Consider the following 57,671-nt stretch of genomic DNA (forward strand, 5'->3'; position numbering starts at 1 on the left):
ACCGGCTAAGGAAGCCTACCTAACCCAGCAGGGGATCGACTTCAACCAACCCTTGACCCAGCAATTTATCTTCGACAATACGCCTTAAGGAGGTCCCAGTATGCAGGAACAAAAAAGTTTTCAAGCGTCAGACCGAGGTCGGCTCTACCTTGTGCCAACGCCCATTGGTAACTTGGAGGATATGACCTTCCGCGCGGTGACCACCCTCAAGGAAGCGGACCTGATCTTATCTGAAGATACCCGCAATACCCAAAAACTTCTCAATCATTTTGACATCTCAACCAAGCAGTTGAGCTATCATAAGTTCAACCACCAGGAACGCTTAGCGACGATCTTAAAGCGCTTGGAGGAGGGGCAAGTCTTAGCCCAGGTGTCGGATGCCGGCATGCCTGCTATCTCGGACCCCGGCGCTGACCTGGTCCAGGCGGTTATCCAAGCTGGTTACGCGGTGATTCCCCTGCCTGGTCCCAATGCGGCCCTGACTGCCCTCATGGCTTCTGGCCTCGATACCCAGCGTTTTCTTTTCGTCGGCTTTCCGCCTCGCAAGAAAAAAGCTCTCAAGGAGACTCTAGCAGACTTGAAGGGCGACCAGGCGACCCTGATTTTCTACGAATCGCCTTACCGGGTCCGCCAGACTCTTAAATCCTGTGCTGAGGTCTTCGGTAATGACCGTCAAGTGGTTGTCGTTCGGGAATTGACTAAGCGCTTCGAGGAGTTTCGTCGGGGAACTCTAGCCGAAGTCCTTGCCTACTATGAAGACCATCCTGAAATAAAGGGCGAAATCTGCTTCATGCTGGCGGGCCAGTCGGAGGAAGAAGCCCAGGCGGAACAAGCAGCAGCGGCCCCTAATGCTGATTTGAGCTTGCGCGACCAGGTTCTGGGACGGATGGCCCAAGAAGGTCTGACTTCCAAGGCAGCTATCAAGGCAGTGGCCAAGGACCAGGGTCTGGCCAAGCAGGAGGTTTATGCCGCTTACCACCAGATTGAAGGTGGTCAAGGGTGATTATTTATGGCATCGCCTTTGCCCTGATTGCCGTGGCCCTGGTTATTTTTATCCTGGCACCGCGCAATGTGTGGGATAATTTGATTCTGATTCTAGGCTTGGTCTGCCTCTTTCTTGCGGTGATCAATGACCAGAATTTTCCGCGTTATTACTGGGTCCACCAGGTTTTTCGCTGGGCCCAGGTCCTAACCGACTATATCGCGCCCTTACTCTTGATGATCTTTGGGGTCTGCATGTTCTCTTTAGCCTTGAATCTCTTTACCAAGGAACATTCCTATAGCCAGTTGTTGGTGGGCCTCTTCCTCAGTGTTCTCTTGATCGGGATTTCTATCGCCCATTACTGGCTGATCTTTACTGTAGAGCTTTCGGACAAGCAGGATTGGCTCAGGATTCCAGACTTTGTAATGGCCTATTATGTGCTCTTATTTATTAACTATTTACTAATGTCTGCCCGCTTGTCCTTCCTTGAAAGCCAAAAGGCCCAGGACTATGTGATTGTCTTGGGGGCTTCTTTAAGACCAGATGGCAGCCCCAGTGGCGTTCTGGAGCGGCGCTTGAATCGGACCCTATCTTACCTGAACTGGCACACCTATATCCATGGCAAGCAGCCAATGACCATTGTCTCGGGTGGTCTGACCGGTCCCAAAGCTAGCTATACCGAGGCGGAAGTGATGCGCGACTATCTCCTTGCCCGAGGCCTTTCAGCAGATAAGATTCTCTTGGAAGACCAAGCGTCCAATACTCACGGTAACTTCTATTACAGTAAGTGCCTGATCCAAGACCGCCAGCCCATTATCGAAGCGGTTTCTGCTGTCTTCGTGACCTCTTCCTACCACCTCTACCGCAGCCAGCTCTATGCCAACTTGGAGAAGCTCTACCAGGTGAGCGGGATTGGCGCCCCTTCTACCTTGAAGGAATGGACCATCGATAGCTTCCGCGAATACATCGCCATTCTCTTTATGCACCGTCGCCTGCACTTTATCGTCAGCCTTGCTTTACTCGGCTTTGGCATCATTAATTTTGTACATTTTTAAAAGGAAAGACTTTAAGTTGTTCTTAATTTGTGCTTTAATAGACTCATAGGAAAACAGATGCATTAAGGAGGCACTTATGTTAAAAGAATTCCGCGATTTTATCGCAAAAGGTAATGTAATGGATATGGCCATCGGGGTTGTTATGGCGACCGCTTTCACCGCCATTGTCAATTCTTTAGTTGAAGATATTATTATGCCAATTGTGGCTTTCTTCACGGGCTCAACGGACTTTACTGATATTGTTTTGCAGATTGGTAATACCAAGTTGATGGTGGGGAACTTTATTCAATCCATCGTTTCCTTCCTGATTATCGCTCTGGTTCTCTTCTTTGTGATGAAGGGTGTGGCTACTTTGAAGAACACCTTCATGAAGGAAGAAAAAGTTGATGACGCAGAAGAAGAAGCGAAGCCAAGCCAAGAAGAAATCCTCTTGACTGAAATCCGCGATCTTTTGAAGAATAAATAGTATTAACAATGATTCGTAATCATTAATAAGCAAAAACACCGCTCTCTAAAAAGGGCGGTGTTTTATTAAATTCGGTGCTAGTTATCAGCATTAAAATATCAAGAAGGCTTATTTTTAGGGGGTGATCGCGTTAACTTCCAAAAAGGGGCCTCAATTAGCAAGTGGCTGGCCTTGAACTTTCTAATGAGCTGCCTGTTAGCAAGTAGGACGTGGGCAACTTTCAAATGCCAGCTCCGTTAACAAGTAGAGTCGTGTCAGCTTGCAAACGGAGCTCTGATTAGCAAGTAGACTCGCATCAGCTGGCAAATGGGCCTCCAATTAGCAAGTTCAGCTCCTGCTAGGCAAGCTGACTGATCTCACCATAATGTAAACAAGCTAGCAAGATCCTTGCTAGCTTGTTGATCCGTATTTTATATTTTTTACCATGGGTTGTGCCATATTTTACTTAGACTCGGCTTGGGAAGCTAAGCGCCAAGTCTCACACCCTTTTTTCCAAATAAGGGCTGGGGTCGTAGTCTTCGGGGTTGAGGCGTTGGGGCTTGTCTTGGCAGGCTTGGGCGAGTTGGTAGCCGATGATTGGACCGGTGGTGAGGCCGCTTGATCCGAGTCCTGAGGCGGCGTAGAGATTGCTATGACCAGGGACGGGGCCGTAGAAGGGGGCGTAGTCGCTGGTATAGGCCCGGGTGCCGACTTTAACGTCCCGGTAGTCTTCGGGATCGATGGCGGGGATGATGGTGCGGATTGTATCAAAGATATTCGCCATGCTGGTCATGTCGGGTTCGAGGTCAAAGCCCTTGTCGTTTTCATGGGTGGCCCCCAGGTAGAGGGTATCCTGGCCGTGAGGGATGATATCCGCTTCGCCTTCTGGCATGATGAGCGGCCAATTACTGACATCCCGATCATAGACTGTCAGCATGCCTTTTTGGGGGCGGACATCGACTTGGTAGCCGTGGGGTTGGAGCAGGTCGCCTAGCCAAGCTCCTGTGGCTAGGATGACTTGGTCAAAGGCCTGGCTCTGGCCATCTTCTGTGATGACAAGGATCTGATCATCCTGGAAGTCAATCTGGGCTTTAGCTTGGTAGCTGGTCATGCCATTCTTTGTCGCTGCCGCTTGGAGGTCCTCACAGAGTCCTTGACCATCGACAATGGCAGCTCCCTGGCGGATAGCGACTAGGTCTTGGTCGTAGGTCCATTCGTCGAGCTGGTCGCTTTGTTGGGCGGGGGTGAGGATCTCAATGTCTCCAATTAGAGGGGCTTCAGGACGACGCGAGAGGGCGATTTGGTAGACATCCTCCCGAGTGCTAGTTTTTTTCTTGAGCAGCCAGGTTTCCTTGCCCTGGTAGGCTTGGCTGGGCTGGCCAGCTGCTTTTAAGTCCTGGAGCATTTCGGGATAGAAGTGGGCTCCAGCATTGGCTAGGCGGTACCAGGCCTTGTTGCGGCGCTGGGAGAACCAGGGGCAGATGATCCCGGCAGCTGCCTTAGAGGCCTGGCCCACGCCATAATCATAGAGGCTGAGGTCGATGTCTGGATTTTGGCTGAGGTAAAAGGCGGCGGTTGATCCAACAATCCCACCACCGATAACTGCAATTTTCACTTATTTATCCTCCTTTTGTTCTTCTTTGGCTTTTTTGACAGTGGAACGATTGATGAGTGGTCGCTTGAGTTTTAAGGTAGCCCACTTATTAGGCAGTTTATCTGCCAGTCGGATGTCCATATTTTGCTCGATGGCCTTCTGCTTAGCTTTACGCACTTGGTCTTCGAAGAGGCGGTCGATGTGCTGGTCGATGTGGAGGTGGCGGCTGCTGAAATGATAGCCGGCAGCGAGGACCAGGCAGAGGGCCAGGAGGAAGACAGGGATGCGGATAATCAGCACATGGTAGGCCAAGGAGAAGAAGGGGATGACCAAGAAGGCAAGGGCAGAGAGAATGGCAGCCAAGAGGTACATGATGTGGTGGCGTTTCTGCCAGAGATGGCCACAAGCGCTCTGTCGGATAAATTTGAAGAGGAAGAAAACACTGGTAGCCAGCATCAGAAACTGTAGGGGGAGCCCCAGAAGAGAGATCGGGACAGGCATGTTCCAAGCACTGTTGAGGTCCCCGTAGTAATAGATCCCATAACCGAACTGGAAGAGGGCGAAGAGCCCGTAAGTAATGACCAGGTAAATCAGTAGATAGTAGGCATAACGCGAGAAATTCTCTACATAGCGGGGGACGTCGAGATGGCGCAGTTCCTGGCGGGCATAGGCGTGGGGGTGCTTGCCCAGGGCTTCTTTGGGGGCTTGCTCCAATCGCTGGGCCTTCTCTAATCGGTCTAATAATTCACTGAGCATTTGGTCGACGGGCGCCTGCATCTCAACTTCCGTGATGACATAGCCTTTGACGGCATAGTAGTAGAGCTGCCATGGTTGTTTGAGGGCTTGGGCCCGTTCTTGGTTTAAATCATAAAGTGGGCGGACGCCCTCTTTTTCAATACTTTCTTCTGTCACAACGTGCGCCTCCTTTAGCGAAAAATAGTTAACAGAACTCTCTATCATCTTACCGAAGTGCTGGGCAAATAGCTAGCAAAAGTCATGTGATCCGCTAACTTTTTCGTAAATAGTATGTTAATATATAAAATAAGTAAAATGATAAAACGATAAGAAAATGAGGGATGACCATGTATTACAACCAACGTTTGAATAACCCCCAACCATCTACTATCCGTACGATTGCCCAGCAGGTGGCTGAAACGGAAGGGGCTTTAAACTTTACTATTGGAGAACCCGACCTCGCAACGGATCCTAGAATCCAAGCGGCCATGACCCAGGCCGTCCAAGAGGGGCAGACGCATTACGCACCGTCGACTGGGATTCCTGAGCTGCGGGAAGCCATCGCTGCTTACTATGAACGAAGCCATGGGATGGACTTGTCTGCAGAACAAATTTTGATCACCAATGGGGCTTCGGAAGGGATTGCACTGGCGACACATTGCCTGCTCAATGAAGGCGACAAGGTACTTATCCCCTCACCATTCTTTCCTTCTTATGAACTCTGTACGGATTTGGCAGGGGGAGAAGTAGTTGCTGTCGATAGCTCAGATAACGGTTTTAAGTTGAGTCCTGACATGCTTCGTCAAGCCTTGGAAGATCATCCTGAAATCCGTTTACTGATCCTCAACTATCCTAATAATCCGACAGGGACGACTTACAGCAAGGCAGAGATCCAGGCTTTAGCTGAAGTGATCCGAGCTTACGATGTGCTGGTACTTAGTGATGAAATCTATGCGGACTTAGTTTACGATGGAGACCACTATTCGATCTACCAAGAAATTCCTGACCAAACCATCCTGATGGCCGGCGTCTCCAAGACTTACGCCATGACGGGTTTCCGGATAGGTTTCCTCCACCTGCCTGCTGACTACTATTCTTACTTCTTCACCTACCACCAAGCCTTGGTTACCTGTGTGTCAACCCCTGACCAGTACGCTGCCCTAACCGCCTACCGTGATTGTGACGATGTAGTGGCAAGCAATCTAGCAGAGTTTAAAAGACGGCGCCAAGTCTTAATAGACCGCCTATCTGCTATGGGATTGGACTTTATTCAACCGGATGGTGCTTTCTATCTCTTTGGTAAGGTCCACCCAGCTTATGGAGATGACGACTTCCGCTTCGTTGAGGACTTAATCGCCAAGGCTAAGGTCGGTGTGGTGCCGGGTTCCGTCTTTGGTCCTGGTGGCAAGGGCTGGTATCGTCTCTCCTATGCGGCTAGTTATGAAGACTTAGTGGAAGCCATGGACCGGCTGGAAGTTTTTGTAAAATCACTTTAAACATCTTTTTTTCAATTAAGAGGTTGCGACTGTTGTCCTGCCTCTTTTTTTATTTTTAAAGCAAAATTCTTTTCAAGAAACAGTGGAGGTTAGAAAGCTTGATATTTAAGTCTTATGAGCTGTTTATTAGTTTAAAATAAGAAAAATATAACAATTTCACATAAAACCGCTTCCATTTCTATGTGAAGTATGCTATTCTATGTCTTGTAGATCTGAAAGATGAAGCGATTCGCATGCTGAACCAAGGCGGAAAAGCTTATCCTATCAAGATCTATGCGGAGAAGCTCCTCCTTAAACCAGGCCATTTAGAATAGAGAGTGTCATATTCGTGAATATATTCACTAACAGGCTCTTTTTGCAAGAAAATGAAAACGGTTTATTGGGGTTTTAAGGCAAAAATGAAGGGAAGTCCCCTAAAAAATATTGGAGGTATATGTATGGCAAAATTAGTACTAGAGGATGCGAAATACCATCGCGCGAAACCCTGGGAGATAGCCCTGTTCTCCATGAACAACTCGGCATCTAACCTTTACCTTTTCGCTTTTGGTTTCCTCACTTATTATGCGACCGGGGTGGCTGGTCTGACCACACTCTTGGTTTCTTCTGTTTTGGGTATGGCCCGTCTATTCGATGGGATCATTGACCCAACAATTGGTTTTATTATTGACAACTTCAACACGCGTTGGGGTAAGTATCGTCCGATTATGTTGGTATCTAATATTGGTTTGATCTTATCTTTCCTAATGATCTTTAACCTACATAATTTATCTGGAACGGCTCAGACAGTCATGCTATTTATTTCTTTGATTTTCCATAAAATTGTCTACTCCTTCCAGCAAACGGTAACCAAGGCTGCCCAATCAGCCCTAACCAATGACCCTGAGCAGCGGCCGCTCTTTACCTTATTCGATACGGTGTTCTCTGGGATTGGGGTTTTCTCTATTGGACAATATATCGTTTCTAACTTACTCTTGCCTCAATACCAGAATGAATACAATGGCGACTTCTTTACCGTCTTCATTCCTGGCATCTGCGTAGTTTCTCTTGTCTTAACGATTCTGGCGATGATTGGTTTATCTCGTAAGGACCAAACCCGCTACTTCGGTCTAGGCCATGAAGAAGACCAGAAACTTTCCCTGCGTGATGTGTGGAGCATCATTAAAGGCAACCGTCCTTTACAAATCTTGGCAGTCTGCGGGGGCTTCGTGAAATTTGTAGCCCAATTGATCGGTGACCAGACTTTCCTTGTGCTTCTCTTCGGAATTATCCTTGCTGACATGCAGTTAGTCGGCCAAGTCTCTCTCTACCTCATCATTCCACAATTCATTATGATCGCTATCTTTACGCGGATTGCAGGTAAGAAGGGGCTGAAGTTTACCTATCAAACGTCGATTATTCTCGCTTTAGCTGCTTGGATTCTAATGACGGTACTCTTCGCGAGCACGACAGATACGACCCAGCTCTTCTCACCAGCCGGTTTCTTGGCTTATTGCTTCTTGGGCCTTTGGATTTGTGCTCGGATCTTCAGTGTTTACCCAACGTCAATTGTTCTGACCATGTCAGCTGACATCACGGACTATGAAACCTCACGTACCGGTAAGTATGCTGCTGGAGTTATTGGGACCATCTTCTCCCTGACCGACTCTATCGCTTCTTCACTGTCACCGATTGTTCTGGGTCTAGTTTTTGCAGGGATTGGCTATGTCGATGGCTTCCCGCAACCTAATGAACCTCTGAACCCCGCCCTGATGCAAGGGGGTTACATGCTCTTAGGCATTATTATCGCTGTCTTCGTTGTGACAGCTATCCTGATTCGCTTCTATCCACTCGATCCTGAAACCATGGAAGAAGTTCAAGCTAAGATCGCTGCTAAAAAAGCTCAAAAAGCCAATGAAACTGCTTAGTTGAAAGCTAGCCAGGAAAGGGGATGCCCCTTCCTGGTTTTTCTTTTGCCTTCATCTTGCCTAATCTAGGAGGTACTTAGTATGATAGATGAATAAAAATGATGGGGATGGATAAATGACGGATAAGATAAAATAGAAATATAGGCATCAAAAAAAAGCGGTTTTTGCCGCTTTTTTTAGTAAATTGTGTGATGAGCATGCCTTCCGCTTTTGAATTTGTCTCTTAAATGTTTGGAGGATCAGCCCGGTTAAAGTCGTCTTGAACTTTAGTTTTATATGATTTTGCTCCAGAGGTCTACTTCTCCCGCTAGCCTTCACACCCTTAGTCGGGTTCGAGGATGCAGAAAGGGCTCCTCTTCATAAAGATCCGTCGAAGACTTTCAGTCTTCTCTGGTTCTTTATTCCAGAGGTCCCTTTCTCCCGCATCCTCTCACACCCTTTAACTAGGCTTGAGTTTGCCGGTTCCGGTCATCTGGTGGAGGTCGTCCAAGAGAGGTTGGAAGAGGTTGAGCTTGTCAGGGTTCTTCCCAGCATAGAGTTCGCTGGGGAAGTAGAGGCGCTGGTCGCCGATCTCTTGGCCCGTGACTGCGCGGATGAGCTGGCTGGCCTGGGAGAGTTCGGTTGTAGTGCCATCCTTGCTGATGATTTCTAGCTGGGTCCGTGGTTTCTTAGCATTGGGTCGGTAGAAGTCATAGGGGAGGTCGAAGTTGCTGTTTTGGGCGGTATAGTAAGTGATGTCATAGCCCAGAGCTTGGATTTTCTCCTTGACTTCAGCCACTAGATCTTGATCTTCAGGTTCATAGGTCACTGACTTGAAGGGTTTACGGTTGATATAGCGGTGGGCTAGGTCAGTGAGGATGGGGTCGTCGCTCGTGGCTAGCCAGTGCTGGAAGTAGGTCTCCAAGACCCCATCATCCAAGTGGAGGTAGTCGGTCAAGGTCCAGTTCTCTTGGAAGAAGGGGAGGAGGAAGGGTGAGGTCTTGACGAAATATTTTGGGTTGTCCTTGTAGAGGGCCTGGGCCCGGGCTAAAAGCCGACTGAGCAGGACTTCCATGCCCCGGGAAACAGGATGGAAGTAGACTTGCATATACATCTGATAGCGGCTCACCACATAGTCTTCGACGGCATGCATGCCAGCTTCGTTGAAGATAATGCCGTTTTTTGTTGGCCGCATGACGCGGAGGATCCGGTTGAGATCGAAGGTTCCATAATGGGTCCCGGTGAAGTAAGAGTCGCGTAAGAGATAGTCCATCCGGTCAGCATCGCACTGGCTGGAAATCAACTGGACGACTTGGGGATTGGGATAGGTGTGGTCAATGACAGCAGCTACCTTTTGGGGGAAGTCGTCGCTGATGGCGGCAAGGATTTTGTGGACCTGGCTTTCGTCATTGAGAATAATTTGCCGGGTAATGGCTTCGTGGTCGGTGTCGAAGAGTTTCTCGAAAGTATGGGAGAAGGCGCCGTGACCGATATCGTGGAGGAGGGCGGCACAGAGAACGACTAGCCGCTCGCTGTCGTCCCAGAGCCCGTCGCCTTCGCTCTGTGAAGGATAGTTGCGGACGAAGCGGTCGCAGATGCGCCGGGCGATATCATAGACACCCAGGCAGTGGCTGAAGCGGTTGTGGACGGCGCCGTGGAAGGTGAGGTGGGCGGTGCCCAGCTGCTTGATCCGACGCAGGCGCTGGAATTCAGGCGTATTGATTAAGTCCAAAATCACTTGGTGTTGGACCCGGATTTCGGAATGGACCGGGTCGAGGAAGATTTTCTCGCGGATAGTCTGTTGGCTGCTAAGCGACATGGCTGGGCTCCTTTCTGCTTAAATGTCCTGGTTGCGCTTGCTCATCTTGGCCAGGTCCTTGCTGAGGTCTATTTGGTCCAGGTCAAGGAGGCTTTGGCTGGCGGTATCGGTACTTAAAACCTCTTGAATGGCTGCCTTGAAGCGGTCCAGTTGACCGAGCTCGGGCACCACATCGGAAATATTGTGCATGCTTTCGGGAAGGACATCGGGGTAGTCATCACGCTTGGCTTCTTGGACCTGGCTGGCCTGGTAGAAGTCGCGGATCAGCTGGCCGCGGCGGATCTGGTCGCCTTCTAAGGAGACATAGGCGGAAATACCAATAGCCGAACCAATTCGGCGTTGGGCGAGTCCGGCAATTTTTTTGCCTTGGAGACTGAGGTCGTAGCTACCGGGACAGTAGGATCGGGTGATTTCGCCGGCTTGGACCTGCTCTTGGTAGGGAGCAAGGACCTGGTTGATTAAGCGGAGTAGGACTTCATAAGCGTCATCGATACTGAGTCGGCCGCCAGCTGGCTTGATGAGGAGGCTGAAGTTTAGGATGCCGGGGTCACTGACGACTGCCAATCCACCAGAGGGACGGATAACTGGGCTGTAGCTAGAAGCCTTGAGGAAGTCTACACCAGCTTGGAAGTCGGGCAAGCGGGTGTCGACCATGCCGAGATAGACAGCAGGGTCGCCCGGCCAGAAGTGGAGGACAGCATCTGCTTCTAGTTCGTCCTTGCTCAAAGCGCGCAGGAGATAATCGTCCACAGCAAAAGGACGGAGGGCTTGGTCACTAGGGACGAATTCATCCACAATGGCTAAATGGGGGCTTTTTGAATAAAGGGCACTAATAATCACAGGGTTCACACTTTCTATAGATAATTTACTCTTAGTATAACCCAAATTGGCCCGGGACAAAACGCTTGAGGCCTTTTCTTTTGCCTGTATTTCGTGTAGGATTAGGGGAAGACAAGTGGAGGTGGCCAGATGTCCAAAGGAAAACAAGCAGTCCATGTGAATTTAAGAAATCGGATCAGTCAAGCAGGTTCTAAGGAAGACCTGCAATTGAATAGTCAGGGGGCTTACTTCCGTTTAGGGGAAAAGCACTATCTCGAATACCAGGAAGAACAAGCCGACCAAGCGCCTGCTCAAGTTCGCGTCAAAGTCGATTTGAAAGCGGGACGAGCTCTCATCCAGCGGCGGACCGCTGAGGGGGCCATGCGCCTGCCCCTAGTTGTGGGTCAAGCTATTCCTACCCATTACCAGGTCGGGGCTTACCGGATCCCCATGACGGTTGAACTTAAGTCCTTGAACCATGACTTTGGGACGGATAAGGGCAGCCTGCGCTTGGTCTATGAGATCTCAGGCCTCGACGACCAGCCCATCCGTCATGAATTAAAATTGCATTACCACGCTGAAATAGTGTAAAATTATAAGGAATGGATTTTTTTGATACCTACTATAGAGGAAGCTTGAAAGGATGAATAATCAGTGAAATTAGAACGTTTAGATCATCAAAATAAATCAGAGCTCTCAATGATTGAAGTGGCCCACGAAATCTTAAGAGAAAGTAACCAAGTTTATGAATTTAACCACTTACTAGAAGAGGTCCAAGAGTATATGGGATTGACTACCGATGAATTGGAACAACGGATGGTACTCTTCTACACCCAGATGAATGCCGATGGGTCCTTCATTTCGCTAGGGGAAAACCGCTGGGGGCTTCGAGCTTGGTACCCTGTGGATTCTATTGATGAAGAAATTATTTCGACGATTGATGATGATGACATCAAGAAGAAACACAAACGCTCGAAGAATGTCCTCACTGCCTTGGATGAAGATGTCATTGACTACTCAGACGACGATCCAGAAGACCATGAAGTGGACGAAGATGACTATGATTATGAGGATGAAGACGAGGACGAAGAAGCTGAAAGCCGGGAATTGAATGATTACCGGGCTGATCTTGACGAACTCGGCGATGATGATCCGGAAGATGAACTAGAGGACGGCCTAGAAGGCGACCTAGGGATTATTGATGATGATGATCTGGATGCGGATGAAGACGAGGACGATGATCTCTAAGTCTCGACTTCTGGATGCGATGGTGCCTGATGAAATAGCATGCTGACCATCTATTACTGGTCAGAACTTACTTATACGAAGCTAATTTTTATTGCTAGCTTATATCAATCATGCCTATCAAATTCCAAAATATAATAATTTCAACTTGACTTGAAAGTTTTTTTGCCTTAGAATTTTATTTGGGCACTTTAAGAACGATAGTGAGTGAGCTCCTATTCCAATCGCGGAATGGGAGTTTTTTTGTTTTTTGTCCTGAAGTGTTCGCCTCAATTTATGGGAAAGGTTGGACAAAAAAATGACACAAGAAACTAAGTATATCTTCGTAACGGGAGGCGTTGTTTCATCGATTGGTAAGGGACTCTTGGCGGCTTCGCTGGGCCGGCTCTTAAAGAACAAGGGCTTGGCTGTGACCCTGCAGAAATTTGATCCTTATATCAATGTCGATCCAGGGACGATGAGCCCCTACCAGCATGGGGAGGTCTATGTGCTCGATGATGGGACGGAGACGGACCTGGACTTAGGTCACTACGAACGCTTGACGGATAGTCCCTTGAACCAATATTCCAATGTGACGACGGGCAAGATCTATTCCGAAGTACTGGTCAAGGAGCGCCGGGGAGACTATCTGGGGGCGACGGTCCAGGTGATTCCCCATATTACGGATGCCATTAAGGAGAAGGTTCTCTGGGCAGGTCATTCGACCCAGGCAGATGTGGTGATTACGGAGATTGGAGGGACCGTGGGCGATATCGAGTCCCAGCCTTTTATGGAGGCTATCCGCCAGCTGAAAAAAGACCTCGGCGCCAAGAATACCTGCTATATCCATACTACCCTCCTGCCTTACCTGGAAGCAGCAGGGGAGCTGAAGACCAAACCTACCCAGCATTCAGTAAAGGAATTGCGGAGTCTAGGTATCCAGGCCGACTTCTTAATTGTCCGCAGCCAGCTGGCTATGCCAGAAGGGATGCGGGCCAAGCTCGCCCGCTTCTGCGATGTAGAAGAAGACCATATTATCGAAAACCGGGATGTAGAAACCATCTACGCCCTGCCGCTTGCCCTCAAGGCCCAGGAACTAGACGATAAGGTTTGCCAGGCTCTAGCTCTGACTGGCCTGCCTGAAGCCGACATGACCAGCTGGACTCAGCTTGTGGACCGGGTGGTGACGGTTAAGGACAAAGTGAAGATCGCCTTGGTCGGCAAGTATGTCGCCTTGCCCGATGCCTATCTTTCTGTAGCGGAAGCTCTCCGCCATGCAGGCTACCAGGAAGGCCTAGAAGTGGACATTGACTGGGTGGATGCGGAAAGCTTAAGCCCTGACCAGGTCCACCAAGCCTTGGCCGGGGCGGATGGTATCCTGGTGCCCGGAGGTTTTGGTAGTCGGGGGATTGAGGGGAAGATCCGCGCCATCCAATACGCTCGCGAAGAAGGTGTAGCTTTCTTAGGGATCTGTCTTGGCATGCAGCTAGCTTGTGTGGAATTTGCTCGCCATGTCTGCGGTCTCCCCAAAGCCCAGTCTTCTGAGATTGATAGCCAGACGTCTGACCCTGTGATTAGCTTGATGGCCGACCAAGTGGGGCAGGCAGAGCTCGGTGGCAGCCAGCGTTTGGGTGCCTATCCCTGCCGCTTGCTTGAGGGCAGCCTGGCCCAGTCCCTCTACGGCCAAGCAGAGATCAAGGAGCGCCATCGCCACCGCTATGAATTCAATAATGCCTACCGTGACCAATTAGCAGCAGCTGGGCTCAAGTTCTCTGGGCTTTCGCCTGACGGGCGCCTGGTTGAAATCGTGGAATTGCCCGACCATCCTTTCTTTATCGCCAGCCAGTTCCACCCTGAATTCTTATCCCGTCCAGATCGTCCTCATCCGCTCTTTAGGGGCTTGGTCCGGGCAGCTAAGGGACATTAATTGTTCTTTTATCTATGAAAAACTTTCAACTTTAAACTTTTCTTAAAAACTTCGATTGGGGCTGTCAAACGACTGAATATCCGTTATAATGTTAACTTGAGAAGATAGTAATTTTTTTAATTTTATCGATAGAATACTTGCGCCTGATCGAAAGCTCACTTAGCGGGGACCGGTTGGGAACGAAAGGAATGCAAAATGAAAAAGTTTATCATAAATGGTGGTAAACCGTTAAAGGGAGAAGTTTTAGTTAGCGGTGCTAAGAATAGTACGGTCGCTTTGATTCCTGCTGCTATTATGGGGAATAGCCCAGTCAGTTTAGACGGTGTGCCAGACATTGCTGACGTAAAGGCCCTTATTGAAATTTTGGAAGATTTTAACTGTGAAGTGTCTTTTGAGAACAACCATTTAGTCATTGATCCAGAGAATATGGTCAATATTCCGATGCCGGAAGGAAAAATACAGAGTCTTCGGGCATCCTATTATTTTATGGGCGCCTTATTAGCTAAGTATGGGGAAGGAGTAGTTGGCTTGCCAGGGGGCTGTTCCATTGGTCCACGTCCTATCGACCTCCATATTAAGGGCTTTGAAGCGCTGGGAGCAGTGATTGAGAACCAACAAGGGGCGATTCACTTTTCCACCCCTAACGGCCTCCATGGGGCAGAGATCTATATGGATGTGGTGAGTGTGGGCGCGACCATCAATGTCATGCTGGCTGCAACCATGGCCAAGGGCAAGACGACCATCGAGAACGCGGCCCGCGAACCGGAGATTATCGATGTGGTCTCCCTGCTCAATAAGATGGGGGCTAAGATCAAAGGAGCCGGGACTTCTACTATCCGGATTGAAGGGGTGGATGAGCTGACTGGAACTAACCATCAAATCATTCCCGACCGGATCGAGGCCGGGACCTATCTGACCGCAGCAGCTGCTATCGGTCAAGGGGTTACTGTGAAGAATGTGATCTTTGAACATATCGAAGGTTTTGTCGCTAAGATGGGTGAAATGGGTGTGCAAATGGATATCTATGAAGATGAAATCTATGTTCATCCCGCCCAAGACGACCTGGCTATGGTCAGCATTAAGACCATGCCTTATCCAGGTTTTGCGACCGACCTCCAGCAGCCTATCACGCCGCTCTTACTCAAGGCACAAGGTGAGGGAACCATCGAAGATACGATTTATCCTAAGCGTATTAAGCACATTCCTGAACTCGTCCGCATGGGCGCCCAGGCCAAGGTCCTTAATGACCAGATCCACCTCTCCGGGCCGAGTTGTCTCCGAGGCGCAGAAGTGACTGCTTCTGACTTACGGGCAGGGGCCTGCTTGATCAATGCTGCCCTGATGGCAGAAGGCCGTACAGATCTTTATGGTGCTGAGCATATCCTGAGAGGCTATGATAAGATTGCCGACAAGCTCCAACACTTGGGCGCTGATATCGAATTAGTCGAAGAATAGAAAAAATAAAAAATCACATTGCATCGCGCGATGGGATGTGGTAACATATCAATGTTATGTCAAAATAATCTCTGGCTAGCAGATAGCCAGGGCGCAAAGGAGAGAAAGAATAATGAAACAAGGCATCCATCCAGACTACCAACCCGTTGTATTTATGGATACAACAACAGGTTTTAAATTCTTATCTGGCTCAACTCGTGGGTCAAGCGAAACTGTTGAATGGGAAGATGGGAACACTTACCCATTGATCCGTGTTGAAATCTCATCAGATTCACACCCATTCTACACCGGCCGCCAAAAATTCACGCAAGCCGATGGTCGTGTGGACCGCTTCAACAAGAAGTACGGTTTTGCAGACAAAAATGCTTAAGAAATGGTCTTTTGACCAAGCCGAGCAGCTCAATCGAGCTGCTCTTTTTTTCGCCTTATAGGCAAGTTTCTGATAGGATAGGGGGAGAAGGAGGAAAGGATATGAAAAAACACGAGCGATGGGGCACTTAGAGGTTTCTGAAGTGGGGATGGGCTGTATGGGTTTTTCCCATGGTTATGGTCCTGTTCCTGCTAAGGAAGAGAGTATCCAAGCGATTCGAGCAGGCTATGAGGCGGGCTGTGCCCTCTTTGATACGGCAGATTCTTATGGTAAGGAAATGTTCTATCCTGGGCACAATGAAGAACTTTTGGGCCAGGCCCTAGCGCCCTTCTGCCAAGAGGTCTATTTGGCTAGCAAGGTTCACTTAGAGGAAGGTAAAGTAGCCACTCTTAGTCAAGTTAAAGCTTATGTGTGTCAACAATTGGAGGGATCTTTGCAGCGCTTGGGAACGGATTACTTGGATATCTACTATCTCCACCGGATCAATGAAGCTATTCCCTTAGCGGATGTAGCAGGAGCTATGGCGACTTTATCCAGGAAGGCTTGATCCGCGAATGGGGGCTCTCTCAGGCTTCTCTACCAGCTATCGGCCCGCCGCGTCACCCCCTTAGCAGCTGTTCAGAATGATTCCTATACCAGGATCCAAAAACCAGGGTCGTATCTTAGTGAACTTAGCCCCTGCGAAAATTCACTTTACGCCCGAGGAATTTGAGACCTTAAACGAAGCCATTGATCGCTTCAAAATCCATGGCCATCGGGGGCATGTGGAAAGTGAACAGGCTTCTTTTGGCCGGAATTAGTCAGGCCAAGAAGACAGCTAGAAGCAGTCGTCATCTCGCAAAAAAGGTCAACTAGTCCCAAGCTTCTAGGTGAGCACTTGGCTGGGTTGACCTTTTGTTTTAATCATCTTTTGCTTCGGAAGGGGCTGAGCGTTTGACCGCCTCTTGGAGTTGCTGGATATAGGCTTGGCCGATTGGGTTGAGGGGGTGGAAGTTGTGGGTAATGTAACCAATCTCAATCGCTTCCTCGCAAGCTAAGGGCTTGGCCAGGATGTCGCCACCATTGAGGTCGGAATTAATAATCCCTGAGCAGATGGTGTAACCATCCAGACCGATCAGTAGGTTGAAGAGGGTGGCCCGGTCAGATACAATAATTGATTTGTCTGCTACATGGTCGGCCAGGACCTCCTCCCAATAATAGAAAGAATTGTGGACGCCTTGTTCGTAGCTGAGCTTAGGATAGGGAGCCAGGTCGTCCAAGGTCAGCTGGGCACGGTCGGCTAGGGGATGGTTGGCGTAGATAAAGATGTGGGGCTCTGCTTGCATAAGGGGCGTGAAGCTAAGGTCGCGTTCGGCTAAGGCATTAGCGATGACTTGCTGGTTGAAGCGGCTGCGGTAGAGGACACCGATTTCAGACCGCTGGTTGGCGACATCTTCAATTACCTCATAGGTCCGGGATTCCTTGAGAGTCGCCTGGTACTTGGGGTAGGAGTTCTCCTTGAGCAGACGGACGAAGGCATCTACGACGAAGGCATAGTGCTGGGCCGATACGCTAAAGATTCGCCGGGGCCGTTCGCTTTCCTGGTAGCGGGTCTTAAGCAGGTCGACCTGGGCAAGAATTTGTTGGGCATAAGTTAGGAAGTCTTCTCCCGCTTCAGTCAACACAGCTCCTTTCTTGCTTCGCTTAAAAAGTTGGACTTCCATTTCCTGTTCCAACTCCTTAATGGCATTGGAGAGAGAGGGTTGGGAGAGATAGAGGGCCTTGGCTGCCTGGGTAATGGAACCCGTCTCAGCCACCTTGCTGAGGTATTGTAATTGTTCGATGCGCATAGGAAATCCCCTCACTTTCTGTTTTGATCCATTATAACGAAAGTTAGATTCTAGAATTAGAGATTAAATAAATAACAAAAATTGGTTTCTCTTATGATAAATTTGGCTTAAGTATTTCTAAAGCGTTCAGTAATGTATTTTTTGATCGGAACAAATTTGCTCTTATTTTTTCAGCTGATTCTTGCGGAATAAAAGCTTCTTATTCTTTTGATTGGGATCGTTTGTAGCTTTCAAAAGCCTATCATGTCAGGCTTTAAGGGAAGGGGAGAGATGAAGAGAAAATCAGCTTGCTAGCAAGTCAATGGAGCTGGGAGGCAGCTTTATAAGAGATAAAAAAGCACTACGCTAAAGACTTTTCAGTAGGAGTTTTCGTTCTTAAAGAAATTCTTGACGAATGAACAGCAGTGGAATATGTTATATTATCGATTAGATATAAGTCAAGAAAGTTATAAGTGGAATAAATATAGAAGAGGTATTGAGTAATGATTGAAATGAAGGATATTGAATACGTAAAAGCCATCCATGAGCATAGTACCCTGACTAAGGCTGCGGAGAGTTTATTTATTACCCAACCCTCCCTTAGTATGTACATCAAGAATATGGAAGAACGTTTGGGCTACCATCTTTTCCAACGGGTTGGTAAACGTCTCGTTCTCAACTATGCCGGGGAAGAGTTCGTGAAGTATGGCAATGACATCTTAACCATGCGTGATGAGCTGGAGATGACCATGCAGACCATCAAGGATAAGAATTATGGCCGGATTCGTATTGGGATCCCTCTTATTCGCGGTTCTTATCTCATGCCACCCGTACTGCCCGAGTATGAGAAGCTCTACCCACGGGTTGAAGTGCAGTTAGTGGAAGAAACGGCAACCATCTTGGAAGATCGGATTATGAACGGGGACTGCGATATTATTATCATCAACGCCAGCAATGAGAATGCCAACCTGACTTATGACAAGATTGGTACCGAAGAAATCTTGGTTGCTCTCCCCCATGACCACCCTGCGGTCGCTACTGCAGTAGACAACCCGGATTCCAAGTATCCGATGATTGACCTAGCCGATCTTAAGGATGACCGTTTCATTGTGTCGACAAATGATACGAAGATTAGTCGGGAGATGGATAAGCTCTTCAACCAGGAACATTTCCATCCCGCACGTACTATCAAGACCAATAACATTCAAACAGCCGTTAACTTAACCATCCGGGGTTACGGGGTTTCCTTGGTTTATGAGAACCACTACCGCAATCTCAACCTGAAACAAGAGAATGCGCCGCGTCTCTTCTCTTTCTCCTGCCCAAGCTCTAAGTCCGATGTGATCATCGCTTACCGTAAGGGGATGCCCCTGCCTAAGTATATGGAAGATTTCATCGAATTAGCCAAGAAAATTTTCTCTACTGCCCTGCAGTTTAATTAATTTTTAAACTTTTTATAAGTAATATGACTTGTCATCCCCAGGGAAAACTAAGATAATAGCTCTATAGTAAACGATTTAGGGGGGCAAGTATGCGTCAAAATCTTACACGTCTTCTGGGAGTGGTCCTGATTGTGATTGGACTTTTCTTCCTTGGCCAGCACTATATTAGTGGCTATCAGATCCAACAGAATCAAAACGACGTTGCCATTGAGAATATGACGGCCGATCAGTTGAAGGATAACCAGGCCAAGGACGCGGTCTTTGACCATAGTGAAATCCGCAATGTGAGTGAGAAGGAAGTTCGTGAATCACGGGAGCGGATTAAGAATGGTTATGCTGATGTCAATGTCATTGGTGCCTTGGCCATGCCGGATGCCGATGTTAAGGTTTCCATTATGAAAGGGCTGAGTGAGGATGTGCTCTTGTCAGGGGCAGGTACCTTCTATCCCGACCAGAAGATGGGGGAAGGGAATTACCCACTGGCTAGCCACAATATGAATGTGGTCCAAAAAGGCCTCCTTCTCTCACCAATTGTTGATAATGCTCAAGTGGGTCAAAAGATTTATATGACCGACTTGGAGAAGATTTACGTCTATGACACTTACTTTGTCGAAGATGTGCCACCGACTCGAGTGGACCTGGTCGACCCCAATCTCTTGGATCCCGAGACCCAGAAACCAATTATTACCCTGATGACCTGTACGGATGATGCAACAGAACGTCGGATTGTCCAAGGTCGTCTTGTGGAGACCCAGGATTTCAGCCAGGCTAGTCCTGACTTATTAGCACTCTTTGAGAAGGATTAGATTAGAATTTAGCCTCAGCTTAGCTGGGGCTTTTTGTTTGGAATTAAAGTGTGCCAGTGAGCATGCCTTGCGCTTTTGAATTTAGCTATTGAATGAAGAAGGATCAAAAATAGTTTTCGCCGTTTTTTAATACTAGTAAATGGGAAAGCGAAAAACTTGGATTAGTGAGTTATGGTATAATTGATTGAAATAAATTTTTAAGAATTCTATAAGTTAAGAAGGAGCGTTGAGCTTATAAATGAAGAAATATGTGTTTAGTTTACTCGCGCTAGTTTGCCTAGGAGCCTGTCGTCCTGCAAGCACGGAAGAGGGAACGGGCCAAGCTAGTCAAGCAGAGACGGTGAACAGTGAAAGTTCTAGTCTTGTTAAAGAGGCATCGTCTCAGCTGTCAGAAAGTAAAGAAGCCCCTAAGGCGTCCCAGAAAGCAGCTGAGCTAGAGTCCTATGAAACGGTCTTGGCTGACTGGCGCCAGGCTTTGGAGACGGGGGAAGCTAAGCCTGGTATCGATTCCCACCAAATTCAAGTCGATCCCCAGGTCATGTCCTATACCTTATACGACATTAACCAAGACGGTCGGTCAGAGCTCTTGATCTATAACCATGACCAAGAAAACTTGATTCAAATTTACAGCCTAGCTGGCGATCAAGCCCAAGCTCTCTTCGATGACCCATCGATTGGCTATCGCAGTCAGTTGAGTCTGCTTCAGAATGGTGAGATTCTCCAGGAAGGGTCAGGCGGAGCGATGGATCATGTCATTCAACTTTTCACCTTGGATGACCAAAGTTCCCAATTAGACGAGTTGGGAGAGATGCGAATCAAGAAGATGGAAGATGACAGCGACAAGGTGGTCGCCCAAGAAGGTCGGCTCAGCCCAGAAGTCTATGAGCAAAGTAAGGGCCAAATAATTGATTTATCCAGGCTAGACTTCAAGCCTCTGATAGCATCAGGGCAGGGACAAGAGGCGCAAGAGGAAACTAGCGGGTCTGCTGACTATCCTTATGCGGTTGATGCGGAAGATCTGGCAGGGACCTACATTAGGGGAAATGGTTTTCTAATTAATGGGGGCATGGGGCGGATGACCATCTACCCCGATCAAAACCTGCTCGTCTTCCACCAGACAGCGGTCGATGGGCGAAAACAAGAAAGTCGCTTCCGCATCCGTATTGACCAGGTGCCTACCCAGACCATCCAGACTTTTCGTGAAGGCCAATCTTGGGATGACTTAGCTGAGATTAAGGTCAATACGGCTATCTATTTAGAAGAATTTCTAGGAGGGGATGAGGCACATGCGGATAAGGAAACGAGTTACAACGGTGACACCTTCTATGCCTACCGTCGAAAGACCGGTCAGTTAGCCGTCTCCAACCCAAATTATTATGTGGAGTCGCCTTATAAGACTTCAGATATTTATCTAGAATACACTGAGGAATAAAAAGAAAAGCAGCCCCAGTCGACGTCTACAAGTCGTTTGGAGCTGCTTTTGTTTTTTTCTAGCTTTCTTTTCCTAATAGGTCGTCAAAGCCTTGGGGCAGGAAGGGACGGAAGTAGTCGGTTTGGAAGTCGAGGGCTTCTTTGGCGACGGTGGCTAGGCGGGAATCCTGGGACTGGAGGAAGTGGCGGATCCAGTGGAAGTACCAGGTCTTGTCGGCCTGGCCTTGGAATTCTTCGAAGAGTCGGGCTAGTTGCTCGGGACGCTGGACAGCGATAAAAGCGGCATTGGCCCGGTGGTAGGTTCGCATAGGTGGGGCGGGCAGGGCAAAACCCCGGGATTCGAAGTGTTGGATAAAGTAATCGAAATTAGGGGCGAGGTCCATCCACTGGTCAGTTTCCAGGTCCCGGTAGCGGACGCTAGGGGTTTTGGCTAGGCCGCGCTGGTCACGTTCCCGCTTGTCATGGGGGTCATAGTCCAGGAAGACGATTCGGTCGCCATCTTCATAGATAATTAGGCTGCTTTTAGGCAGACTATCCCGGTGCTTGAACTGGTCTTGGAAGGCCAGACTAGGAATGAGATAGTCCTTACGAACAGCTTGGGGAAGCAAGCCAGCCAGGTAAGGGATATAAACGGCGCTCAGTGAATCTGAGGTGGGGGCAGAGGTGGGATAGTAAGATTTTGAGGTATAGCCGCCATTCTGTTGGGTGAGGAGTTGGTGGTAGCTAAGCGGCAGGTCCTCTACCATAATCTCCCCGTAGAGGGGGCTAGTGGGCAGGTAGGTGAGTTGTTGTTTTTGGAAGGCTAAGCCAATCAGATGCATGTTCTTCGCTCCTTTAAATACGTACAGTCCCTCCCATCTTAATATAAGCAGCTAAAGAAAGTAAAGCTTGAGATCTATCCTGGCTTGTGTTTTTAGGCTTTTTAGTTAAAGCTTATAGTTTTTTGTGGGGGGAATATGCTATCATTAAGGGGTATGATAAGGAGGTGGGGACGTGATTGAGAATTATATTTATATCTTAGTAGATGAGGTATCCAACCATGTGTTATCGCGCGGTTTGGGCCTGGCCTACTTGCAGCGCAGTATGAAGAAGAAGCCGCAGAACTTACTGATTCTATCTTGCCAAAAAGATTATGGCCAAGCGGATGACCATACACATTTTAAGCTCATCCGGGGCGAACGGAGTGTCCAAGATTTCTTAAGTGGGCAGAGTCGCTTAGCTTTTCCAGATACTAAGTGGGTGGATTATTATTCCCAAGAACTCCTGCACCAGCTAACACCAGGTGAAATTGCAGAACTATTGTATTTAGGCCATGTGAACCGCCACCTGCACTCGCCATTCTTCTATAAGTTGCAAAATAATTATGTCTTCTTGCCCATGGCCAATGGGATCTTGAAGACTTACTACCGGGATGTCAAGGAGTTTTACTTCCAGCTGGCCAATGTGATTCGCGACAAGCTCTTGGCCCAACGTCCTGAGCGCCGTTCCTTGTTCGGCTGGCGGTCACATAATCCCGGCGAAGAGGCGAAGGTTCCCTTGCCTCCCATGGCAGTCATGCAGGAAATCCGTCCGCTTTTAACGGAAGGGGTTATCTTTGACTTTAGTCAGCTCACTTGGCGGGAGGACCAAGCGATGGCGATCCCTCTCCTGTTAGCGGAAGACCAAGTTGATGATATTCTTCAACGCAAGCAAACCGTTCTTTTAGCTAAATTAAGCTATTCAATGAAAGATAAAAAATGGGCATTTGAGCGCATCGCGGATGCCAACCTATTTGGAGGTTAAATTATGAGAATTGTACTACTTTATGGTGGGGACAGCGCGGAGCATGATATATCCGTCTTAACGGCTGCTTCCATCCTCAAACATTTGGATTATAAGAAGCACCAAGTTCAGCCTGTCTTTATTGACCGGGAGGGGCAGTGGATTGCTGGTGAGCTGCTTGAAGAATACAGCCTCAGTGAGGATAGCATCCTCTATCTCGAAGCCAGCGACCAACAACACTTCTACCGCCAAGGTGAAGCTGAAATTTCTCAAGGGCTTGCTGTTGTTCCGACCGATGTTTTGACCAAGGATAGCCTGGCCTTCCCTGCCCTGCATGGACCGAATGGGGAAGATGGTACAATCCAAGGCCTCTTTGAAGCACTGAATGTCCCTTATACCGGGGCAGGTGTCCTTGCTTCAGCGGCAGGTATGGATAAGATTATCTCCAAGCAACTCTTCCAACAAGCTCAGATCCCTCAGGTGCCTTTTGTTGCTTTGACTAGCTACCAGTATGAGACCGAGCGCAGCGAAGTAATTGCCCGCATTGAGGGGCAGTTAGTCTATCCTGTCTTTATCAAACCTGCCAATATGGGGTCTAGCGTAGGAATTACCCAGGCCCAGGACCGGGATGCCTTGCTCCAAGGCCTAGAAACAGCCTTCCATTATGATACCCGGGTAGTGGTTGAACAAGGGATTGAAGCTCGGGAAATTGAGGTGGCTGTCCTCGGTAATGAAGAGGTTCAGGTCAGCCAACCTGGTGAGATTGTCAAGGACCAAGGTTTCTACGACTATGAAGAGAAGTATATTAACAACAGCATCGAGATGGCGATTCCAGCCGACCTCCCAGAGGAAAGCGCCCAGGCTATCCAAACCTACGCCAAGAAGGCTTATTTAGCCATTGATGGCTCAGGTCTCACCCGCTGCGATTTCTTCGTGACCCACAACATGGATATCTATATCAACGAGGTCAATACCATGCCTGGCTTCACCCAATTTAGTATGTATCCTTCTCTCTGGGCAGCTTCAGGCTTGTCTTATGAAGACTTGCTCGAGAAATTACTTAACCTGGCCCTAGAGCGCTTTAATAAAAAACAAGGACTAGCCAACCAATAGGATGTGTGCCATGAAAAAATTAGCCTTAAATGAAATTGCTAAAGCTGTCCAAGGACAGGTCCAAGCAGAAGACCCCGACGCGGTCTTGCTTGACCATGTTGTTTTTGATGCTAGACAAGCCCAGCCTGGGAGCCTCTTTGTTCCCTTAACTGGGCAACGCGATGGCCATGACTTTGCCCAACAAGCCCTAGACAATGGGGCGGTGGCTGCCTTTTGGTCCAAGGATCCAGCCCAGGCTCCTGCCGGCTTGGCCTTAATCCAAGTGCCCGATACCCTGGCTGCCCTCCACGATTTGGCAGCTTACTACTTGTCTTTGGTCCAAGCTAAAGTCGTGGCGATTACCGGTTCATCCGGTAAGACGACCACCAAGGACATGACAGCGGCCTGCCTATCGGTGGCCTACCGGGTCCACAAGACCCAAGGCAATTATAATAATGAAATTGGCCTTCCGATTACTATCTTAGAGATGCCAGAAGAAACGGAAGTCCTTGTTTTAGAAATGGGGATGTCTAATTTTGGTGAAATCCGTGAATTGAGTCTCCTAGCTCAGCCCGACCTGGCTGTGATTACCATGATTGGTGAGGACCACCTGGAATTTCTGAAGACCAAGGCCAATATCGCCAAAGCCAAGCTTGAAATTTTGGACGGCTTAAAAGAAGGGGGCAGCTTCATCTATCCTGGGGAGGAAGAGCTGATTACTTCTCAATTAGGGGATATTCGAGAAGACATCGAAACCCTGTCAGTCGGTTTAACGGAAAACCAGGATATTTATGCTCTGGATATTATTGTGGACCAGTACCAGACCCAATTCAGCAGCAACCTGTCACCAACCGTTCAGTTGACAATTCCGGTTTCGGGCCGTTATAATGTTGTGAATGCCTTAGATGCCTGTGCGGTCTCTTACCGCCTGGGCCTGTCGATTGAACAAATCCAGGAGGCCCTGGCTAATTTCCAAATGACGGCCAATCGGACAGCCTGGATCGAAGGCATTAATGAGAGTCAAGTGCTGGATGATACTTACAATGCTAGTCCTTCAGCGATGAAGGCTGTGATTAGTAACTTCGTCCAGGTTCCGCGGGCAGGTGATGCCCAACAAGGGCGCAAGCTCTATGTGCTAGCTGATATGTTAGAACTAGGACCAGATGCAGGCCAGCTCCATGCCAGCGTAGCGGATGTCTTGACCCTTGAAGACCAGGACCAGGTCTTACTCTATGGCTTGGAGATGGAAGCTCTCTATGAGCGCCTCCTAGCTGCCGGTCAAGCCCGGCCAGACCAGGTGCATTATTTTAAAGAAGATAAAGCGGCCCTCATTGCTTGGTTGGAAGACCATACCCGCCACTATGACCAGATCCTGGTGAAGGGGAGCCATGGGATGGGCCTTCTGGAAGTAGTTGAAGCCCTCCGCCGCCTAGATATAGAAAGCCAAGCTAAGGAAGATTAGCTCAGCAGCCTCTGTCTCGCCACACAGCCCTCGACAAGCTGCCCAAAGAAAACAGTCGACTGGTCGGCTGTTTTTTTACTAAAGGAGTAGAATGACTCCTACAAATATAATCCTTAAGAATGAAATACGGAGGAATGGAATGAAATTTACAGAAATGGGCTTGAGCCCGCAATTATTAAAAGCTGTCGATAAGATGGGCTTTGAAGAAGCCACACCGATTCAATCAGAAACGATTCCCTATGCCTTAAAAGGACGGGATGTCCTGGGCCAGGCACAGACGGGGACGGGGAAGACGGCCGCTTTTGGCCTTCCCCTCTTAGAGAAGATTGATCCCTATGCTAAGGAAGTTCAAGCCTTGGTTATCTCGCCAACCCGGGAATTGGCTATCCAAACCGGGCAAGAACTCTACCAATTAGGTGAAGAGAAACGGGTCCAATGCCTGACAGTTTACGGCGGTAGCTCGATCCAACGGCAATTACGCCAGTTGGAGAAGAAACGGCAAGTGATCGTGGGGACGCCTGGTCGTTTGCTTGACTTGATTCGTCGCGGGAAGTTAGACTTGTCCCACATTCAGACCCTGGTTCTCGATGAGGCGGATGAGATGCTTAATATGGGCTTTATTGATGACATTGAAGCGATTATTGCTAAGACGCCAGTAGACCGGCAAACTCTGCTCTTCTCGGCGACCATGCCCAAGGCCATCCAACGTATTGGGGAGCAATTTATGCAGGATCCGATCCAGGTGAAGATCAAGGCCCAAGAGATGACGGCCGACCTAATCGACCAATACTTTACTCGCTGTCGGGAGAGTGAGAAGTTCGATGTCTTGACCCGCTTCATTGATGTCCAAGATCCTGTCCTAGCCATTGTCTTCGCACGGACCAAGCGTCGGGTGGATGAAATTTCGCGTGCCCTAATTGAGCGCGGCTATACAGCAGAAGGCCTCCACGGGGACTTGAATCAAGACAAGCGGTCCATGTTGCTCCGACAATTTAAAGATGAGAAGCTGGATATCTTAGTGGCAACAGACGTGGCAGCCCGGGGCTTGGATATTTCTAATGTGACCCATGTCTATAACTTTGATATTCCATTGGACCCCGATAGCTATGTCCACCGCATTGGTCGGACGGGTCGGGCAGGCCGCCAGGGGGTTTCAGTTACCTTTGTTGGTCCAAATGAATTAGGTTACTTAAGAACCATCGAAGACCTAACCAAGAAGAAAATGATGCCCCTGCGTCCACCATCGGCTAAGGAAGCTTTCAGCGGGCGGATCAACCAGGCCTTAGAAGAGGTTAAAAAGCTGACCGAAGAGGCCGATCCTTCTTACTACCAAGAAGCCATCGACTACCTCTCCGCCCACTACAGTACGGACAAATTGGCCCTAGCAGTCCTCAGCAGTTTAACCAAGGATCCTAATGAGGTTGAGGTTCGGATTACACCGGAACGGACTCCGCGCAAGAAGTCGGGCGGACGCAAGCGCAAGGGGGCGAAGCAAGGCAATCATAAGCGGTCTTACCAACAACATGATAAGAAGGGTAAGAAGAAGTCCTACCAAGGCTCCAAGGGCCATCCAAAAGGCAAGAAGCGGGGCTCACGGAAGAAAGCCTCCTTTGATATTCGCTAGGAGGCAAGCTGTATGATTATTGGAATTGGCACGGATTTAGTTGAAATCAAGCGGATAGACCAGGCTTGTGCTAAACAGGGCGACCGCTTCATTCAGCGGGTTCTAACAGAAGAGGAGCTAGCGATCTTTCAAGCCTTCACTTCTTCTCAGCGCCAGGCGGAATTTCTAGCGGGGCGCTGGGCAGCCAAGGAGGCCTGTGCCAAGGCTTGGGGGACGGGTATCTGTAAAGAACTTTCTTTCCAGGACATGGCTATTTTGTCAAATAAAAGCGGTCAGCCCCAGCTCTTTTGTCTTAAGATTCCTTACGCTATCCATCTCTCGATTACCCATACTGCCCATTATGCCAGTGCTTATGTGGTCATTGAAGACCGAAGACCTGAACTTAATTAAAAACAATAATTGTTTATCGTAAAGATTGAAAAATAACGTATCGAAAGCCTTAGCTGAAAAGGCTTCGATGCGTTATTTTATTTTTAATTATAAATACTAAAACCAACAATTAAGCTGGACTCGGCCTGATTAGTCGCTTTTGCTGCTTAGTTTGTTACAATAAACTTAAGAAAAAACGGAAGGGACCGAAATTATGATTGAATTTAATAATGTCAGTAAGGTATACCCAGGCAATGTCCACGCCTTGAAAGATGCGAATTTGACCATCCAAGACGGAGAGTTTGTCTGCTTTATCGGCACCTCAGGGAGTGGGAAGACGACGGCTCTGCGGATGATCAACCGTATGCACGATCCATCCGAGGGGGAGATCCTTATTGATGGTCAGGCGACCACTTCCATGAATGCAGTCGATATGCGGCGCAAGATCGGCTATGTGATCCAGCGTATTGGGCTCATGCCCCACATGACTGTCTATGAAAATATTGTGACTGTCCCCCGGCTCTTGAAATGGGACGAAGACCGCTGTCGGACGGAAGCGGAGAAGTTGATGAAGCGGGTAGAACTTCCCCTCGACTATCTGGACCGCTATCCGAGTGAATTATCCGGTGGCCAGCAGCAGCGGATCGGCGTTATCCGTGCCTTGGTGGCTAATCCGAAGATCGTCTTGATGGATGAGCCTTTTGGGGCCTTAGACCCGATTACCCGGGATGCCCTGCAAGAATTAGTTAAGGAATTACAGCGGGAATATCACAATACCTTCATCTTCGTGACCCATGATATGGACGAGGCCTTGAATCTGGCTGACCGTATCGCCATCTGGGACAAGGGGAACTTACTCCAGTACGACACCCCAGAGGAAATCTTGCGCCATCCAGCAGATGATTATGTGAAGAGCTTCCTGGGCGAAGACCGGCTCTTTGAAGCCAAGACCCAGTATATCCAAGTCAAGGATGTCATGAATGACAAACCCCTGTCCATCAGCATGGGCCAGTCGCTCAGTGACGCCTTGACTCTCATGCGGGACAGCCATGTGGACAGCCTCTTCGTGGTGGATGACCGCAAGCGGCTCAAGGGGCAGATCAGCATTGAAAATATTATGAATGCCAGAGATATGGAAGCTAGCGTGAGTGATGAAATGGTCAGACGTCGGGGCGTCCAAGAAGATGCCCTCGTCCAAGATACCATCCAGCGCATCCTGAAAGCCAAGGTGCAAAACGTGGCGGTTGTTAACCGTGAAGGACAATTGACGGGGATTGTGACCCGGTCTAACCTGGTTAATATTGTCTATGAAGTAATCTGGGGCGAGACGAAAGCGATTGAAGGAGTTGAGATCTAATGGCAAACTTCCTAGCTGAAAACGGCCAAGAACTCATTAATTTGACCCTTCAACACCTGCTCTTGTCGGTGGTTTCTCTAGCCTTGGGGATCTTGATTGCGGTGCCTTTGGGGATTCTTCTCTCCCAGCACCCTAAGATCGCAGGGGGCGTCATCAGTGTGGTCGGCGTCCTCCAAACCATTCCTACCCTGGCGCTCTTGGCCTTGATGATTCCTATTTTTGGGGTGGGACGTTTGCCCTCCATTGTGGCTCTCTTTATCTATTCCCTCCTGCCCATCCTCCGCAATACCTATCTGGGGATGACCTCGGTTGACCCAGATCTCTTGGATGCTGCCAAGGGGATGGGCTTGACGGCCTGGCAGGTTATTAAGGGCGTCCAGCTCCCTCTCGCCATGCCGGTGATTATGGCAGGGATTCGTTTGTCAACGGTCTATGTGATTGCCTGGGCCACCCTGGCGGCCTATATTGGCGGTGGGGGCCTTGGTGAAATGATCTTTAACGGCCTCAACCTCTACAAGCCAGACCTGATTATTGGGGGAACGATTCCGGTCACCCTGATTGCGGTTTTGGCAGACCTTTTGATGAATTATCTGGAAAAACTAACCCAACCCCAAACGACCTCGAAAGGAGCTGGTGAAGATGCGTAAATTCTTAAAGACAGCCTTCACCCTGGGGCTGAGTCTATTCCTATTAGCAGCCTGTAGCCTACCTGGACTCGGGGCTTCGACTTCTGAGGATGAGATTGTTATTACGGGCGGTATGTCGACCGAGATGCAGATCCTCGCCTATATTGTGGAAGGCATGTCCAACCACTATATCGACGTGCCAACCAAGGTGATCTCTAACCTCGGCTCCTCTTCCCTCAACCACCAAGCCCTGATGAAGGATGATGCTAACGTTTCAGCGGTCCGCTATACCGGAACCTCGGTAACTGGGGAATTGGGGATGGAAGCCATCACTGACCCTGAAAAAGCTGCAGAAACAGTAGTCAAGGGTTTTGACAGCGAATTTGACCAGAAATGGTACCCAACTTACGGTTTTGCCAATACCTATGCTTTCATGGTGAGCCGGGACAAGGCTGAAGAATTAGGACTGGAAAAAGTTTCTGACCTGGCCCAATATGCGCCTGATCTAAAGGCAGGGGTGGACTCTTCCTGGTTGAGCCGGGAAGGGGACGGTTATGAAGACTTCAAGCGGATTTATGGCTTTGATTTTGGCCAGACGCTACCTATGTCGATTGGCTTGACCTATTCAGCGGTAGCCAATGATGAAGTGGATGTCATCTTGGGTTATTCAACGGATGGGCGGATTATTTCCGAAGACTTAAAAGTTTTGGAAGACGATAAACAGCTCTTCCCACCCTATGATGCCAGTCCTGTTGCAACCTACCATATCCTAGAGGTCCATCCTGAACTAGACAAGGTCTTACATAAGTTAGAAGGGACCATCAATGAAGAAACCATGCAGAAATTAAACTACCGGGCAGATAACTACCTCTTGGAACCCAAAGTGGTTGCTGATGACTGGTTGAAGGCCCATAATTATTTTGAAGACAAGGCACCTGAATTAAAGCCGATTGAAGATACTGTGGGGGGTGACTAAGATGACCGATATGACACAATTAAGTCTATTAGAACAGCTGAGCGTCTACTACCAGGAAAACTTAAGCTATGTGGTGGGACAGTTCGGCCAACATTTCTTAATGGCCATCTATGGTGTTCTTTTTGCGTGCTTGGTCGCCATCCCACTTGGCTTCTACATTGCCCGCCACCATCGCTTGGCAGATTGGGTACTTGGTTTGGCCAATCTCATCCAAACCGTGCCCTCACTAGCTATGCTGTCCGTTCTGATGCTGGCTATGGGATTAGGGAGCAACTTGGTGGTCTTAACCATTTTCCTTTATTCCCTCCTCCCCATTCTCCGCAATACCTATACGGGGGTCCGCAATGTGGACGCCGATATTATTGATGTTGGGATCGGCATGGGGATGACCAAGCTCCAGATTGTCTACAAGGTCGAGCTTCCCTTGGCTATGTCGGTGATCATGGGGGGCGTCCGCAACGCCTTTATTACAGGGATTGGGATTGCCACCATAGGGACCTTTGTTGGGGCAGGGGGTCTGGGCGATATCCTCTTCCGCGGGGTCAATGCCTCAGACGGCACGAGTATTATCCTCGCTGCTGTCATCCCCATTGCTCTCATGTCGATTGTTGCCGATTGGGGCTTAGGTCGGATCGAAAAAAGTTTAGACCCTAGTCAAAGATAGGAGGATGCCGTGGACTATCATTTATTACTTAAGATATTTAGCATTAACCTTATATATATCATGCTAAATACTATGCGCCTTTTGCTTTCCATGAGAGGTTACCGCCTGCCTGCCTCCTGCCTGGCAGTAGTTGAGATTACCATCTATGCCATTGGTTTGTCCATGGTCATGCAATACCTGGACCAGCCGGCTTATCTCTTGGCCTATGCCCTAGGTTTTGGGGTAGGCATTTACTGCGGGATGCTCTTAGAGGATAAGATTGCCCTCGGTTATGCTGTGATCCAGATTTTCATTGCCAGTGACAACCATGCCCTGGCTGAGGAATTGCGGAACCGCGGTTATGGTGTGACGGTCCAGTCGGGCTACGGCCGGGACGGGGACCGCTTGATCCTCACTATCTTGACGCCCCGGTCAACTGAGCGGAAGCTCTGCCGGACCATTGAAGAAATTGACGACCGGGCCTTCTATATCTCTTATGATGCCAAGTATATCCACGGTGGTTTCTGGACCAAGCGGGTGACCAAGCTGCGCGTCCAACGTGCCCATGAGGCTCTGGAAGACCAAGAGCCCCTGGATCCTCGGACAGAGCGGGTGAGTGAAGACGAGTTCGTTAATGATGAGATAAATAAACTATAAGTATATGATAAAAACCAGAGAAGGCTTCTGATCAGCTCTGGTTTTTTGTGGTGAAGTGAGACTAGTTAGTCGAGCTTGCAAGGCTCATTCGGAAGTCTTGAATGTGGCATAAAGTTTAGTAAGCCAGACACGCAGACTGTTATTAGGTGTTAGCAGTCAGCAAGCCACGATCTTTGTAGTTGGGGTCGCAGTTGCAGACTTGAAGTGACTTCCCCCAATCGGAACGTTCGGCTGAAGCCGTTCTTATCCGTTTGAGCTCCATTCATTCAAATCTAAGCAAGTCTCACCCCCTTGGTCTTGTCAAAGGGGCATAATTTCGCTATGATAAGTTCTGTGTTGTTCGAAACCCGCCAACATAAAAAAACTATGGGAGGAATTTTTATGCAAAGTAAACACAATCAAGCCCTGGTGGTTAATTCCTTAATCGCTGCGCTTTATGTCGCCTTGTATTTTGTGGCCCCGCAATTCGCTTATGGGCCGATCCAATTTCGTGTGTCGGAAGGGCTCAACCACTTGAATGTTTACCATAAGAACTACAAGTGGGGTGTCGTTCTGGGCGTTTTCTTGTCAAATTTCTATGGCTTTATGACGGGCCTGGGTTGGTATGATATTGTCTTTGGGACTGCCCATACCTTGCTTAGTTTCTTATTGTGCGACTGGGTCTATCGTTACCTGAAGACAGATAAGCAGAAACTCGCCGCAACGACTCTGATTTTTTCAATGATGATCTTTATTATCGCTTTTGAGCTGAACTTGGCCTTTGAATTGCCTTTCTGGGCGACCTACGCTTCTCTCTTTGTCAGTGAAGTGATTATCCTAGCTTTAACCGCTCCTCTGATCTATTTGATCAACAAACGATTAAATCTTGCTAAAATGTTTAACCATTAAAAATAAAGAAAGACACGCTGGCTAGGCGTGTCTTTTCTTTATGGGTGATGCTGCGCGAGGCAAGTTTGCGCAGGCTTGAGGAATGGCTTATTTTTTGCTTTGGACAAAGGCATCGTAGTCCTTGCTGGCTTGGTCATGGTCTGACCAGGCGGGGACATAGGTGCCATTGGAAACAGTTTTGATGAAGTCTGCCGTGTCTTGGCTTTGGAATTCATTAACAACCTTTTCTAGGATGGGGTCATCGGCCCGGTCGCGTTGGGTGACGATACAGACCTTGTAGATATTAGGCGTGGTTTTAGGATCTTCCACATAGATAGCTTGGTCCTGGCTGATACCGGCATCTTGAGCGATGGAAGCCCCTGTAATCATTAGATCAGCATCTTCCAGGCTGCGGGCGATCCCGTCTCCCTTCATCAGGATAAATTGAATATTCTTAGGGTTTTCGGCAATGTCATCCAGGGTCTTTTGCCCTTGACTATCTTTAAGCTTAATTAAGCCGGCACGCTCGATTTCCTGGAGGCTGTGGTCTAAGTTGACAGGATCATCTGGGATGGTGAATTTAGCGTTTTGAGGGACGTCCTCAACGGAATGAATTTCGGGATTGGCAGTGTAGATGCCGATCGGTGGGATATAAGAATAACCAATGGGGACTAGGTCAGTATTATGGGATTGGTTGAATTCGGCGAGGAAGGGGATGTATTGGAAGACATTGAGGTCGATATCATTTTCGGCAACAGCCATATTAGGTTGCACCCAGTCTGAAATGAGCTTGACCTCTAAATCGATTCCCTCCTTCTCCTTGAGTCGTCGGGCTGTATCCTGCCAGACTTCTTGGCTGAGCTGGTTGGAGACAGCTAAACTGACCTTCTTATGCTCACTTTCAGCAGTTTTTCCTTGTTGGCTACACGCTCCTAAAAAGAGGGCCAGAACGGCTAGGCCTAAGACCAAAGCCTTGCTTCTTTTCATCACAATCGACCTTTCTGTCTGTAGATTTATTGTCTCTAGTTTAAGCCCTTTCACAGGTCCCTTCAAGCTTAAAAGGAACAATCGATAGTAGCGACCTAGCTAAAAGGGGATAAAATCAATCTTTATCAAAAAAACAGAACAAATTTTGTTTCTTAAAAAGTACAAAATATGTATTATAATAAGCAAAAAAACTGCGCACTGACTGGCGCAGTTTTTGCTTATCAGATATTTTAGCGGCGGTTGGCTAAGATTGCAGCATTCTCTTCGACACGCTTCTTATTCAATGGATAGAGGAAGTAGAGAGAAAGGGCGAGTAAAATCGCGCCAACAGCTGGGGCTAGGCAGGTGATGTTGTAGATGCCCTGGGTAACCTCAGGCTCGAAGGCTGTGGCTGCAGAATAGCCGACGAGGGTCAGTAACCAACCGGCGAGACCAGATGAGGCAGCTTGACCCATCTTACGGGCGAAGGAATAAACGGAGTAGATCATACCGTCTGACCGTTCATGGGTTTCCACTTCGGTTTGGTCGATAACATCAGTGATCATGGCCCAGGTAATCAGCATGAAGCAGCCGATCCCAGAATAGGCTAAACCATAGAAGACAACAAAGACCCAGGCATTTGAAATTTGTAAGAAAAAGGCCAGGAGCAATACCGCAGCGGTAAAGAGAGCAGCGTAGATGCCCAATTCTTTACGGCCTAATTTGCTGGAGAGTTGGACCACAAAGGTGGATAAGATCAGGGTTGCTGCTGAACCAACGAAGGTTGCGGCGGCTTGGGCTTGGGTATTCCCGAAATAGTTAGGGAAGACGTAAGGGAGCATGGCGCTTAAGGTTAATTGGGTGAGCAGTAGGCAGATGGAAGAAACGACAATACCAATCAAAGCCTTGTTAGAGGCCAGTTGATGGACCATATCAATGAAGTCGAAGCGCTCGGTTTTCTGTTCGATTTTCACCCGTTCAGTTGTCATCTTGTAGCAGAGAGCATAGCAGATGACTGCCAGAATTGAACACACAGCTGCAGCAATTGCCATCCGGGTCCCTGAAAGTACTTGGGCGCCACTAGGATCGTTGTAGTAAACCACGAGTGGGAGGACAACCCCGATGAAAGTTTGGGCTAGGGTAGCGCCAATGGTTCGCCAGGTGGATAGTTCAGCCCGGTGCTTAGGATCTGCGGAAATGGCTGAAGCCATCGAACCAAAAGGAATATTGATGGAAGTATAGAAGACAGATCCCCATAAGATGTATGTGAAGATCATCCATCCGATCTTAAACCACATAGGCATATCCTGGAACCAGCTCGCATACATAAGGAAGGAAGCTAGAGCAACGGGACCAGCCATGCGGCGGATCCAAGGCAAAAACTTCCCAACTGGCGTTGGCTTGGTCCGGTCAACAATTTGTCCCATGGTCATATCTGTGAAGGCGTCCACAATCCGGGCACCGGCCATAATCCCGCCGACGATCCCACTGGAGACCCCCATAACGTCAGTGTAGAATTTCATCAAGAACATTGATGAAAGAATAAATGTAAAGTCGTTCCCGAAGTCCCCAAACATGTAGCCCAGTTTGTCGGACATTCCGAACGGCTTGGTGGCTGTTCTTTCTGCCACAATAATTCCTCCTTTAGACATAAAATAAAAAAATAAAGCATTTGTCATTATAAGAGAAAATAATAGCTTTGAAAAGGGATTTTGATCAAACATGTGAAATTGGCAACAAATTCTGAGAATTGTCAGGGTATAAGATGCAATTTAAAGAGTTGTTTCACATTTATTTAATGCTAAAAAGATAGTTATGGTAAGGCTTACAAAATATATTTGTGAAAAATCAACCGATATACAATATTGTTCGAATTGTTTGGAAACGGCACCATTGATCGAGGAGGGGAGGATTAGCGCTTACAAAATATAAGCTATTGACCAGGGCTAGAACTTGCATCTTTTGCTCCAGAGGTTCACTTCTACCCGCGCGCCCTCACACCCTGGAATAAAAAAGCACCTCCATAATGAAGGTGCTCTTATCTATTGAATAGCTGCTTATTTAACTAAGGAGTTTTAACCGCGGCGTTCAGCTAGGATTGCTGAGTTGTTTTCTACGCGTTTCTTGCTTAATGGGTAAATGATTAATAAGGATAGAGCAGATAACAAGAAGGCAATCGCAGGAATAGAGGTTGCGGCGCTATATAGTTTATCAATAACTTCCGCTGTTTGAACTTCTGCTCCTGATTGGTAACCGATAAAGCCTAAAATCCAACCTGCGCTGGCACCGGCAAAAGCTTGACCAATCTTACGGGCGAAGGAATAGAAGGCGTAAACCGTACCGTCGTCCCGGGTGCGGGTTTGGACTTCGATATCATCGATAACGTCAGTGATAATGGCCCAGATAATGGCATTGAAGATACCAAAGCCTAGGTAACCAATAGTTGAAATCACGATATAGGTCCACATACTTTCAGTGTGCATGAAATAAAGAACAGCGAAGGCGGCGGAACCGATTGAAACGCCGAGAATACCAACTTCTCGTTTCCCTAAGGCTTTAGCAAGAGCTGGCGCAATCGGTGCACCTAAGAGCAAGATGGATAATGGATAGATCACGTTAACTGTAGCTAACATGTCAGCATTTTCAAAGTAATTGGCAAAGAGGTAGTTGTTCATTTGGCCGATGCCTAATTGGGCAAAGATGAGGAAGAGGGCGGCAAAGATAATGCCCCAGAGTGAACGGCTCTTCAGTACCTTACCGAATGTACGTAAGGTTCCCATTAGTGAGCTGTCAGGATCGGAAGGAATCTCTACCCGCTCAGTTGTCATGCGGTAGCAGAAGAAGTAGAAGATAAGTCCCAATACTGAGAACACCCCAGCTAGGATGGTGAAAGTAGCGTCTGTCTTAACGATGTTGTTTTCGTAAATCATGAGGGGCACAATTGCACCGATAGCTAATTGGGCAATGGTTGCGCCAATGGTCCGGAAGGTAGACAGGCTAGCCCGGTGGTCGGGATCAGATGTAATGGCAGATGCCATAGAGCCATAAGGAATGTTAATGGCCGTATAAGTGAAAGATCCCCAAAGTAGGTAAGTGATGTACATATAAACAATCTTGAAGGTCATGGACATGTCTTGGAGTCCTGTTTGGTACATCATAAAGCTGGCTAGGGTTACAGGAATAGCAATCCGGCGAATCCAGGGTTTGAACTTCCCTTCGCTGGTTGGCTTGGAGACGTCAACAATCCGTCCCATGGTCACATCTGTGATGGCATCAACGAAGCGAGCGGCTAGGAATAAGTTCCCGACTGTTGTTGGGTTAATTCCCCAAACTTCCGTATAAAAGACCATCAGGAACATACTTTGTAAGATAAAGGTCATGTCGTTGGCTAAGTCCCCGAACATGTACCCCAGCTTATCACGCATGCCAAATGGTTTAGCATTTGTATTCATTTTTATAATTCCTTTCTTCATAACAAGTTTATACACTTAGAGAATAAATAATGGCAAGTGCATAAGAATAATAATATTTTCCTAAGTAAAAACTGCCTCCTTCTCAGTTGCTTAAGCGCTATCATTAATAGATAAAAATCAATAAATAGAACTAGCTAATTGCCAGTAAGAGTATTATATAAAATTTACTAAGTAAATGAAAGCCCTTTTAGGTAAAAAAATATGGAAAAAACATTTCCCGTTCAGTTTTCTTGCAAGGAAAGAGGAAAAGAGGGGCATATCGCTATCTTTTCGGGTCAGCTAGCTTATAAAATTATCATCAAATGAGAACATTATTGTCTTTTATGAGGGGAGGAGACAGGGAAAATAAAATAGAAAGCGCTTTTAAAAAAGCCCTTTCATTTTGGATCGGCTTGTGCTATAATTTTTATTGAGCAGTCGAAAGATTGCATCATCCTTTCATTTTTGTTTTTTCCTTTTTCATCTTTGCCAGCTTTGGCAAAGATGTTTTTTATTATTAAAAAAGCCGAGATTAAATCCCGACTTTAGATAAAAATATATACAAGTCATGAAGGAGGCTGGGACAAAAGTTCCGGCCTCCTTTTAAATAGCAAACATTTTTCAAAAAACTGCTCCAAAAGTCAGGCCTGACATCCACTTCACGAACTATGAGAAATCGTTGGTAAACGTTTTCTCATAGTTCGCGGACAGTTGCTATAGCTGTTCGACGCGCAGCGAGTTACAGATATAGTATGCGTTAGCTGGTTCAGGCCTGATCGACTTTTGTCACACTCTCTTCTAGTGAAAAGACTTATTTCTGCTAACTTGTCCTAGTTTCTAGCAAACTTTTATTTGGATCCTGATTGATCGTTTTGCTCACCCCGGCGTTTGGCTTGGGCGTCTTTTAGTTTTTGTGGGGTGACATCGGTCCCTTCAGGATCGACCACCTTGGTGTTCATGAGGACAGACCGGAAATTTTCCCGGAATTGCTTGAGGTATTGGCTCCGTAATTTTTCTTGTTCGGCTGCTTCTTCTTTGGTAAGCGTGCCTTCTTTTTTCTTTTTGGCTAATTCGTTGATACGTGGTAGTAATTCGTCCATGCTTAAACCTCCTTGTGTAGACTTTCTTCCAATATACTGGCTCCTGTCTGAAAATGCAATTCTTTTGCTTCAAGGGGATTTTCGTGCCTTTAGCAAAATTTGGTAACGCTTAAGCCCTTAATATGGTAGAATAAAAAAAGAAAAATAATTAAGAAGATGAGGGGAAAACATGATCCATTCAAAAAAACTTTGGTGGGGACTAGCTGGCGGCTTAGCTGCGGTCTTAGTCCTCGGTGTGCTTGCTTATAATGTCTTTTATGCGGCTAACTTCGGTGAGGAAGGAAGCGATACGAGCTATGAAACGGTTAAGGTAACGGAACAGGAACCGGTGACAGTTGATGGGAAGGCGAAGTTGAAGACCGACGATGCCTATTACTATAGCCGTGAAAAAGGAGACTTGGGTATTGTGAATGTTGCTGATGGCCAGCGGGTTAACAAGGGCGATGTTCTTTTCTCCTACCAACAAGCTGAGGCCCAGTATAAGATTGACGATACCAAGCGTCAACTTAACCGCCTCTATGACCAGCGCAACCGCCTGCAGAACCAGGCAGCCAGTCCCGTGGCCAGTGTCAACCAAGCCTTCGTAGCTAGTCCCTTAGTTTCGGGCCTTGGAGCTTATGTTGCGACACCCGTGAACTTATCAGGTGCTGGCGTCAGTGAGGGACAAGCGCCAGCTGCAAGTGACCCGAATTGTCCACCAGCTGTTAGTGGTCAAGCTGGCCAAGCAGCTATCCCAGGTGCAGGTAGTGACCAGGCTGTAGCGAGTCCGGGACTAGCGGGTCAAGCAGGGCCTGAAGCGGGAGAAACAGTGCTATCTGGTCTAGAAACAGGAGGCCAAGCAGGTGGCATGGGAGATCTTCCGGCGGCTGGTGGTCAAGCTGGTGTGGATGAACAAGTTCGCCAGCTCAACCAACAGATTGAAGACTTGGAGATCCAGCTCAACCGGGCCCAAGCCCAGACTGATAACCAGGTCAAGGCGCGGACGAGCGGTAAGGTCATCTATGACGCCAAGGGGATTACAGATTCGACTGTGCCTCTGGTGCGGATTATCAGTGACGACATTTCTGTGACTGGGACCGTTGGCGAGTATGACTTCTACTTGCTCAAGGATGGACGCAAGGTAGACCTGACTGTTCCAGCTAGTGGCCAAAAGACAACGGGTGAAATCATTAGCTATGAAAACTTGCCAGCAGCTCCTGGCGAAGCCCCAAGTCTTGGTGGAGATGCAGGTGCTGCTATGGCCGGTCAGGCTGCACAGGCTGCTGGGCAAGGAGGCGAGAGTCAATATCCGTTCACTGTTAAAGCTAAAGACAAGATCCAACCAGGCTTTAGCACTAAAGTTCACTTCAAATTACCTGGCTTTGTCCTCCCTAAAGAAGCCATTATAGAGGACAAGGGTAAGTCTTATGTCTTTGTCTACCGCGATGGCAAGGTTAAAAAAGTCGAAGTCACGACTGCCAAGCAAGGCCGCCAAGAAGTGGTAACCAAGAATATCAAGGCAGGTGACGAGGTCATTAAGAATCCTGAAGGCCTCCAAGATGGCCAAGAAATCGAATTGGCTGAATCAGCAGACAAAGCTGAAGCAGAAAGTAAAAACTAGGAGGCAGGGGCCATGGTAATTGAACAATCCAACCTTGGCCAGGCATTAGACCAGGCCGAGCCTTTATTTGAACTCAAAAATATCAACAAGTATTACGGCGAAGGAGAGAACCGTGTCCATGTCCTGAAAGATGTGAACTTATCCGTCTATGACGGGGAATTTATTACCGTCATGGGGCCCTCTGGATCGGGGAAGTCCACTTTGATTAATGTGATTGGTTTTTTGGATAACCAATTCGAAGGCTCCTATCTCTTTCATAATGAGCCGCTTAAGCAGCGGACGGACCAGGAAGTCTCGCATTTGCGCAATAGCTATGTGGGCTTTATCTTCCAGAGCTTTAACTTAATCCAAAATATGACGGTCGCCGATAACGTTCGGCTGCCCCTGCTCTATAGTGGCTTGAGAACCGGACAGACCCATGAACGGGTCCAAGAAGCCTTGGAACGGGTAGGTTTAGGAGACAAGGGCAAGTCCAAACCCTATGAGTTATCGGGTGGTCAGCGCCAGCGGGTGGCCATTGCTCGTGCCCTGGTTAACCGACCCAAATTTATCATCGCGGATGAACCGACCGGGGCCTTGGATACCAAGACCTCGCGGATGATTATGGATATCATTTCTTCTCTCCACCGCCAGGAAGGGGTAACCATCCTGATGGTCACCCACGATCCGACCCTCCAGGAATATGCGGACCGTCACATTACTATTGTGGATGGGGCTATTCATTCAGATGGAACAGATGTCATCATGCCCCAAGCCTACGAACAATTAATGGCAGGCGGCGTTCCAGCGGAAGGAGGGGACTAGATGCGTTTTAGCGAAATATTAAAGTCATCCCTGGCGACCATGCGGATGAACGGACGCCGGACCTTCCTGACCATGATTGGCATTGTCATCGGGATTGCCGCGGTTATTACCATCATGAGTCTAGGGAATGGTTTTCAAAAAGAAACGATGGATTCCCTGACGGATGATAAGGAAGGCCGGGTGAGCCAGAATTTACTCTTCCAACCGACTGATCAGAACTTCGATGCCTCGAAGACCAAGGTCTACACCCCACAAGATATCCAATTGGTCGAAGATTTCGAGGGGGTCATCGAGGCCAAGGTTGACGATGAAGACAATGGTATGCCGACCAATGTGACGGTTAAAATAGGCAAAGAGACCAAGTCCCAACCGGTCCGGCCTTTTAAGGAAACATCTGATAACTTGGTCGCTGGCCGTAATTTGAATCCGAGTGATTCAGAAAGTTATGCTCGCAATGCCCTTATCAGTCAGAACTTGGCTGAAAAATATTTTGGTCAGGCAAAGGAAGCTGTGGATAAGAATCTCAACATTAATGGTAAGAACTTTACGATTGTGGGTGTCTTTGACAGTCAGGGACCAGCCACGAATGAGAGCGTTGGCGCCTTCTCGATCAGCACTGGACCTGAAATCAAGATGCCAGAGAAGACCATGGAGATCTATAATCTGATTGATCGTGGCAGCCTGTCCCTCAAGGTTTATTTTGAGGAGGGGGTTGACTCCAAGAAGATTATGGATGACATTGTCGATAAGCTAAATTCAGAAGGCAGCAAGATGCAGAAGGGCCAGTACATGTTCTTCGATATGTCTAAGATGCTGGAAGGAGTCGGGGATACTTTGAATATGGTGACCTACTTCATCTCGGCTGTTGCCGGAATTTCCCTCTTGATTGCAGGGGTTGGGGTCATGAATATGATGTATATTTCAGTCTCTGAACGGACCCAAGAAATCGGTATCCGCCGCTCACTCGGAGCCACCCAGTCCAATATCCAAAAACAATTCCTCTTTGAAGGCATTGCCATCACCACAGTAGGGGGCGTGGTTGGCTACATCCTCGGTATCCTCCTGGCCCACCTCATCGCCAGTTTCCTACCCTTCGGCGCCTCCGTCGACTTTGGCACCGCCTTATTAGCCGTACTAATCTCTGTCCTCATCGGTATCGTCTTCAGCGTCTTCCCAGCCCGGGCCGCCGCCCAGAAGAACGTCGTTGATATTTTAAGGTAGGGTGTGAGCAAGAGCGCTTAGCTTTGGATGCTTGGAGTAAGCTGGAATAAGAGCAAGCCCTGCTTGCACGTTTCCAACTTGTGAAATCATTCCAAGCCTGCCAAGTCGAGCCCGACTACCCAGGGGCAGAGCAAGACCTAAAAAATAACTTCCAACGAACAGGCTAGCAAGCATAGGTTTTCTTGCTAGCTTGTTTTTATTATTAGAAAATTTTTTTAAAACGAGCAAGTTGCGAATAAGGGTCCGATTAGCAAGTTGCGGCAGTTGAACTTGCGAAGACAGGTCCAATTAGCAAGTTCGTGGCTGGCTACTTGCGAACAGGGCTCTCGATAGCAAGTTCGCCTTCACCCACTTGCGAATGACCTCTTCAATAGCAAGTAGCCGTTGAGGAACCTGCAAACAAGGCCTCCGTTAGCAAGTTGACCACCCAGTTCTTATAAAATAAGCTTTTACCAATAGAGGATTGCTCTAAAGTTCAAACCAGCTTTTCCTAAGAGCGTCTCTGCACATTGTTCAGGGGCCGGATATTTGCTACAATAAGAGCTGTGAATAGTCAAATTAGAGAGGGTGCTAAGATGCGTTTTTTAGCGATTGATAGTGCGACGCTATCCCTGAGCCTGGCCCTGCTTGAGGACCAGACCCTGATCAGCGAGATAACCACCAATACCAAAATCAAACATTCGACCCAGCTCCTGCCCCTGATCCAGACCATGATGGAGACAGTAGCTTGGCGACCTGAGGACTTGGAAGGAATTATTATTTCCAAGGGACCTGGCTCCTATACAGGACTTCGGATCGGGGTCACAGCAGCCAAGGTCCTGGCTTCCACCTTGGGGATTCCCCTATATTCCGTGCCTAGCCTTCTTGCCCTGGCTGCCAATGTTCGAGCCCAAAAAGCTTTGGTCTTGCCCTTCTTCGATGCCCGCCGGCAGACGGTTTTTGCGGCGGCTTACTTGAAGGATGGACAGGCTTGGACAGCTCTCGAAGAAGTTAAACACGGTGCTTTTTCTGACTGGCTGGCTGCTTGGGAAGACCGCTTAGATGACTATGACCAGGTTTACTTTATCAGCCCGGACCTGGCTAGCTATGAGGAGGACTTGGCGCCTATTTTATTCCGGCACGACCATTGTCACTTAGCAGCGCCGGAAGATCGGTTGATCTATGCTCACAAGATGGCCCAACTGCCTCTGACTTTAGAAGATGTGGATACCTTCCTGCCCGATTATGCCAAATTGGCTGAAGCAGAAGAAAACTGGCGGGAGAAAAACCCCGGTCATGATGGGGAAAATTATGTTGAAAGAGCAGATTAACCAATACTTTAGCTGGCTAGGCCACTTATTTAGGGCGCCCCAAGCCGACTTGTTGGACCGTATTGAAGTCCGGCAAGAAGAGCTGGTTCTGGCTTCTGGTTTAGCTTTCAGCCTGCGTCTATCCGACCAGACGGCCTTGAAGCAGATGGTTGACTTGGAAAAATTAGCTTATGGCAAGGTCATGTGGGGGATGAAGGATTTCTACCGGGACATGGTGGGGCGGCCGGATACTTTTTATCTCCAGGCCTTTTCCCATGGTATTCTCTTGGCTTTTATTGCTTGCCGGGAAGAGTCTGACCATCTCCATGTGTCTAATTTCATGGTGGCCCCTAGTTGCCAGGGCCAAGGTTTAGGTAGCTACTTATTGGAAGAAGCGAAGCATTTGGCCCAACAAGTTGGCCTCCAAGAAATTCAATTGGAGGTCCGCCAATCCAATAGGCAGGCCCAAGCTTTTTACCGGGCGCGGGGCTTTCAACGCTTGAAGACTCGGCACTTTTATTATCACGATAACCGTGAACACGCCGACTTGCTGGTCTGGTGCTTTGAGGAGGCTGACTCCAAACATGATTAAACGACTAGAGGCAGGGGTGGGACAAGAGCTTTGGATGGTTTTGGAAGCTGCTTATCCCCAGCCGCCGACTTGGACCGTTGAAGCCCTCGACCGCTTTCTCAGTCGCCCCCATGCCCAGGTTTTTGCCTATTATGAAGAAGAAACTTTACTTGCCTTGGCTCAGTTTCAGTTCTTAGCGGGTGAAGCTGAACTGCTGAATCTAGCGGTTTTGCCTGACTTTCAGCGGAAAGGCTTGGGAGAGACCCTCCTAAGAGAAGCAATCAGCCAATTGAAGGCCCTAGGGTTGGATCGTATGTTTTTAGAGGTGCGCGCAAGCAATCGCTCAGCCCAGGCCCTCTACCAGAAACTGGGCTTCGACCGGCTAGCAGTCCGTTCCAACTATTACCAGGATGGGGAAGATGCCTGGATTTATTGTTTATTAGTCTAAAGATAGAAAAGGTGAGAAGATGTCAGTAACCCTATTAGCGATTGAATCGAGTTGTGATGAGACTGGGGCTGCTATTATTCGTGACGGCAAGGACTGTCTGGCTAATATCGTAGCCACCCAGGTCAAAAGTCACATGCGCTTTGGTGGGGTGGTTCCTGAAATTGCCAGCCGCCACCATGTGGAACAAATTACACAAATTGTTGACCTAGCCTTTGAAGAAGCTGCTTTGACTTGGGAGGAAATTGACGGGATTGCGGTGACCAAGGGACCGGGTTTGGTGGGCTCTCTCTTAATTGGGATTACCGCAGCCAAGGCCCTAGCTTTTGCCCATGACAAGCCCTTGATTGGTGTCAACCATATTGCGGGCCATATCTACGCCAATCAACTGGTCCAAGCCATGGACTTTCCCCTGCTTGCCTTGGTGGTGAGTGGTGGGCATACGGAATTGGTTTATATGCCAGAAGATGGTGTCTTTGAGAAGTTTGGAGATACCCGTGATGATGCAGTCGGGGAGGCTTATGATAAGGTGGGGCGCTTGCTTGACCTGCCTTATCCGGGTGGCAAGCGGATGGATGAATTGGCCCAGGAAGGCCGCGATACTTATGCCTATCCCCGTCCCATGCTCGATGAAGATAATTTTGATTTCAGCTTTAGTGGGCTGAAATCGGCCGTTATTAACCACCTTCACAATGCTGACCAACGCGGGGAAAAGCTTGTTAAAGAAGATGTGGCGGCTTCCTTCCAAGCGGCTGCAGTTGAGGTTCTCGTTGAAAAAACCTGCCGGGCCCTGGATGAATATCCTGTTAAGCAGCTCTTAGTGGCTGGTGGGGTGGCGGCTAACAGTGGCTTGCGCCGCGAGCTCCAAGCGGCTCTAGCTGATCGCCATCCAGAAGTGACCCTTTACTTCCCGCCCCTCAAATATTGTGGCGATAATGCAGCCATGATTGGTGCGGCAGCCTATAGCCTCTACCAAAAAGCTGCCTTCGCTGATTTGAGCTTGGATGCTGTGCCAGGCTTGGATATTGGCGATTCTTAAAAAAATAGAACTAAAAACCACTCTCTTTACTCTTAGCCGAGTGAAGAGAGTGGTTTTATTTTGTATCTTGTTAATAGTGTAATCAAAGGGCCTACTTGCTTTCTGGTTCCCTGTTTGCTAGCTTGTCTCTTTAGGCTCAAGTCTCATTTGCCTACAATTGACTGAGCAAGTCTTCCCATTGGCCCATAAGTTCTTGGTGCTGGGCCTTGAGGGGTTCGAGTTGGGCGTTGAGCTCGAGGATTTGGGCGTTGTCTTGGTAGACTTCGGGTTTGGCCATTTCCTGCTCGATGGCTTGGATTTGTTCTTCGATTTGGGTGATTTCTTCTTCGCATTGGTCGACGAGACGCTGTTGGCGGCGTTGCTCGCGTTGTTTTTGTTTATTTTCTTCGTAGCTGAGCTTGCCTGAAGACTTCTCTTCGACTTTTTGGGCTGGGTCTTGACCAGTGTCTTGGGCGGCTTGCCGGGCTTCTTCTTCGGCCTTTTTGGCGAGGTAGTAGTCATAGTCGCCCAAGTAGAGCCTGCTGCCTTCTGCTGAGATTTCGAGCACTTCGGTAGCTAGGCGGTTGATGAAGTAGCGGTCGTGGCTGACAAAAAGCAGGGTGCCATCATAATCGATCAGGGCATTCTCTAGGACTTCTTTGGAGTCAATATCCAAGTGGTTGGTGGGTTCGTCAAGGACCAGGAAGTTGTCATGGTCTAAGGCGAGTTTGGCTAGTTCCAAGCGGGCTTTTTCGCCCCCGCTGAGGCCATGGACGGGCTTCTCAACATCACTTCCGCTAAAAAGGAAGCTCCCCAATATGGTCCGGATATCTTGCTCATTCATGCTAGGGTGGTCATCCCAGAGTTCGTGGAGGACGTCCTTTTTGGAGTTGAGATTGCCCAGCTCTTGGTCGTAGTAGCCTAGGCTCACATTGGTTCCAAGTTGGTAGTCGCCCTTTAATGGTGGGATTTGTCCCGTAATGGTTTTGAGCAGGGTAGACTTGCCGACGCCATTTGGGCCGACAATGGCCAGGGCCTTCTGTTTGCGTAAATCGATATTAATCGGATAGGACAGGCAAGCGTCGTAACCGATAGCCAGGTCATCGACCGTGAGAACGACATTACCGCTCGACTTTTCTGTAGAGAATTGGATACGGGCTGAGCGTTCGTCCTGTTGGGGCCGGTCCAGCTTGTCCATTCGTTCCAGTTGTTTGCGTCGGCTCTGGGCCATTTTGGTAGTGGAGGCACGGACCAGGTTGCGGGCAATATAGTCTTCTAACTTATGAATTTCTTTTTGTTGCTTCTCATAGGCCTTCATCTGGGTTTCCAGACGGACCGCTTTTTCCTTCAAGTAGAAGCTATAATTTCCGGCATAGTGTTCGATGCCGTGGTGGGTCATCTCATAAGTTTCATTGCTGACATGGTCGAGGAAGTAGCGGTCGTGGCTGACGATCAAGAGGGCTCCGGGATACTTGGGCAGGTAGCCTTCCAACCAGTTGAGGGTATCGATATCCAGGTGGTTGGTTGGTTCGTCTAGGATCAGGATGTCCCGCTTCTCTAGGAGCACCTTGGCCAGGGCCAGCCGGGTCCGCTGCCCACCGGACATCTGTGAAATAGGCTGGTCGTACATGTCTTCGGGGAAGCGGAAGCCGTGGAGGACCATACGGATCTCTGAATCATAGCTATAGGCATTGCGCTGGTTGATTTCTTCTTGGATTTGGTCATAGGTCTTCAGCGCTTGTTCATAGCGGTTAGGGTCTTGGATGACAGCTTCATCGGCCAGGACCATGGCTGCTTCATTAGCCTGGTCAATCAAGGCCAAGTCTTCTGCAAAGACGCTCTTCATCTCTTCATAGACTGTCCGTTCGCTGTTGACAGCAGAGTGTTGGTCCATATAGGCAATCCGGGTTCCCTTGCGTTGGGAGACGGTACCTTGGTCTGGACTCTCAATGCCCGCTAGGATCTTCAGTAGGGTCGATTTACCGGTACCGTTTCTACCGACTAGACCAATGCGACTGTTATCTTGAACTGTAATTTGAATGTCTTCAAAAAGGGTCTCAGCCCCAAAATGTCGGGCTAAATTGGAACCTTGTAAAAGAATCATTGTCTAGCCTCCTTCTAAAATACTATTCCTAGTTTAGCATAATTCTGCCATAGGGACGACTAACAAAATTTCGCTTAGATTGTGAAAAGCTTTGCAAAAATGACTTTATCCCTTAAAATAGACTTATGGTGTGCATAAAATAACTGAAATGAATATGAAGGAGCGATTCAATGGAACAAAGAAAATTAGTGAGCCGTCACTTAGAAGAAGTTGAAGTCGATGGCTTACGCTTCAAAGACCATAATAAAGATGGTCGAGTCAATCCTTATGAAGACTGGCGACTGAGTCCAGAAGAGCGAGCTAAGGACTTAGTCGGGCGGATGAATCTCCGCGAAAAAGCCGGTATGATGGTACTTATCGACAAGCCCATGGGAATTTCAGCTGAAGAAGGTGAACCAACCAGCCATGATGGGGTCATCAATGAAGCCGATAAGGAAATCCAGTATCCCCATCCTAAGCACGAGTATCCGACTTCGACGCTTTTGGAAGACTTCCAAATCCGGCATATTATCTTAAGAGAGAATGCCGAGCCGGAAGAGATCGTGACCTGGGTCAATACTATGCAGGAGATGGTCGAGGAAAGTCGCTTAGGGATTCCCTTAGTGGTTTTGTCTAACTCCAAGAACGAAAATAACGAAGCCGCTTTTAATGCAGAATCAGCGATTGGGCGCTTTACCCAATTTCCTGGTACCCTGGGTCTGGCGGCGACTCGCAATATGCCTTTGATCAAGGCCTTTGCTGAAATTGGTAAGCAAGAATTCTGGCACAACAATATCCGCAAGGGTTATATGTATATGGTAGATACCGCGACGGACCCCCGCTGGTTTAGGACTTCGGGAACCTTTGGCGAGAATCCGGAACAGATTTCAGAAATTGCTGAAACGATTATTCCTGTCTACCAAGGAGAGGACTTAGATGACCAGGGCGTTGCCCTCACCATCAAGCACTTCCCAGGTGGTGGTGCACGGGAGAATGGCTTCGACCCTCACTATGAAGAAGGGAAGTTTAATGTTTACCCAACTCCTAATAGTTTAGAGACCTACCACTTACCACCCTTCAAGGCAGCTATTAAGCACCAACCAAGCTCGATCATGCCTTACTATGCGATTCCTAGCCAGGAAAAATCCAACCTGCCCCAAGAACCCTTCCAAGCAGGTTTTGAAGAGGATGTTGCTTTTGCTTACAACCGCCAATTCCTCCAAGAGCTCTTGCGTGATGACCTAGGCTTTAAGGGCTATATCAACTCAGATACAGGGGTCTTGGATGCTTGTGCCTGGGGTGTTGAAGACCTAACTAAGCCGGAGCGGGTAGCTAAGATGCTCAAGGCGGGGACGAATATTGTCTCTGGGACCACAGAGGTTGAAGCCTTTGAGGAAGCCATGACCCAGGGCTTGGTCGACGAAGAGACAGTGAATGCCCGTTTGGAAGGCACTTTGAAGGAGCTTTTTGCTCTCGGCTTATTCGAGAATCCTTACCAAGATACTGACCAGGCAGAAGCTATCACCAATACGGAAGATAGCCGCGAGATAGCCTATCAGGCCCACCAGGAATCGGTGGTTCTCTTGAAGAATGACCAAGAGCTCTTGCCTTTGACTGAGGACAAGTTAGCGGGCAAAAAAGTTTATGCGGAAATCTTTACCAAGGTCTATAATGAAGAGGAAATGGCCAGCCGCCGCAAGCAAGGAATCTTCGGTAATACCGATGAACTGAACCAAGAATTACCAGAGCAGATTCGCAAGGCCTTCCCACAGATTGACCTGGTGACGGACTACCACGAAGCGGATATTGCCTTACTCTTCTTAGAACCAATCTCGGGTTCTTACTTCGAAGCCACTTCAGGCTATCTGGACTTACAGATCCACCAAGCAACCAACGTGGACCTCGACCGGGTGAAGGCCATCCAAGCAGCGGTTGACCATACGATTATTAACGTTAACCTCGACTTGCCATTTATCTTGGAAAATATTGAGCCTTTAGCTGATGCCTTAACTGCCAGCTTCAATAGCTTTATCCAGGCCATCATTGATGTCTATACAGGGGCCTGCCCTGCCAAGGGGAAACTGCCTCTCACTCTACCTGCCAATGATGACGTGATTGCGGTTAATGATGAAGGCATTTGTGCCTCACCAAATGATGTACCAGGCTACGATAAGGACAAGTATATGGACCGCGCTTATGCCTATCAAGATAGTGCGGGAAATAGCTACACTTATGGCTTCGGCTTAAGTTTAAATTAAAGTTTTAGATTTGCTCCAAAGTCGAAATCCTGGTAAAATATTCCTATTCTATTTTTCACAATTGAACAAACAGGGGGGATTCTAGTGAAAAAGATACCAAAGGCAACAGCTAAACGCTTATCAATCTACTATCGATGCTTGAAGAATTTCAAGGCAATGGGGATGGACCGTGTCTCTTCCGAACAGATTTCTGATGCGGTAAAAGTGGACAGTGCCACCATCCGACGTGATTTTTCTTATTTTGGGACTTTAGGCAAACGGGGCTATGGTTATGAAATTGATCATTTAATTGAATTTTTCAGCCGACTACTGAGCCAAGACCAGCTCACCATGGTCGCTCTGATCGGTGTGGGGAATTTGGGGAATGCCTTAATTTCTTATAATTTTAAGCAGTCAAACAATGTTCATATTAATGCCGCTTTTGATATTGACCCAGATAAGGTGGGGAAGATTCATGAGGGGGTTCCGATTTATAGTATGGACGAGTTAGTTGATCAATTGGAAGCGCGCCAGATCGATATCGTGATCTTGGCTGTACCAGGTCAGGCTGCTCAGAGTGTGGTGCCACAGCTTGAAGAAGCTGGCGTCAAAGGCATTTTGAATTTTTCGGCCAGCCGACTTAATGTTCCTAAAGATATTTTTGTCCAAACAGTTGACTTAGCTAATGAATTACAAACGCTGATCTACTACGTGACCAACCACTAAGGAGAAAAACTTTCTAGCCTAAAACGATCAAAAAAGTGCCTCAAAGGAGCCAAGTAGCTCTCTTTGGGGCACTTTTTGATTAATGGCTTTTAAGCCGACTTATCTGGTTTATAGATTTTTGATTCTCTGGTAGGCTCGAATTAATTGGATACTTTGGAAGATATCGTGACTTGCTAAGAGAATATTAATGAAGGGAAGGAAGGACCAACCGTTTTCACTGACTATCGAAATAGCCAGGGAGAGGAAGAGGCCAGCCAGGATGATTTTTAGCACAATATTCATGACTAGTGATTGTAAAGACATAGCAACACTCCTTTTTAATCTTGCATCGTAATATGTAATGTAACGAAAATATGGCTAAAAGACAAGTGAGATCAGCTATTTTGACGGAAAAATTTAAAGAAAGGCTAAAAGGTCAAAAAAAGTCAACAAAAGACTTGCATTCTAAAATAAAATGTTTTAAGATAATAAATGTAAGTTAGCACTTGAAAGTTGTGAGTGCTAACGATAAAAAGTGAATTGTTTTTTGGAACTGATGGAGGAATGTGAATTATGTTAAAACCTTTAAATGAACGTGTGATTGTTCAGCTTGAAGAACAAGAAGAAAAAACAACGTCTGGTATTATACTACCATCTGCAGCCCAAGAAAAATCCCAAGTGGGACGTGTTATTGCAGTTGCAGATGAAACAGAAGATTTCACAAGTCCAGTTAAGAAAGATGACCTTGTCTTATTTGAAAAATATGCCGGCAATGAAGTGGAATATGCTGGTGAAAAATACCTCATCTTAAAGGCGAAAGATATTGTCGCTGTCATTGAAGACTAGATCAAAAATTAAATTTAAAGATTGAATCATTACTTGTGTATCGAGAGGAGCATGAATTTTAATGGCAAAAGATATTAAATTTTCAGAAGATGCCCGTCAAGCTTTAGTGCGCGGTGTAGACAAGTTAGCGAATACGGTGAAGATTACCTTGGGGCCTAAGGGACGTAACGTTGTCCTCGAACAAAGCTATGGTTCACCATTGATCACTAATGATGGGGTAACCATTGCTAAAGATATCGAATTAGAAGACCACTTCGAAAACATGGGGGCTAAATTAGTCGCTGAAGTAGCTTCTAAGACCAATGATGTAGCTGGTGACGGAACCACTACTGCAACAATCCTAACCCAAGCGATTGTTCGTGAAGGCTTGAAGAATGTGACCGCTGGTGCTAACCCTGTCGGCGTTCGCCGCGGGATTGACGAAGCAATCCGGACAGCTGTTGAAGGCTTGAAGGAAAACTCTGTTCCAGTGGAATCTCAAGATGCCATTGCTAACGTTGCCGCTATCTCATCAGGTGACCAAGAAGTCGGCAAGTTAATTGCTGAAGCTATGGGCAAGGTTGGCGAAGATGGTGTGATTACCATTGAAGACTCTAAGTCTATCGATACGACCTTAGACGTGGTTGAAGGGATGGAATTCGACCGCGGTTACCTCTCCCAATATATGGTAACAGACAATGAAAAAATGGAAGCCAGCTTGGAAAATCCTTACATTCTCTTAACAGACCGTAAGATTTCAAATATCCAAGATATCCTTCCTCTCCTTGAACAAATCTTACAACAAGGTAGCCCACTGCTCTTAATTGCTGATGATGTGGATGGGGAAGCTCTTCCAACCCTAGTACTGAACAAATTACGCGGGACCATGAATGTGGTTGCTGTTAAAGCACCAGGTTTCGGCGACCGTCGTAAAGAAATGCTAGAAGACTTAGCTGTCCTAACGGGTGGTCAAGTGATCTCTGAAGATCTCGGCTTAGAATTGAAAGACGCAACCATCAACCATTTAGGTAAGGCTGGTAGCGTTACTGTAACCAAGGACCACACCACAGTTGTTGAAGGTGGCGGCAATAAGGAACAATTAGAACAACGTATTGCCTTAATCCGTAAACAAATCGAAGAAAGCACATCTGACTATGACCGTGAAAAACTCCAAGAACGCTTAGCTAAATTAGCTGGTGGGGTAGCCGTTGTTAAAGTCGGTGCCGCAACTGAATCTGAACAAAAAGAACGTAAACTCCGCATTGAAGATGCCTTAAATGCAACCCGTGCAGCAGTTGAAGAAGGTATCGTTGCTGGTGGGGGTACTGCTCTCATGAACGTTCAAGATAAAGTTGAAAAAGCAACAGAAGCGCTGGAAGGTGACGCTGCCACAGGTGCACGTATCGTGGCACGCGCCTTGGAAGAACCTCTCCGCCAAATTGTTGAAAATGCTGGCTTAGAAGGCTCAGTTATTGTGGAACGCCTCCGTTCTAAAGACCTAGGTATTGGTTTCAATGCCCAAAACAATGAATGGGTAGATATGATTGAAGCTGGGATTGTTGACCCAACTAAGGTAACGCGTTCAGCCCTACAAAATGCTGGCTCAGTTGCAGGCCTTATCCTCTCAACAGAAAGTGTTGTTGCGGATAAACCAGAACCAGAAGCACCAGCAGTTGACCCAAGTGCTATGGCTGGCGGCATGTACTAAGCCGCTGATTAAAGAAGAAGCAAGAACTCTCAGAAGGGGGTTCTTGTTTTTTACTTATAACTACAAATACCAAAAACTTTTCGAGTCGTTTGGCTTGAAATTTCGAAACTGAACTATTATCATAGAAGTATAAGATAAATTATTAAGTCAAAAGTATAAAAGAAAGAAGGAGATTTATTTTATGGCAAAATATGGTGTAGTTTTAGGTTCAATCCGTAAGAATTCATTTTCTGAAGCAATTGCAAAAGGATTAGTGGCAGGTTTACCAAGTGACGCTGAAGTGACCTTTATCGAAACGGCTGACCTTCCACTCTATAGCCAAGACTATGATGAAGCAGCTGAACAACCTGCTGAATATACACGTTTCCGTGATGAAGTGCGCGCTCAAGATGCTATTATCTTCGTCACACCTGAACACAACCGTAGCATTCCAGCGAGCTTGAAGAATGCGATCGACTTAGGTTCTCGTCCATATGGTTCAAGCGTTTGGGAAGGCAAGCCAGCTCTTGTTGCCTCACAATCACCAGCAGGTATCGGTGGCGCTATCGCTAACCATACCCTCCGTCAATCTTTAGTCTTCTTAGATATGCCTGTTATGCAACAACCTGAACTTTACATTGGGAACTCTGCTGACTACATCGGTGAAAACGGTGAAATTACAGCAGAAGATACCAAAGAATTCTTAGCAAGTGCTGGTAAAGCCTTCGCTGAATTCGCAGGAAAATTTATCTAAGCTAAGTTTCAATTCAGACTTCAAGAGGCTGAGACAGATGTCCCAGCCTCTTTTTAAATAGCGAACTTTTTTCAAAAACATGCTCCAAAAGTCTGGCCTGACATCCACTTCATGCAGGGTGTGAGGGCTGGCGGGAGAAATAGACCTCTGGAGCAAAGATCCAGAGAAGACTGAAGGTCTTCGGCGAATCTTTGTGAAGAAGACCTATTTCTGCCAGTCTGAACCCGACTACGAACTATTTGGAAATCGTTTACCAACGATTTCCCATAGTTCGCTCCACTGGTTCAGGCTTGATCGACTTTTGTCACACTCTCTTCTTGGACCCCTCTGACTTGAATTCTCTAGTCGGATACTTGATAATGGGAAGTGTAAACCCTTAACAGCAAGCTGAAGGAGGCTTTTTTGATGAAGACCTATCAAAACTATATTAACGGTGAATGGGTAGACAGCAAGTCTGGTCAATATACCGATGTCATTAATCCAACAAGTGAAGAAGTGATTGCTCAAGTTCCAACTAGTAATGCTGAAGATGTGGACGACGCTGTGGCTGCAGCTAAGGCTGCTTTTCCGTCTTGGAATGGCTTAGCTGTAGATGAACGCAAGGGCTATTTAGAGAAGGTGCTTGAAGGCCTTAAAGCGCATAAGGAAGAATTAGTCGATATTGTGGTTGAAGAGATGGGCGCCAGCAAGGCTTTTTCCCGAGATAACCAGGTGCGCAAATCGATCGGGGAATTGGAAGGAAGTCTCAAGGCCTTGGACCGCTTCAACTTTGAAGAACGTTACGATACGGCGACTGTTATTAAAGAAGGATCGGGAGTGGTTGCCTGCATTACGCCATGGAATTATCCCTTGAACCAGATCCAACGTAAGCTCACTCCAGCCCTCTTGACAGGGAACACGATCGTGGTCAAACCAGCCTCAGATACGCCCCTCACAGCCATTAAATTCATGGAAATTATTGAAGAAGCTGGCCTACCTAAAGGGGTCGTTAACTTGATCACCGGGCGGGGGAGTGAAGCTGGAGACCTTCTCGCTGGCCATGAGGATGTGGCTATCATTTCCTTTACCGGGTCAACCGAAGTCGGCCGCGGCCTCTACGATAAAGCGAGTGGTAGTATCAAGCGCCTCGTCCTTGAACTCGGCGGTAAGTCTGCTCTCATTGCCCTCAAAGGTGGCGATAAGGAACTCGCTGTGGCTAAGTCAATGAATACTGTGCTCGATAACCAAGGGCAGACCTGTGCAGCCTTGACCCGGCTCTTTGTCCCAGAAGATGAATTGGAAGACTATAAGACGGCTATCAAAGCCTTCTACGACAAAGAAGTGGTCCTCGGTGACCCAGCCGATGAAGCAACTAAAGTTGGCCCTATGGTTTCCGCTAAGCAAAAAGAAACCGTTGAAGACTATATCAAAAAAGGCAAGGCAGAAGGTGCTGAAGTCTTGGTAGGCGGAGGAAAAGTAGACCGGACAGGCTACTATGTGGATCCGACAGTCTTTGTCAATGTGACCAATGACATGACCATCGCCCAGGAAGAAATCTTTGGCCCGGTCCTCTGTGTGCTGACCTATACCGACACAGAAGACGCCATCAAACAAGCCAATGACTCCCCTTATGGCCTCTCTGGTGCTGTCGTTGGGCCAGAAGAAGAAGCCAAGGCAGTGGCTCGCCAATTGCGGACAGGTAACGTCTTCGTCAACGATAATCCAGGTAGCGATCAAGCACCATTCGGCGGCTACAAAATGTCCGGCTTAGGTCGCGAAAAAGGCTACTACGGCCTAGAAGACTACGTCGAAATCAAAGCCATCTTTGAAAAATAAAGGGTGTGAGGGCTGGCGTTTAGCTTTCGTTCACTGGAGCAAGTCACCAGAGCAGTCTGAAGGACTGCGGCGGGGGCTTGTGAAGTGACACGAAAGCTGCCAGACCGAATCCGACTATAAGGGTGTGAGAAGATGCGGTAGAAAGGGACCTCTGGCTCTTTGTGAAGAGGAGCCCTTTCTGCATCCTTGAACCCCTTCCATCCCAAGGCTCCAACTGAAGTAGAAGTTGGGGCCTTTTTATAATGGTTTTTCATTAGTAGCTGCTGACAAATAGGATTCTTTAAGCAGCTTTTCTCTATCAATCTTGCACCTGGGACGAACTTTGTTTATGATTAAACATATGACTTAAAAAGAATGGAGTGGCAAAGATGGCAATTTGGTCGAATGACTTTCATGACGCGATGTCAGAAGCGGCTTATCAATTCAATCAATCAATTCAAGTGGATGACAGACTGTTGGATGCTGACCTGCAGGGTTCAATGGCCCACGCAAAGATGTTGGGGGCCCAAGGAATTATTGAGGAAGCGGAAGCAGAGGCGCTCTACCAGGAATTGGGGCAGATGCGAGAAGACTACCGTGACGGCAAGCTAGCCATTGACTATGAGGAAGAAGATGTCCATAGTTTTATTGAAGCGGAACTGACCCGGCGCTTAGGGGATACAGGTAAGAAGGTTCACACCGGCCGCAGTCGGAACGACCAGGTTGCCACCGCCTTGAAGATCTATGTTCGGGATGAGATTGAAGTCCTCTGTGGCCTCTTGGAGGATGCCATGCTGGGCTTTGCTAAGAAGGCCCTCCAGCATACGGAAAGCATCATGCCGGGCTATACCCACTTGCAGCGGGCCCAACCCATTACTTATGGCCACTATTTGATGGCCTATGCGGAAATGCTTTTGCGGGACTATGGCCGTTTGCAGGATGTGGGTAAGCGGATTGATTTAACCATGCCACTGGGGGCTGGTGCCTTGGCGACCTCTTCTTTCCCCTTGAATCGCGATTTAACGACGGAACTCTTGGACTTCTTGACCCCATCGGCCAATAGTTTGGATGCAGTGTCTGACCGTGACTATAGTATTGAGATGCTGAGTGCCCTGTCGATTCTGGCCATGCACCTCAGCCGGTATGCGGAAGAGACGATTTTTTGGGCCAGTCAGGAGTTCCATTTCATTCACCTGAAAGATTCCTTCTCCACCGGCTCATCCATTATGCCCCAGAAGAAGAATGCCGATATCCATGAATTGATGCGCGGAAAGACGGGGCGGGTCTATGGCGATTTGATTAACGTGCTTACCCTGATGAAGGGCCTCCCTCTCGCTTATAACAAGGATATGCAGGAAGAAAAAGAAGCCCTCTTCGACGCTATCGATACCATGAAGATGATGGTGAGTCTCCTACCTGCCATGTTGGAAGCAACGGTTGTGGATGTAGATGCCATGTATGCCGCTTGTGGTCAAGGTTTCTTGAATGCGACAGACTGTGCTGATTATTTAGCTGCTAAGGGAATGCCCTTCCGTGATGCCTACCAAATCACCGGGAATATCCTTCAATACTGTAGCGAAAAGAACCTAACCCTGGAGGATCTCTCCTTGGAAGATTATAAGCGCTATGCGGATGACTTTGAAGCAGATATCTTTGATGCAATCGACTTGAAGGCCTGTGTCTACCGGCGTAATGTTCTGGGTGGACCAGCTCCTGAACGGGTGGAAGAACATGCCCAAGCCCTCTGCCAGGCCCTTGAGCCCTCCCAGACTAAGTCCTAAAATAAAATCCTAAAGTTCAGTTGACATTTGATTCAGCCGTGATATAATAACAGTTAAATTAAAGTACTCTCATAAAAGAGATGCGGAAGAGTAGCAAAGTCCCTGAGTAAAGCGAGCAGGTGGTGGTGGAAGGCCTGTCTGAAGACTCTGTGAAGCGCGCCGCATAAGCTCGACTAGATAAGATAAACTAGTTCGTGTCCGAGCGTTAATCGGCTAGAGATGTTGGCTTTGCCAGCAAGTAGAGTGGTACCGTGGATGCTTATTAACTCCGCCTCTTCAATTGGGAAGAGGCGTTTTTTTTTATATTTAAGGAGGAGTTTATTATGGCAGAGAAGGAAGTAAAGAAAGTATTAATGGCCTATTCAGGGGGCTTGGATACCTCCGTAATTATTCCTTGGATTAAGGAAACTTATGGGGCTGACGTTGAAGTGATCGGAATGACCGCCAATGTCGGCCAAGAAGAAGACTATGAATATTTAAAGAAGAAAGCTGTCAATTGTGGGGCTTCTAAATTATATGTCGAAGACCTCCGCGAAGAATTTATTACAGATTATATCTATCCTGCCATGCGGGCTGGGGCTAAGTATGAAGGCAAGTATCTCTTAGGGACCGCC

53 protein-coding genes (2 of these 53 only partly in view) are annotated in these 57,671 nt (G+C 47.9%); 41 read left to right on the forward strand and 12 right to left on the reverse strand.

All coding sequences use genetic code 11. The annotated features are described in order from the left end of the window. From QP339_RS03505 to mscL, 4 genes are all read left to right on the forward strand, one after another. On the forward strand, nucleotides 1-88 hold the final stretch of the coding sequence (locus tag QP339_RS03505; RefSeq protein WP_067974320.1) for a GIY-YIG nuclease family protein. 221 nt of this gene lie to the left of the window's left edge; only the last 88 of its 309 coding nucleotides appear in the window; its start codon lies beyond the left edge, outside the window; it ends in the stop codon at nucleotides 86-88. A gap of 12 nt (nucleotides 89-100) precedes the next feature. Beyond that, nucleotides 101-1,003 carry a 16S rRNA (cytidine(1402)-2'-O)-methyltransferase gene (rsmI, locus tag QP339_RS03510; protein ID WP_284910449.1) on the forward strand — a complete coding sequence of 301 codons (903 nt, stop codon included), beginning with the start codon at nucleotides 101-103 and terminating at the stop codon, nucleotides 1,001-1,003. Beyond that, nucleotides 1,000-2,037 carry a YdcF family protein gene (locus QP339_RS03515; protein ID WP_070620811.1) on the forward strand — a complete coding sequence of 346 codons (1,038 nt, stop codon included), beginning with the start codon at nucleotides 1,000-1,002 and terminating at the stop codon, nucleotides 2,035-2,037. The genes rsmI and QP339_RS03515 overlap by 4 nt, the downstream gene beginning before the upstream one ends. Before the next feature lie 76 nt (nucleotides 2,038-2,113). Further along, nucleotides 2,114-2,503, forward strand: a complete 390-nt coding sequence (mscL, locus tag QP339_RS03520; protein ID WP_070620813.1) for a large conductance mechanosensitive channel protein MscL — start codon at nucleotides 2,114-2,116, stop codon at nucleotides 2,501-2,503. Between the two features lie 478 nt (nucleotides 2,504-2,981). Here the strand turns inward: mscL and QP339_RS03525 are convergent, their stop codons facing one another. Next, nucleotides 2,982-4,097: an NAD(P)/FAD-dependent oxidoreductase gene (locus QP339_RS03525; RefSeq protein ID WP_284910450.1), complete on the reverse strand. Its 1,116-nt coding sequence runs from the start codon at nucleotides 4,095-4,097 to the stop codon at nucleotides 2,982-2,984. Beyond that, a complete protein-coding gene (locus QP339_RS03530; protein ID WP_070617268.1) occupies nucleotides 4,098-4,988 on the reverse strand; it encodes a hypothetical protein in 891 nt (296 codons plus the stop codon). It abuts the gene before it with no gap. Between the two features lie 170 nt (nucleotides 4,989-5,158). Between QP339_RS03530 and QP339_RS03535 the strand changes: the two genes are divergently transcribed. Together QP339_RS03535 and QP339_RS03540 are read left to right on the forward strand one after the other, a co-directional pair. Further along, nucleotides 5,159-6,307 (forward strand): pyridoxal phosphate-dependent aminotransferase, encoded by a 1,149-nt coding sequence (locus QP339_RS03535; RefSeq protein WP_284910451.1) that lies wholly within the window; start codon nucleotides 5,159-5,161, stop codon nucleotides 6,305-6,307. A gap of 437 nt (nucleotides 6,308-6,744) precedes the next feature. Further along, nucleotides 6,745-8,211, forward strand: coding sequence for an MFS transporter (locus QP339_RS03540; protein ID WP_284910452.1), 1,467 nt, complete (start codon nucleotides 6,745-6,747; stop codon nucleotides 8,209-8,211). A gap of 439 nt (nucleotides 8,212-8,650) precedes the next feature. Here the strand turns inward: QP339_RS03540 and QP339_RS03545 are convergent, their stop codons facing one another. Beyond that, nucleotides 8,651-10,009 carry an HD domain-containing protein gene (locus tag QP339_RS03545; RefSeq protein ID WP_284910453.1) on the reverse strand — a complete coding sequence of 453 codons (1,359 nt, stop codon included), beginning with the start codon at nucleotides 10,007-10,009 and terminating at the stop codon, nucleotides 8,651-8,653. Between the two features lie 18 nt (nucleotides 10,010-10,027). Further along, a complete protein-coding gene (locus QP339_RS03550) occupies nucleotides 10,028-10,849 on the reverse strand; it encodes a lipoate--protein ligase family protein (protein ID WP_284910454.1) in 822 nt (273 codons plus the stop codon). A 129-nt stretch (nucleotides 10,850-10,978) separates the two neighbouring features. Between QP339_RS03550 and QP339_RS03555 the strand changes: the two genes are divergently transcribed. The 6 genes from QP339_RS03555 to QP339_RS03580 all read left to right on the forward strand — a co-directional run bounded on the left by QP339_RS03555 (nucleotide 10,979) and on the right by QP339_RS03580 (nucleotide 16,351). Beyond that, nucleotides 10,979-11,419, forward strand: a complete 441-nt coding sequence (locus tag QP339_RS03555) for a YwiB family protein (RefSeq protein WP_070617259.1) — start codon at nucleotides 10,979-10,981, stop codon at nucleotides 11,417-11,419. Nucleotides 11,420-11,482: 63 nt separating this feature from the next. Then, entirely contained in the window at nucleotides 11,483-12,076 is a 594-nt protein-coding gene (gene rpoE / locus QP339_RS03560; protein WP_284910455.1) for a DNA-directed RNA polymerase subunit delta, read from the forward strand. Between the two features lie 295 nt (nucleotides 12,077-12,371). Beyond that, nucleotides 12,372-13,979 (forward strand): CTP synthase, encoded by a 1,608-nt coding sequence (gene pyrG, locus QP339_RS03565; protein ID WP_284910456.1) that lies wholly within the window; start codon nucleotides 12,372-12,374, stop codon nucleotides 13,977-13,979. A 195-nt stretch (nucleotides 13,980-14,174) separates the two neighbouring features. Beyond that, nucleotides 14,175-15,434, forward strand: coding sequence for a UDP-N-acetylglucosamine 1-carboxyvinyltransferase (murA, locus tag QP339_RS03570; RefSeq protein ID WP_070617254.1), 1,260 nt, complete (start codon nucleotides 14,175-14,177; stop codon nucleotides 15,432-15,434). Between the two features lie 112 nt (nucleotides 15,435-15,546). Further along, nucleotides 15,547-15,804, forward strand: a complete 258-nt coding sequence (locus tag QP339_RS03575; RefSeq protein WP_067974368.1) for a type B 50S ribosomal protein L31 — start codon at nucleotides 15,547-15,549, stop codon at nucleotides 15,802-15,804. 157 nt (nucleotides 15,805-15,961) lie between these two features. Beyond that, on the forward strand, nucleotides 15,962-16,351 hold the full coding sequence (locus tag QP339_RS03580; RefSeq protein ID WP_284910457.1) for an aldo/keto reductase: 390 nt from the start codon (nucleotides 15,962-15,964) through the stop codon (nucleotides 16,349-16,351). Between the two features lie 352 nt (nucleotides 16,352-16,703). Here QP339_RS03580 and QP339_RS03585 read toward each other — a convergent pair whose 3' ends face one another. Further along, a complete protein-coding gene (locus QP339_RS03585) occupies nucleotides 16,704-17,633 on the reverse strand; it encodes a LysR family transcriptional regulator (RefSeq protein ID WP_284910458.1) in 930 nt (309 codons plus the stop codon). 482 nt (nucleotides 17,634-18,115) lie between these two features. On the opposite strand from QP339_RS03585, the gene QP339_RS03590 reads away from it, so the two are divergent. From QP339_RS03590 to QP339_RS03600, 3 genes are all read left to right on the forward strand, one after another. Then, nucleotides 18,116-19,054: a LysR family transcriptional regulator gene (locus tag QP339_RS03590; RefSeq protein WP_083294314.1), complete on the forward strand. Its 939-nt coding sequence runs from the start codon at nucleotides 18,116-18,118 to the stop codon at nucleotides 19,052-19,054. Between the two features lie 89 nt (nucleotides 19,055-19,143). Beyond that, nucleotides 19,144-19,860, forward strand: coding sequence for a class A sortase (locus QP339_RS03595; protein ID WP_284910459.1), 717 nt, complete (start codon nucleotides 19,144-19,146; stop codon nucleotides 19,858-19,860). A gap of 238 nt (nucleotides 19,861-20,098) precedes the next feature. Further along, nucleotides 20,099-21,292 carry a hypothetical protein gene (locus tag QP339_RS03600; protein ID WP_284910460.1) on the forward strand — a complete coding sequence of 398 codons (1,194 nt, stop codon included), beginning with the start codon at nucleotides 20,099-20,101 and terminating at the stop codon, nucleotides 21,290-21,292. Nucleotides 21,293-21,350: 58 nt separating this feature from the next. Here the strand turns inward: QP339_RS03600 and QP339_RS03605 are convergent, their stop codons facing one another. Further along, nucleotides 21,351-22,112, reverse strand: a complete 762-nt coding sequence (locus QP339_RS03605) for an SMI1/KNR4 family protein (protein ID WP_284910461.1) — start codon at nucleotides 22,110-22,112, stop codon at nucleotides 21,351-21,353. A 172-nt stretch (nucleotides 22,113-22,284) separates the two neighbouring features. Between QP339_RS03605 and QP339_RS03610 the strand changes: the two genes are divergently transcribed. The 11 genes from QP339_RS03610 to QP339_RS03660 all read left to right on the forward strand — a co-directional run bounded on the left by QP339_RS03610 (nucleotide 22,285) and on the right by QP339_RS03660 (nucleotide 32,746). Next, complete coding sequence (locus QP339_RS03610) at nucleotides 22,285-23,073, forward strand: hypothetical protein (RefSeq protein WP_284910462.1); 789 nt, start codon at nucleotides 22,285-22,287, stop codon at nucleotides 23,071-23,073. 3 nt (nucleotides 23,074-23,076) lie between these two features. Continuing rightward, complete coding sequence (locus QP339_RS03615; protein ID WP_070617241.1) at nucleotides 23,077-24,165, forward strand: D-alanine--D-alanine ligase; 1,089 nt, start codon at nucleotides 23,077-23,079, stop codon at nucleotides 24,163-24,165. 10 nt (nucleotides 24,166-24,175) lie between these two features. Then, nucleotides 24,176-25,606: a UDP-N-acetylmuramoyl-tripeptide--D-alanyl-D-alanine ligase gene (locus QP339_RS03620; RefSeq protein WP_284910463.1), complete on the forward strand. Its 1,431-nt coding sequence runs from the start codon at nucleotides 24,176-24,178 to the stop codon at nucleotides 25,604-25,606. Nucleotides 25,607-25,745: 139 nt separating this feature from the next. Continuing rightward, entirely contained in the window at nucleotides 25,746-27,230 is a 1,485-nt protein-coding gene (gene cshA / locus QP339_RS03625) for a degradosome RNA helicase CshA (RefSeq protein ID WP_284910464.1), read from the forward strand. A 12-nt stretch (nucleotides 27,231-27,242) separates the two neighbouring features. Next, nucleotides 27,243-27,620 (forward strand): holo-ACP synthase, encoded by a 378-nt coding sequence (acpS, locus tag QP339_RS03630; RefSeq protein ID WP_284910465.1) that lies wholly within the window; start codon nucleotides 27,243-27,245, stop codon nucleotides 27,618-27,620. Between the two features lie 193 nt (nucleotides 27,621-27,813). Next, nucleotides 27,814-28,956: an ABC transporter ATP-binding protein gene (locus tag QP339_RS03635; protein ID WP_284910466.1), complete on the forward strand. Its 1,143-nt coding sequence runs from the start codon at nucleotides 27,814-27,816 to the stop codon at nucleotides 28,954-28,956. After that, complete coding sequence (locus tag QP339_RS03640; RefSeq protein ID WP_070617233.1) at nucleotides 28,956-29,603, forward strand: ABC transporter permease; 648 nt, start codon at nucleotides 28,956-28,958, stop codon at nucleotides 29,601-29,603. The genes QP339_RS03635 and QP339_RS03640 overlap by 1 nt, the downstream gene beginning before the upstream one ends. Next, a complete protein-coding gene (locus QP339_RS03645; RefSeq protein ID WP_284910467.1) occupies nucleotides 29,596-30,558 on the forward strand; it encodes an osmoprotectant ABC transporter substrate-binding protein in 963 nt (320 codons plus the stop codon). Before QP339_RS03640 ends, QP339_RS03645 begins: the two co-directional genes overlap by 8 nt. Before the next feature lies 1 nt (nucleotide 30,559). Further along, nucleotides 30,560-31,222, forward strand: coding sequence for an ABC transporter permease (locus QP339_RS03650; RefSeq protein ID WP_070617230.1), 663 nt, complete (start codon nucleotides 30,560-30,562; stop codon nucleotides 31,220-31,222). A gap of 9 nt (nucleotides 31,223-31,231) precedes the next feature. After that, a complete protein-coding gene (locus QP339_RS03655) occupies nucleotides 31,232-31,858 on the forward strand; it encodes a DUF2179 domain-containing protein (protein WP_284910468.1) in 627 nt (208 codons plus the stop codon). Between the two features lie 381 nt (nucleotides 31,859-32,239). After that, nucleotides 32,240-32,746 carry a QueT transporter family protein gene (locus tag QP339_RS03660; protein ID WP_284910469.1) on the forward strand — a complete coding sequence of 169 codons (507 nt, stop codon included), beginning with the start codon at nucleotides 32,240-32,242 and terminating at the stop codon, nucleotides 32,744-32,746. Between the two features lie 87 nt (nucleotides 32,747-32,833). On the opposite strand, the gene QP339_RS03665 is transcribed toward QP339_RS03660, so the two are convergent. From QP339_RS03665 to QP339_RS03680, 4 genes are all read right to left on the reverse strand, one after another. Then, nucleotides 32,834-33,712: a MetQ/NlpA family ABC transporter substrate-binding protein gene (locus QP339_RS03665; RefSeq protein WP_284910488.1), complete on the reverse strand. Its 879-nt coding sequence runs from the start codon at nucleotides 33,710-33,712 to the stop codon at nucleotides 32,834-32,836. Nucleotides 33,713-33,942: 230 nt separating this feature from the next. Continuing rightward, the gene (locus QP339_RS03670) at nucleotides 33,943-35,322 is read right to left on the reverse strand and encodes an MFS transporter (protein WP_284910470.1); all 1,380 of its coding nucleotides are present in this window, start codon (nucleotides 35,320-35,322) and stop codon (nucleotides 33,943-33,945) included. 444 nt (nucleotides 35,323-35,766) lie between these two features. Further along, nucleotides 35,767-37,143: an MFS transporter gene (locus tag QP339_RS03675; RefSeq protein ID WP_083294313.1), complete on the reverse strand. Its 1,377-nt coding sequence runs from the start codon at nucleotides 37,141-37,143 to the stop codon at nucleotides 35,767-35,769. An 848-nt stretch (nucleotides 37,144-37,991) separates the two neighbouring features. Continuing rightward, nucleotides 37,992-38,243 (reverse strand): DUF896 domain-containing protein, encoded by a 252-nt coding sequence (locus QP339_RS03680; RefSeq protein ID WP_067974425.1) that lies wholly within the window; start codon nucleotides 38,241-38,243, stop codon nucleotides 37,992-37,994. Between the two features lie 169 nt (nucleotides 38,244-38,412). Between QP339_RS03680 and QP339_RS03685 the strand changes: the two genes are divergently transcribed. From QP339_RS03685 to tsaD, 7 genes are all read left to right on the forward strand, one after another. Then, nucleotides 38,413-39,843 carry a biotin/lipoyl-binding protein gene (locus QP339_RS03685; RefSeq protein WP_284910471.1) on the forward strand — a complete coding sequence of 477 codons (1,431 nt, stop codon included), beginning with the start codon at nucleotides 38,413-38,415 and terminating at the stop codon, nucleotides 39,841-39,843. Between the two features lie 12 nt (nucleotides 39,844-39,855). Further along, nucleotides 39,856-40,647 carry an ABC transporter ATP-binding protein gene (locus QP339_RS03690; protein ID WP_284910472.1) on the forward strand — a complete coding sequence of 264 codons (792 nt, stop codon included), beginning with the start codon at nucleotides 39,856-39,858 and terminating at the stop codon, nucleotides 40,645-40,647. Next, nucleotides 40,648-41,868, forward strand: a complete 1,221-nt coding sequence (locus QP339_RS03695; protein WP_284910473.1) for an ABC transporter permease — start codon at nucleotides 40,648-40,650, stop codon at nucleotides 41,866-41,868. A gap of 575 nt (nucleotides 41,869-42,443) precedes the next feature. After that, nucleotides 42,444-43,178: a tRNA (adenosine(37)-N6)-threonylcarbamoyltransferase complex dimerization subunit type 1 TsaB gene (tsaB, locus tag QP339_RS03700; protein WP_284910474.1), complete on the forward strand. Its 735-nt coding sequence runs from the start codon at nucleotides 42,444-42,446 to the stop codon at nucleotides 43,176-43,178. Next, nucleotides 43,159-43,749, forward strand: coding sequence for a ribosomal protein S18-alanine N-acetyltransferase (gene rimI / locus QP339_RS03705; RefSeq protein ID WP_284910475.1), 591 nt, complete (start codon nucleotides 43,159-43,161; stop codon nucleotides 43,747-43,749). The genes tsaB and rimI (QP339_RS03705) overlap by 20 nt, the downstream gene beginning before the upstream one ends. Further along, the gene (rimI, locus tag QP339_RS03710) at nucleotides 43,742-44,176 is read left to right on the forward strand and encodes a ribosomal protein S18-alanine N-acetyltransferase (RefSeq protein ID WP_284910476.1); all 435 of its coding nucleotides are present in this window, start codon (nucleotides 43,742-43,744) and stop codon (nucleotides 44,174-44,176) included. Before rimI (QP339_RS03705) ends, rimI (QP339_RS03710) begins: the two co-directional genes overlap by 8 nt. Before the next feature lie 19 nt (nucleotides 44,177-44,195). Continuing rightward, entirely contained in the window at nucleotides 44,196-45,212 is a 1,017-nt protein-coding gene (tsaD, locus tag QP339_RS03715) for a tRNA (adenosine(37)-N6)-threonylcarbamoyltransferase complex transferase subunit TsaD (RefSeq protein WP_284910477.1), read from the forward strand. Nucleotides 45,213-45,363: 151 nt separating this feature from the next. Here tsaD and QP339_RS03720 read toward each other — a convergent pair whose 3' ends face one another. Then, nucleotides 45,364-47,295: an ABC-F family ATP-binding cassette domain-containing protein gene (locus QP339_RS03720; RefSeq protein WP_284910478.1), complete on the reverse strand. Its 1,932-nt coding sequence runs from the start codon at nucleotides 47,293-47,295 to the stop codon at nucleotides 45,364-45,366. A 170-nt stretch (nucleotides 47,296-47,465) separates the two neighbouring features. Between QP339_RS03720 and QP339_RS03725 the strand changes: the two genes are divergently transcribed. Continuing rightward, a complete protein-coding gene (locus QP339_RS03725) occupies nucleotides 47,466-49,532 on the forward strand; it encodes a glycoside hydrolase family 3 protein (protein ID WP_284910479.1) in 2,067 nt (688 codons plus the stop codon). A 78-nt stretch (nucleotides 49,533-49,610) separates the two neighbouring features. Continuing rightward, the gene (locus QP339_RS03730; protein WP_141744570.1) at nucleotides 49,611-50,237 is read left to right on the forward strand and encodes a redox-sensing transcriptional repressor Rex; all 627 of its coding nucleotides are present in this window, start codon (nucleotides 49,611-49,613) and stop codon (nucleotides 50,235-50,237) included. 108 nt (nucleotides 50,238-50,345) lie between these two features. Here the strand turns inward: QP339_RS03730 and QP339_RS03735 are convergent, their stop codons facing one another. Next, on the reverse strand, nucleotides 50,346-50,540 hold the full coding sequence (locus QP339_RS03735; protein ID WP_284910480.1) for a hypothetical protein: 195 nt from the start codon (nucleotides 50,538-50,540) through the stop codon (nucleotides 50,346-50,348). Nucleotides 50,541-50,789: 249 nt separating this feature from the next. On the opposite strand from QP339_RS03735, the gene QP339_RS03740 reads away from it, so the two are divergent. The 6 genes from QP339_RS03740 to QP339_RS03765 all read left to right on the forward strand — a co-directional run. Further along, nucleotides 50,790-51,062 (forward strand): co-chaperone GroES, encoded by a 273-nt coding sequence (locus QP339_RS03740; RefSeq protein WP_067974468.1) that lies wholly within the window; start codon nucleotides 50,790-50,792, stop codon nucleotides 51,060-51,062. Nucleotides 51,063-51,123: 61 nt separating this feature from the next. Then, nucleotides 51,124-52,749, forward strand: coding sequence for a chaperonin GroEL (gene groL / locus QP339_RS03745; RefSeq protein WP_284910481.1), 1,626 nt, complete (start codon nucleotides 51,124-51,126; stop codon nucleotides 52,747-52,749). Nucleotides 52,750-52,930: 181 nt separating this feature from the next. Further along, on the forward strand, nucleotides 52,931-53,482 hold the full coding sequence (locus tag QP339_RS03750; RefSeq protein WP_067974474.1) for an NADPH-dependent FMN reductase: 552 nt from the start codon (nucleotides 52,931-52,933) through the stop codon (nucleotides 53,480-53,482). Nucleotides 53,483-53,887: 405 nt separating this feature from the next. Beyond that, on the forward strand, nucleotides 53,888-55,297 hold the full coding sequence (locus QP339_RS03755) for an aldehyde dehydrogenase family protein (protein WP_070617197.1): 1,410 nt from the start codon (nucleotides 53,888-53,890) through the stop codon (nucleotides 55,295-55,297). A gap of 368 nt (nucleotides 55,298-55,665) precedes the next feature. After that, entirely contained in the window at nucleotides 55,666-57,057 is a 1,392-nt protein-coding gene (gene argH / locus QP339_RS03760) for an argininosuccinate lyase (RefSeq protein WP_284910482.1), read from the forward strand. A gap of 323 nt (nucleotides 57,058-57,380) precedes the next feature. Further along, a protein-coding gene (locus QP339_RS03765; RefSeq protein WP_284910483.1) for an argininosuccinate synthase crosses the window boundary here: on the forward strand, nucleotides 57,381-57,671 show its 5' end (the start). Its footprint extends 948 nt past the window's final position; the window shows 291 of its 1,239 coding nt (coding positions 1-291); it begins with the start codon at nucleotides 57,381-57,383; its stop codon lies beyond the right edge, outside the window.

Source organism: Aerococcus sp. UMB7834, assembly GCF_030215145.1.
In the GTDB taxonomy this organism is placed as follows: domain Bacteria; phylum Bacillota; class Bacilli; order Lactobacillales; family Aerococcaceae; genus Aerococcus.

What these genes read in the sequence shown, in the direction of transcription:
- rsmI (WP_284910449.1), top strand. Translation starts at nt 101, where the DNA reads ATGCAGGAACAAAAAAGTTTTCAAGCGTCAGACCGAGGTCGGCTCTAC.
- mscL (WP_070620813.1), top strand. Translation starts at nt 2,114, where the DNA reads ATGTTAAAAGAATTCCGCGATTTTATCGCAAAAGGTAATGTAATGGAT.
- QP339_RS03535 (WP_284910451.1), top strand. Translation starts at nt 5,159, where the DNA reads ATGTATTACAACCAACGTTTGAATAACCCCCAACCATCTACTATCCGT.
- QP339_RS03540 (WP_284910452.1), top strand. Translation starts at nt 6,745, where the DNA reads ATGGCAAAATTAGTACTAGAGGATGCGAAATACCATCGCGCGAAACCC.
- QP339_RS03545 (WP_284910453.1), bottom strand. Translation starts at nt 10,009, where the DNA reads ATGTCGCTTAGCAGCCAACAGACTATCCGCGAGAAAATCTTCCTCGAC.
- QP339_RS03555 (WP_070617259.1), top strand. Translation starts at nt 10,979, where the DNA reads ATGTCCAAAGGAAAACAAGCAGTCCATGTGAATTTAAGAAATCGGATC.
- pyrG (WP_284910456.1), top strand. Translation starts at nt 12,372, where the DNA reads ATGACACAAGAAACTAAGTATATCTTCGTAACGGGAGGCGTTGTTTCA.
- murA (WP_070617254.1), top strand. Translation starts at nt 14,175, where the DNA reads ATGAAAAAGTTTATCATAAATGGTGGTAAACCGTTAAAGGGAGAAGTT.
- QP339_RS03575 (WP_067974368.1), top strand. Translation starts at nt 15,547, where the DNA reads ATGAAACAAGGCATCCATCCAGACTACCAACCCGTTGTATTTATGGAT.
- QP339_RS03580 (WP_284910457.1), top strand. Translation starts at nt 15,962, where the DNA reads ATGGGTTTTTCCCATGGTTATGGTCCTGTTCCTGCTAAGGAAGAGAGT.
- QP339_RS03585 (WP_284910458.1), bottom strand. Translation starts at nt 17,633, where the DNA reads ATGCGCATCGAACAATTACAATACCTCAGCAAGGTGGCTGAGACGGGT.
- QP339_RS03590 (WP_083294314.1), top strand. Translation starts at nt 18,116, where the DNA reads ATGATTGAAATGAAGGATATTGAATACGTAAAAGCCATCCATGAGCAT.
- QP339_RS03595 (WP_284910459.1), top strand. Translation starts at nt 19,144, where the DNA reads ATGCGTCAAAATCTTACACGTCTTCTGGGAGTGGTCCTGATTGTGATT.
- QP339_RS03600 (WP_284910460.1), top strand. Translation starts at nt 20,099, where the DNA reads ATGAAGAAATATGTGTTTAGTTTACTCGCGCTAGTTTGCCTAGGAGCC.
- QP339_RS03605 (WP_284910461.1), bottom strand. Translation starts at nt 22,112, where the DNA reads ATGCATCTGATTGGCTTAGCCTTCCAAAAACAACAACTCACCTACCTG.
- QP339_RS03615 (WP_070617241.1), top strand. Translation starts at nt 23,077, where the DNA reads ATGAGAATTGTACTACTTTATGGTGGGGACAGCGCGGAGCATGATATA.
- QP339_RS03620 (WP_284910463.1), top strand. Translation starts at nt 24,176, where the DNA reads ATGAAAAAATTAGCCTTAAATGAAATTGCTAAAGCTGTCCAAGGACAG.
- cshA (WP_284910464.1), top strand. Translation starts at nt 25,746, where the DNA reads ATGAAATTTACAGAAATGGGCTTGAGCCCGCAATTATTAAAAGCTGTC.
- acpS (WP_284910465.1), top strand. Translation starts at nt 27,243, where the DNA reads ATGATTATTGGAATTGGCACGGATTTAGTTGAAATCAAGCGGATAGAC.
- QP339_RS03635 (WP_284910466.1), top strand. Translation starts at nt 27,814, where the DNA reads ATGATTGAATTTAATAATGTCAGTAAGGTATACCCAGGCAATGTCCAC.
- QP339_RS03640 (WP_070617233.1), top strand. Translation starts at nt 28,956, where the DNA reads ATGGCAAACTTCCTAGCTGAAAACGGCCAAGAACTCATTAATTTGACC.
- QP339_RS03645 (WP_284910467.1), top strand. Translation starts at nt 29,596, where the DNA reads ATGCGTAAATTCTTAAAGACAGCCTTCACCCTGGGGCTGAGTCTATTC.
- QP339_RS03650 (WP_070617230.1), top strand. Translation starts at nt 30,560, where the DNA reads ATGACCGATATGACACAATTAAGTCTATTAGAACAGCTGAGCGTCTAC.
- QP339_RS03660 (WP_284910469.1), top strand. Translation starts at nt 32,240, where the DNA reads ATGCAAAGTAAACACAATCAAGCCCTGGTGGTTAATTCCTTAATCGCT.
- QP339_RS03665 (WP_284910488.1), bottom strand. Translation starts at nt 33,712, where the DNA reads ATGAAAAGAAGCAAGGCTTTGGTCTTAGGCCTAGCCGTTCTGGCCCTC.
- QP339_RS03675 (WP_083294313.1), bottom strand. Translation starts at nt 37,143, where the DNA reads ATGAATACAAATGCTAAACCATTTGGCATGCGTGATAAGCTGGGGTAC.
- QP339_RS03680 (WP_067974425.1), bottom strand. Translation starts at nt 38,243, where the DNA reads ATGGACGAATTACTACCACGTATCAACGAATTAGCCAAAAAGAAAAAA.
- QP339_RS03685 (WP_284910471.1), top strand. Translation starts at nt 38,413, where the DNA reads ATGATCCATTCAAAAAAACTTTGGTGGGGACTAGCTGGCGGCTTAGCT.
- QP339_RS03690 (WP_284910472.1), top strand. Translation starts at nt 39,856, where the DNA reads ATGGTAATTGAACAATCCAACCTTGGCCAGGCATTAGACCAGGCCGAG.
- QP339_RS03695 (WP_284910473.1), top strand. Translation starts at nt 40,648, where the DNA reads ATGCGTTTTAGCGAAATATTAAAGTCATCCCTGGCGACCATGCGGATG.
- tsaB (WP_284910474.1), top strand. Translation starts at nt 42,444, where the DNA reads ATGCGTTTTTTAGCGATTGATAGTGCGACGCTATCCCTGAGCCTGGCC.
- rimI (WP_284910475.1), top strand. Translation starts at nt 43,159, where the DNA reads ATGTTGAAAGAGCAGATTAACCAATACTTTAGCTGGCTAGGCCACTTA.
- rimI (WP_284910476.1), top strand. Translation starts at nt 43,742, where the DNA reads ATGATTAAACGACTAGAGGCAGGGGTGGGACAAGAGCTTTGGATGGTT.
- tsaD (WP_284910477.1), top strand. Translation starts at nt 44,196, where the DNA reads ATGTCAGTAACCCTATTAGCGATTGAATCGAGTTGTGATGAGACTGGG.
- QP339_RS03720 (WP_284910478.1), bottom strand. Translation starts at nt 47,295, where the DNA reads ATGATTCTTTTACAAGGTTCCAATTTAGCCCGACATTTTGGGGCTGAG.
- QP339_RS03725 (WP_284910479.1), top strand. Translation starts at nt 47,466, where the DNA reads ATGGAACAAAGAAAATTAGTGAGCCGTCACTTAGAAGAAGTTGAAGTC.
- QP339_RS03735 (WP_284910480.1), bottom strand. Translation starts at nt 50,540, where the DNA reads ATGTCTTTACAATCACTAGTCATGAATATTGTGCTAAAAATCATCCTG.
- QP339_RS03740 (WP_067974468.1), top strand. Translation starts at nt 50,790, where the DNA reads ATGTTAAAACCTTTAAATGAACGTGTGATTGTTCAGCTTGAAGAACAA.
- groL (WP_284910481.1), top strand. Translation starts at nt 51,124, where the DNA reads ATGGCAAAAGATATTAAATTTTCAGAAGATGCCCGTCAAGCTTTAGTG.
- QP339_RS03750 (WP_067974474.1), top strand. Translation starts at nt 52,931, where the DNA reads ATGGCAAAATATGGTGTAGTTTTAGGTTCAATCCGTAAGAATTCATTT.
- QP339_RS03755 (WP_070617197.1), top strand. Translation starts at nt 53,888, where the DNA reads ATGAAGACCTATCAAAACTATATTAACGGTGAATGGGTAGACAGCAAG.
- argH (WP_284910482.1), top strand. Translation starts at nt 55,666, where the DNA reads ATGGCAATTTGGTCGAATGACTTTCATGACGCGATGTCAGAAGCGGCT.